Genomic DNA, 57,671 nt, shown 5'->3' with positions numbered 1-57,671 from the left:
CGCCACCCAGATTGTTGCGCTCGCCGCCAGTCAGCACCGTGGCGCCTTCCTGCCGGCCGATATCGAGATAGGAGAGAATTTTCTCGAGTTGCTCGGACGAGGCTTGGGCCCCGATCATCGTGCTCATCTCGAAGGGAGAACCCTGCTTGATGGCTTCCACCCGCTTGATCGCCCGTTCCATGAAGCGGTCATAGACGCTTTCCTGGATCAGGGCGCGGCTCGGGCAGGTACACACCTCGCCCTGATTGAGCGCGAACATGGCAAAGCCCTCGAGCGCCTTGTCGAAGAAATCATCGTCTTCGGCCAATACGTCGGCAAAGAAGATGTTCGGCGATTTGCCACCCAGTTCCAGCGTCACCGGGATCAGGTTCTGGCTGGCATATTGCATGATCAGCCGGCCCGTCGTGGTCTCGCCGGTAAAGGCGATCTTGGCGATGCGGTTCGAGCTGGCCAGCGGCTTGCCGGCTTCAAGGCCAAAGCCGTTGACGATATTGACCACGCCGGGCGGCAGGATGTCTTCGATCAATTCCATGAGAAAGAGGATTGATGCCGGCGTCTGCTCGGCAGGCTTGAGCACCACGGCATTGCCTGCCGCTAGCGCGGGCGCCAGTTTCCAGACCGCCATCAGGATAGGGAAGTTCCACGGAATGATCTGCCCCACGACGCCGAGGGGCTCGTGGAAATGATAAGCCACCGTGTCATGGTCAAGTTCGGAAATGCCGCCCTCCTGGGCGCGGATGGCACCGGCGAAATAGCGGAAGTGGTCGATCGCCAGCGGAATATCGGCAGCAGTCGTCTCACGAATTGGCTTGCCATTGTCCCAGGTCTCGGCCAGCGCGATCTCGTCGAGATGTTCTTCCATGCGATCGGCAATCTTGTTGAGCATCACCGCGCGCTGCGCCACCGAGGTTTGGCCCCAGCCCGGCGCGGCCTTATGGGCCGCATCCAGCGCCCGCTCGACATCCGCCGCCTTGGAGCGCGCGACTTCGCAAATCACCTGCCCAGTGACTGGCGAGGTGTTCTCGAAGGTCTCGCCGTCGAGCGCGTCCACCCACTGCCCGCCGATATAATTGCCGTATTTCGCCTTGTATGGAGACTTGGTCCGCTGGCCGACGAATTCAGGTTTATTCATGGCATCCTCCCTTGTTCTTGGATGCCACCGTCATTGCAACCGGCGTGCCAGATGATGTCAACCTGTTGAAGCTGTTAGGGAATTCTTGTGGCACCAAGCAGGGGTGGACGCGGTGCGAATTCGGATGCAACACTTTGCCACAACCAGACGCGATGGCCGATGCAACACCTGTTGCAAACTGCCACAACTGGTAGGGAGAGAGCCATGCAACAGGCGTCCGATGCTGCCTTGGTAGCCGCGCGCGAGCGTTTCTTTTCTGGGCACGATCTACCTGAGGGCCTGGTGCCTGCGCCCATATTGCGGTCCTGGCAGCGCTGCGCACAACAGGGCCTCGATGCCTCGGCGGTCATTCATGCCGAACCGGTCACCGCACCCGAGCTTCGCGCCTTGCATGAGCAGAACGAGACCTTACGCCTCCTCTCGCGCTCTGAACTGGTGTCGCTGCGCACCGAAGCGCGGCTTACCGACAGTGTCGTCATCCTCACCGATGCCAAGGGCCTCGTGCTCGATACCACGGGAAGCCCCGAATTCGCCGGCCGCGCCGCCGAAGTGGCGCTCCGCCCCGGCGTCACCTGGTCCGAAACTGCCACTGGCACCAATGCCATCGGCACGGCTCTCGCCGAACGTCGCGCCATCGAGGTGCATGGGGGAGAACACTTCTTCGAACCACATGGTATCCTGCATTGCGCCGCATCGCCCATTTTCGACCCTTTCGGGAAGCTCGCTGGCGTGCTCGATCTCTCCGGCCATGCCTCGGCTGAGCACACCCATGCCATGGGCCTGGTGCGCCTCGCCGTCGAGCAGATCGAACATCGCTTCTTCGCCCGCGGCTTCGATGACATGACCGTGGTGCGCTTCCACCGTACCGCTGATCTCCTGGGCACCGCCCGCGAAGGCATTCTGGTCTTTGATGGCGGGCGTTTGATCGCCGGCAATCGTCGCGCGCTCCATCTCGTCGGGCTCGACCGCAAGGCGCTGCGCCAGTCCACCGCCGAGGAAATCTTTGAAACCGCGGCGCTCGCCACACAGCGCGGCGAACTGCGCGCCCGCAATGGCGAGCGCTTCTTTGCCGCCGTGTCCGAGCCGCGCAAGTCGCCGCTGCGCGTCACCGGCACCCTGCCGCGCGTCGCCAAGTCGGGCGAGCCAGCGCCTTTTCTCACTCCCGAAACCCGCGCCGATCTCGCCAAGGCCATCCGCCTGGTCAATGCCGAAATTCCCCTGCTCATCGCTGGGGAAACCGGTGCCGGCAAGGAAGTCTTCGCCCGCTACCTGCATGGCCTCACCCAGCGCGCCGGCAAGCCCTTTGTCGCCATCAACTGTGCTGCACTGCCCGAGAGTCTGATCGAATCCGAACTCTTCGGCTACCAGCCCGGCGCCTTCACCGGCGCCCGCAAGCAGGGCGCCATTGGCCTGGTGCAACAAGCCGAGGGCGGCATTCTCTTCCTCGATGAAATCGGCGACATGCCGCTCTTGCTGCAGTCGCGCCTCCTGCGCGTCTTGCAGGACAAGGAAGTCGTGCCACTGGGCGGCGGCACCGCGCAGAAGGCTGATTTCGTGCCCGTTTGCGCCACCAATCGCGATCTCAAGGCCATGGTCGAGGCAGGCACCTTCCGCGCCGATCTCTACTACCGCATCGCCCAGTTCACCATTCGCCTGCCGGCCCTGTGTGATTTCCCCGATCGCGCCACTGTCGTCTCGAGCCTCTGGTCCCAGCTCGCGACGGGCCATCCGCCGCTGCCCGCCCCGGTGCTTGCCCGCCTCGCCGCCCAGCCATGGCCAGGCAATTTCCGCGAACTGACCGGGACGCTGCGCGCCCTATCAGCGCTGTGTGAACCAGAACAGCCCATCACTTTGGCCGATCTATCCCAGTTCACCGAACAGGTCACCGCGGCACCTCTGCTGTTCCAGAACGATTTGGGCAGTCTCACCGAAGCCGCAATGCGTCGCGCGGTGGACCAGAACAACGGCAATCTTTCCGCCGCTGCGCGCGCTCTCGGCATCGACCGCTCGACCCTCTACCGACGGCTGGTCTGGAAATAGTTGGAAGAGGCTGATTGAACAGCTGCGTTGGCTCGTGGCTTTGCCAGTATGGGCGCCGCAGTAGACCCGTATTGGCTTTCATTTGACACTCATGAGTGACAACGCGAGGGCCAGCGAATGGCAGTTAATCCACTAGGTCGGCCCGAAAGCCGACAGGCTACAAACGGCCCCGCTGGAGGCGCTACCGGGAGGACTGTGGGGCAGGGACAATTCTCGCGAGGCGGCACGGCGCCGGCCGACGAACCGTTCGCCTTAATCGTTCTCAGATTGGCCGATGTTGGCCATAGGAGAATGAAAATGGGTATTTCACAATACGACCCCGCCGCCAGAGGTCGGCCGGCGTGGAACGCCGGACGGCAAGTCGGCGCCAAGCGGGCGCTCAAGATCCGCCAGATCTGGGCAATCAGGTTCTTTCTGGATCGGGAGGGGCGAATGCGCGATCGAGCGCTGTTTGACCTAGCCATCGACAGCAAGTTGCGCGGTTGCGATCTGGTCAAGCTCAAGATCGGCACGCTCGTGACCGGCCGTGACATACGCGCCCGGGCGATGGTGATTCAGCAGAAAACCGGTCGACCGGTGCAGTTCGAGATCACAACAGACGCCAGAGCAAGTTTGCTGGCGTGGCTCGAAAGGCGAGGGGGCTCGGTTGAGGATTTCGTCTTTCCCAGTCGAGCCGATCCGAACGACCACCTAAGCACCAGACAATATGCTCGATTGGTCGACGAGTGGGTGACTGCCATAGGTCTGCGCAAGGAGGAGTACGGCACGCACTCGCTCAGGCGCACCAAGGCCTCGCTCATCTACAAGGCCACCGGCAACCTCCGCGCCGTGCAGATCTTGCTGGGTCACACCAAGATCGAAAACACGGTCCGATATTTGGGCGTCGATGTCGAAGACGCACTGGAACTGGCGGAACACACCGAGGTCTAATGATCAGCGGCCCCACCGCAGGTGAGGCCGCAACGAGGACACCGCCGGACGCGATCCACAGTCGGAACGCTGCATCCGGACGGTCAGCAATCGCATGACCGCGGCTATTCCAAGGAGCACATGCGGACCATCTTCGACGCGCCCCTTAACGGTCGTTCAGATCGTCGTGACCGTAGCCCGAAAGCGGACGGGCGAAAGACGTCTGAATGCGGTTAGTAACAGTAGGCCCATACGGCCATGGCCGGGGGTTTCGTCAGGAGAAATGCCCAATACATTTTGCGCAGGCGCGCCTGGCAGATGGTTACGCTACACCTTGATGACAGCGGCGGTGACATACATGAACGCCACGCCGGTCAGAAAGCCTGACAGGACCGGCGGCGACAGCCAGGATTGCCTTTGCCGTCCGCTTCCACGAAGGAAAAAGGCTGTTACCTCAACCATCACCTGGAGAATAGCACCAGCCCCCACTCCCAGGGCGAGGGCCGACCACTGGGTGCCGTAGGCGAGGCTGCCGATCCACATGCCAAGAACGGCAGGTGCTCCGGCGACCAGGGTCAGGGCGACGAAAGCCCAGAGGTGCGGCTTCTGTCGAACGATGGGAGCGGCAATACCGATACCCTCGGTGACATTGTGAATTGCGAAACCGAGAACGAGGAAGGTCCCAAGACCCGCAGAACCGGTGGCGAAGGCTGCGCCGATGGCAAGGCCCTCGCCGAAGTTATGAAGGCCGATGCCAAAGGCAATATAAAACGCCAGAGCCAGCCCTTCGGGCCGTCCTCCGCGGCGGCTGATGCCCATGAGGATCAGGAAGGTGGCCAGAGCCGCGAGGATGACCATTGCCGGCCCCTGGAAAAGAGGCGCTGACTCGGCAGCCAACTCCAGCGCCTCAAAGGTCATGTCGACGAGCAGGAAGGCGAGTAAGCCCACTGTGAGGGCCAGCACGAAACCCATGCCAGACGTGCCCACGTTGCGCATGGCCGGATAGAACATCAAACCAATGGCGACAGGCAGGATGCCGACGATCGCACCGACAATGGCCTGCTGGACGAGCTGCCCTTGTGTGGCGACTGGCGTCGGCACGGCGACGGCGATTTCGTGCTCGAAGGTGGTCCCCGTGTTGGTCACCAACTTGACGCGGTGCGCCTCGCCCAGCACCCACGGATATGGAATGTCGATCCATGCGGTTGACCCGCGCGCCAGCGGGCCGGCGGGCGCCATCGAGAAATTCCAATAGGCGTCGTCGACCTGCACCTGCGCGACCGTCATGTCCTCGGAGCCGCCGGCGCGAATCTGGACCCGAATGCCTCCGTCATTCAGCACCGTTCTTTCGAAGGTGATCGTTTCGACCGGCGGCGCGCCATTGTTGAAGCTTCGCAACGGGTCCGCCGCGGCGATCCAGGCTATGGCAATGGCAAGCACCAGCAGGGGGGCCAGCAACCAAAGGAAGCGGCGAAGGCCGGACGAGGCGTTGGACGATGGCGCAAGCTCGGTCATTTCAGGCCTCCACAATATCGAACATGCCCATCCAACCCAGTTCGGTGAACTCCGACTGGTGACCGTGGAACATGTACATGCCGGCTTCGTGGTCGGCGTAGTTGAACTCAAGAATGCCCCGCTGCGCCTGGCACTGCATGATGAGATCGACGGTGCGCAGGGTCGGGGTCAGGGTCGTGCCGGTGTCGAAGTAGTTGAAGAAATTGGCGTGCAGGTGAAAGGAATTGATGGGATCGAATTCGGTCGCGTTGACGAGATAAATGCGCACTGGTCGCGACTTCTCGATGCGGATGGGCTTCTGCGAATAGGCGTTGGCTATCGTGTTGACGGCGTAGAACTCGTTCTCGTTGTCGAAGTTGGTGTCGAAGGCGTTCATGACCATCACCAGTTCCTGCCAGCGGGCATTTTCCGGCGTGCCGAGCAGGCGGGACCGCGCGACATCGGCATATTCGGGATGGAGGTCCGGATCGGGGTCGATCACGAAGGCACCGTACATGCCTTTGTGCATGTGCCGTTTCAGCGGGAATGCGTGGCAGTGGTAGAGGTGGCAGCCGAATGGCTTGGCATCGAATTCGTATACGAACTCCTCGCCCGGGTTGATCAATCCAGACCCGGGAACACCGTCCATGCGCCAGGAATGGATGCCGTGAAAATGCATGGAGTGCGGATGGGAGCCATAGTTGCGGAAAACGATCCGCAGCCGTTCTCCCTCCTTGGCCCGGAGAGCGGGACCAGGAACACGACCGTTGAAGGTCCAGGCTGGAAACACCACGCCCGGCGCGATTTCGATCTCCTTGTCGATGGCCTCTACCTCGAAAGTGCGCAGGGTGCGCCCGTCATCCATCGTGGACACCGTGCCGACATCCCATTCGGTCAGCATGGCCGTTGGGTCAAAGCCGTTTTGTTGGTGATCGACGGTCCCCACCGTTGTCATTTGCCCGTGTCCGCCTTCATGGGCTCCGGGCGCGGCGTAGGGATCGGCTGGAAGCTCTTCCGGGTCTGACATGCTGGCCATGTCGTGGCCCTGCATGGACTGGCCAGCGGCCGATGTTGCAAGCACTGCCGTGCTGCCCGCGACTGCCAGGCCGCCAAGAAGGAGACTGCGGCGCCTCATCAGATCCACGGAATTGTCCAAAGCAAGTCGTCCTCTAATGCGAATGGTTCGCAACAACAGGACACAAGCATGACGTTTTTGCAAGTAGGAATGATTTGCATCTTAGTGATCTGGCCGAGCTTGATGCGAGAGCCGGGCCAGAACGCGGATCCTACGCGGCATTTTCCGCCTTGCTCCTCAAGTGGCTAGAGGTCGTAGACTCGATCCATGAACTGAAAGGATGCGCATGGTGGAAAACGACAGCAGAACCTGGTCGTGGATGTTCTCGGCCTGGCTGGTGGCCTTGGTAGCAACCATGGGCGCCGTCTTTATTGGCGAGATCATGGGTCAGACGCCATGCGTTCTCTGCTGGTATCAGCGTATTGCGATGTTCCCGCTTGTTGTCACCCTGGGCGTTGGAGCCCTCGCTGGTGATCGCAATTCGGTGCTGTATTCCGTGCCCCTGGCCGTTGCGGGCGCAGGGTTTGCCACCTTACATGTGCTGCTCTTCTACGGAATCGTACCTGAAGCCATTCAACCATGCAGCGCCGGCCCCTCATGCTCGGACGAAGCGATGATGTTCTTCGGGCTGGTGCCGCTGCCCGTGCTGTCGCTGGTGGCATTTTCGGCCATCGTCGTTTTTCTCGTTCCTGTTCTCCGGAGCCGTCGCCTATGAATCGCCGTGTTACTGTCCTCGCCACCTTGGCAGTCGCCATCCTCGTCTTTGCGGTCGGTGCGATCGCTTATTCGCGATTTGCCACACCCGAGCCCCCGCCCGCGCCGGTCAGCGAACCGAGCAACCTGGTGCGCTTCAACTCGCCAGTGGTCGGGCCCCAGAATGCAACGGTGACGATCGTGGAATTTTTCGACCCTTCGTGCGAAGCCTGCCGGGCTTTCTATCCCATCGTGAAGCAGATCATGGCCCGCTATCCCGAACAGGTGCGGTTGGTCCTGCGCTACGCGCCATTGCACGAAGGGTCTGATCAGGCCGTGCGCATTCTGGAAGCGGCACGCAAACAAGATCGGCTTATCCCTGTGCTTGAAGCCATGCTGGCCGGTCAGCCGAACTGGGCGGCACACGGCGCGCCGAACCTCGATATTGCCTGGCAAATCGCGGGGGCCGCCGGACTTGATCTTGATCGCGCCCGCGCCGATGCCGAGGGTGAGGATGTAACGGCTGTCCTAGCGCAGGAAATCGCCGACCTCGAAGCACTTGGCGTCTCACAGACACCGACATTCTACGTCAACGGTCGAGAACTGCTCGATTTCGGGCCGCAGCAATTGGCCGACCTGGTCGCCGAAGAAGTGGAAAAAGCCAACTAGCCTTTCGTGCGTTCTGCCGAGGAAGCCAATCAGCAGGAGATGTCCAATGGCCCATTCCCATGGCGGCAGCGCTGATCGATCGCCCGACCGTGGACGGCGACTTCTCATAGCGCTGGCCCTCAATCTGGGTATCACGGTTGCCGAGGTCGTAGGCGGGGTGGTGTCCGGATCTCTCGCGCTCATTGCTGATGCCGCGCACAACTTCTCCGACGCGGCTTCAGTGCTGGTCTCCTATATTGCCTGGCGCATCTCTCGCCGCGCCGCCAACGAAAAGCGAACGTTCGGCTATGCGCGAGCCGAGACCGTTGGCGCCCTGATCAATCTCACGACGCTCATCATCATCGGGCTTTATCTGCTTTATGAAGCGGGAGCCCGATTGCTTGAGCCCACAGAAGTCGTCCCGACAGCGGTGATCATCGTTGGCGTCATTGCTTTTGTCGAAGACGTCGCCGCAGCATGGGTGCTGCGAAAGGATCTGGGTAGCCTCAACGTCCGCAGCACCTTCCTTCACATGATCGCCGATGCCCTGGCCACAGTCGCGGTCATCATCAGCGGCGTGTCCATCATGGTTTGGGGGCCAGACGTCTACTGGATCGATCCGGCGGTGACCGCTGCCATCGCCATTTATGTGCTGATCCACGGGTCTCGCGAAATCCGTGAGGCCATCACGGTGCTGATGGATAGTGCGCCCAAGGGTTTCGAGCACGACCGTGTGGTCGCAAAGCTTCGCGGTCTGGAGGGGGTCATTGATGTGCACCACTTGCATGTCTGGCAGATCAGCGAGGGCAAAACCGCCCTTCAGGTTCACCTGGCGTTGGACGATATGGGCTTTGCCGAGGCGACCGAACTCAAGGAGCGGCTCAAACGCGAATTGCATGACGAGTTCGAGATCGAACACGCTACCATCGAGATGGAGTTGGCTGCCAAGGTCGATCACGATGCCGAGATCGTCGCCCGGGAAGAGTAAAAGCCTGACGCCGGGTCACCCTTACGTAACGGCCATTGTCTATGGTTGCCGAAAGCTTTTTGGACAACCAGCATGCTCGGCAACACTCTACGCGCCCTTTGCCTCGTCACGATGACCTTCTTCCTGGCCGCGTGCAGCCAGTTCGTTGGCGACAATCGTCACAATGTTCCACTCGGCAGGCCTGTGTTGGACAGGCTGGCCGAGATCGGCTCATCGCCGTCCGAGCCCATGGTCATCCGCGTTTACAAACAGAGCTCTGAACTCGAGGTCTGGAAGCGGACGCATACCGGGGACTATGCCTTGTTCAAGACTTACCCGATCTGCAAATGGTCCGGGGATCTGGGGCCAAAGATCCGCGAGGGCGATCTACAGTCGCCCGAGGGGTTCTACGACGTTACCCCCGCGCTGATGAATCCGAAGTCATCTTACTGGCTGTCCTTCAACGTCGGCTTTCCCAACAAGTTCGACCAGGCATGGGGGCGTACGGGCACCTATCTAATGATCCATGGCGATTGCCTGTCGGTCGGGTGCTATGCCATGACGGACGAGGGGATCAAGGAAATCTACGCGCTTGCTCGCGAGACCTTCCGCGGTGGCAATTCCTCGTTTCAGCTCCAGCTTCTGCCGTTCCGCATGACTGAGGCGAACCTCTCCCAGCATGCTGACAGTCCGCACGCACCTTTCTGGCGCGACTTAAAGGTGGGTACCGACCTGTTCGATGCGACCCGGCGCCCGCCAGGGTGGGACGTTTGTGAGCGTCGCTACGTCTTCAACCCCAACGGATCATCACCTGGTCCTTTGGATCCAAATGGCGTCTGTCCAGCAGGGGTTTACTCCACGATAGCAGCGCTTTGAGTGATCAGTGCTGATAGTCGTGGTGATCGGGCAGTTCTGCATCATCCCCTAGAACAACTGCCTCTATGGTCGCGGTCGTGCCGCCGGTCGTGGCAATTGTCACGGGGATGGTCTGAGCGGGCTGGAACGTCGCAGGCACCGCCACCCGCAATCCCTTTTCGGTCATGTAGAGTTCGGCATGAAATGGGATCGAGATCGAGTCCCGAGAACCATCGGGCGAAATGATCCTTCCCGCCATGCCGGCGACGCCTATGCCAGTCAGGTCGATGGCCGTGTCACTTGTATTGTTGACGACAAGGAAAAGCTCGGAGCCGCTCTCAGCGGCCCGAAGCCAGGCGCCTTCGACATAAACGCCTTCGGTGATCGTCACGGGCATTGCCGGGGTTGCCGCGGCAGGCACTGCCCCAATGAATATCGCCGCCAGGAGGAGGTGTTGCTTCATCATTCCAATATGCCTTGGGGATGACGTCGCGTCGATGGTGCGGTTGGTCGCAAGCCTGCGGAACGCCTCGACATCAGTTTGCTTGCTGGTGGTGCTTGCACTTGTCGTGATCGGCAAGAATCTCGATGACGCGGCAGGTCTCGACGCGTCCATGACTGCAGCCCTCGACCATCCGCTTCAATTCTGCCTGCAGCGCAGTCAGGCTTGCAATCTTGCGAGCGACTTCGGCGAGGCGCGCCTTGGCGATTGCATCCGCGTCGGCACAGGATTGGTCAGGCCGATCCTGAAGGGCAAGCAAGGTCTGGATCTGATCAATGTCGAAGCCCAGCTCACGCGAGTGCCGAATAAAACTCAGGCGCTCGATGTCCTTGTGATCATAGGTGCGGCGGCCGCCTTCGGTTCGCGGTGGTGCGGGCAACAATCCGATCTGTTCGTAGTAGCGGATCGTGGGGATTTTTACGCCGCTACCCTCTGAAACCTTGCCGATCGCGATGCCGTGACTCATTTTCGCTTGCTCCTATAGCCACTGGAGGATGTACGCCACAACCAAGGATTGCAAGGAGTCGGCAGTATGGACACAGGAACAAATTCGACACGCTTTCGTGTTGAAGGCATGGATTGCGCAGCCTGTGCTTCCAAAGTCGATACGGCAGCACGCCGGATCGCCGGCGTCGAGGACGTGTCCGTTTCCGTGATGAACGGCACAATGACTGTCAGGCATGCTCCGGGTGCCGACCTCGAGGAAATCTGTACCAAAGTTGGAAATCTCGGGTACCCCACCGCGCCGATCTCGGTCGCCGCCCCCAAGGCACCAGAAGCCGTAGCAGGCGTGCATATGCATGGGGATCATGACCACGACGACGATGGACCATGGTGGCGCACGCGTAAGGCCAGGCTGACGCTTGCATGCGGTGGGGCTTTGGTCGCCGCTTATCTTGTCGGACGCTTTCTTCCCGAAGTCGGCCACTGGGCGTTCCTTGTTGCCCTGCTCGTCGGGCTGGTTCCGATCGCCAGACGGGCGGTCGCCGGCGCCATGGGTGGCTCGCCATTTTCCATCGAGACCTTGATGTCGATCGCCGCTATCGGCGCCGTCATCATTGGCGCTACGGAAGAGGCAGCGACTGTCGTGCTATTGTTCCTCGTGGGCGAATTGCTGGAGGGGGTTGCGGCAAGCCGGGCGCGCGCCAGTATAAAAGGACTGGCTGATCTGGTGCCCAAGACGGCCTTGCTGGTCGACGGCGACGACGTCAGGGAAGTGCCAGCGGCGGGGCTCGAGCTCAAACAGGTCGTGCTCGTTCGTCCGGGGGACCGCATCCCGGCAGACGGTGAGATCGTCGAGGGAACCAGCGCAATCGATGAGGCGCCGGTCACCGGCGAGAGCGTGCCCAAAACCAAGGGTCCGGGTGACATCGTTTTTGCAGGCACCATCAACACCGACACCGCCCTGCGCATCAAGGTCACGGCCAAAGCATCCGACAACACCATTTCGCGGGTAATTGCCCTGGTCGAGGAAGCGCAGGAGAGCAAGGCGCCTACGGAACGGTTCATCGACCGCTTCTCCAAATATTACACTCCAGGCGTCCTTCTTGTCGGCGCGCTAGTGGCGATCCTGCCCCCTCTGGTGCTTGGTCAGGCTTGGGGCGAGTGGATATACAAGGGGCTGGCGATCCTTCTGATCGGTTGCCCCTGTGCCCTGGTGATCTCGACGCCAGCTGCGATCGCGGCGGCCCTTTCAGCGGGTGCCCGTCGCGGCTTGTTGCTCAAGGGCGGTGCCGTGCTCGAGCAGTTGCGCACCATCACCTTGGTGGCAATGGACAAGACCGGAACCCTGACCGAGGGCAAACCGAAAGTAACCGACATTGTTGGCGTGGGTCGCAGCGAGAGCCAGGTGCTGTCACTGGCGGCAGCCCTTGAGACTGGTTCAAGCCACCCCTTGGCCCTGGCCATCCTCGCTCGAGCAAAGGCAGACAAAGCGCCGATTCCCCCTGCATTTGATATCACGGCGGTCCCGGGCAAGGGCATCACAGGCAGCGTTGGAGGCGAGACCGCATTCCTTGCCTCGCCCAAGGCCGCTTCGGAACGCGTATCGGTGCCAGACGAACTGCGAACCCGCATCGAAGCCTTCAATGACGAAGGCAAGACCGTTTCAGTGCTTGTCGCCAACGACCAGATTGCGGGCATCTTCGCCATCCGCGACGAGCCGCGTCCCGATGCCAAGGCAGGATTGGCCGCGCTTCGGGAGGCGGGCATCGACACCGTGATGTTGACGGGGGACAACTTACGAACGGCCACGGCCATCGGCGCCACCCTCGGCATGGACGTTCGCGCTGGTCTGTTGCCCGAGGACAAGCAGCGGATTGTCCGGGAGCTGCAGGGTCAGGGCAAGGTTGTCGCCAAGATCGGCGACGGCATCAATGATGCGCCGGCGCTGGCCGCTGCCGACATCGGAATTGCCATGGGCGGGGGCACGGACGTGGCGCTCGAGACAGCCGACGCTGCCATTCTTCATGGCCGAGTGACCGACATTGCCGACATGATAGGCCTCTCCAAGGCCACGATGGCCAATATCGGGCAGAACATCACGCTCGCACTCGGCTTGAAGGCTGTATTCCTTGTCACCACGATCATCGGCATCACTGGGCTCTGGCCCGCGATCCTCGCGGACACGGGGGCGACGGTGCTGGTCACCGCAAACGCCATGCGGCTCCTGGCCTGGAAGGGACGTCCGAACGCATGAGGCGACGGGACGCATTCAAGATCGAGGCAGTTCATGCAGACTAAGGGTCCATTGCCGCTGCGCGTCTTCCAATGGACGCTGTGGCTTCTCATGCTCGGCCTGATTGTTTACGCCTTCGCGCCGGGTATCATCGATCGACTGGCCGGGAACCACGACGCGCGCATTGCGGCGCCCTCCGCTTCGGTCACCCAGGAGGCTCCCGAATGAAAAAACTTCTCCTCGTTATCGCAACTCTTGTGGTCATGCCGGCGGCCATTGCGCACGATTTCGATGCCGGCTCGATCTATATCGATCATCCAATGGTCGAGGAGGCGCCCCCAGGTGCGCGTGTCCTTGGCGGCTATGTATCGCTGCACAACCAGGGCGCCGAGGACGACCGCCTGGTCGCGATCGAGAGCACTGCCGCCGAAAAGGTCGAAATGCACAGGTCGGTCGTGACCGATGGCATCGCAAGGATGACGCCTCTTACCGAAGGCATCGAACTGCCCGCTGGTGAAATGGTCTGGCTCGGCTCGGACGGCACCCATGCCATGTTCATCGGGCCCGACAAGCGCTACGTCGCCGGTGACGAAATTCCGGCCACCCTCGTCTTCGAAAAGGCGGGACGGATCGACGTGACGTTCAAGGTGGAGGAGCGCGCGACGACCAGAGCCCCGGGCCATGGGGATCACGCGCAGTGAAATCGCTTCGGGTACTTCGCATCGTTCTCTGGGCGCTCGTCCTGGTCGTCGGAGCCGGGGCGGCATATCTTTTTCTCTCAGCGCGCAATGCGCCTGTCGATGCAGGCCCGGCGGTGTACGCGACACCTTTCACCCTGATCGATCAGGATGGAAATGAGGTCACCGAGGCCGATTTTCTCGGCAAGCCTTCGGCATGGTTCTATGGCTTTACCCATTGCCCTGACGTGTGCCCCACGACCCTTTCGGAGATGTCCGCCTTGCTCGAAGCGCTGGGTCCCGATGCCGATCGGCTGCAGGCGGTCTTCGTCAGCATCGACCCGGAGCGTGACGACGTTGCCACGATGAAGGATTATGTCGAGTATTTCGATGACCGCATCGTCGGCGACCGCATCGTCGGCCTGACCGGCTCCCTTGAGAACGTCTCGGCCATGGCCAAGGCACGCTACATCTTCTTTGAGAAAGTGCCGCTTGAGGGCGGAGACTACACGATGGAACACAGTGCCAGCGTTCACCTGGCCGATGCCGGAGGCAGCTTCTTCGGAACGCTCGATGGCGAGGAGCCCTTTGACACGCGTCTACAGAAGCTTCGGCGCCTGATCGAATGAGAAAGCTGGACGTCGTCGTTGTCGGCGGTGGTCAGGCGGGCCTCGCCGCAGGGCGCCTCCTGGTGGAAGCCGGCACCAGACTTGCCGTTCTGGACGCGCAGAAAACGACCGGAGACTCCTGGCGGCGCCGGTACCAGGGCCTGACGCTGTTCACCCCACGCGAATACAGCGCCCTGAGCGGCATGGCGATACCCGGCGACCCGGGGGGCTATCCAGACAAGGACGAGTTCGCCGACTACCTTGAGGCCTACGCCCGACAGTTTCGCATACCGGTCCGATCCGGCTGCACCACAACCTCGGTAGAGCGGGATGTCTCCGGTGCCTTCCGGGTCACGGGCGAGGGTTTTGATCCGATCATCGCCGATGCGGTGGTGATCGCCGCTGGCGGATTTCGGAACCCGATAAAACCTTCATGGGCAGCCACGTGCACCATTCCCCAGTTCGCCGTCGACGAGCTTGGCGACTTCGAACGACTTCCCAGCGGTCCGCTGCTCGTCGTCGGCGATGGTGCGAGTGGCCGAGATGTTGCGGCCCTCAATGTCCCGCACCGTCCTGTCCTGATCTCGACCGGGCGATCAAGAAAATTGCTGCCAGAACGGATTTTGGGACGAAGCCTTTGGTGGTGGTTGGATGTCACCGGCCTCGTCCGGGCCCCGACCGGTTCCTTCCTGGGCAAGCGCATGCGGGCCGTAGATCCCTTTCCGAACAGGCAGCGCGACCTGGACGATTTGACCTCCGCTGGGATTGAGATACGGCCCCGCGCCATCGGCGCGGAAGGCCGCATTGTCCGGTTCGCGGATGGCTCGACGCTGGAGCCTGCGGCTATCATTTGGGCGATCGGATACAAACCTGATTGGTCCTTTATCCAGGTGGATGGCGCGTTGGATGAACGGGGTGGAATCCTCCACCATCAGGGCGTTTCGCCGGTGGAGGGGCTCTATTTTGCTGGCTTGCCATGGCAACGCAACCGCGCATCGGGTCTTGTCATGGGCGCGAGCGAGGATGCGGCCCTGGTCGTGGACCATTTACTGAGGCGGGCATTGTCCACTGACACAGTTTAGTCTTCAAACCCTCGTAAGCGCATTGTTGCCGAATTCGACGGTAGGCTAACGTGCAAGCTCTTTGCCGCTCCGGTTCACATTGGATATGACACCAACACTTCGTCGCAGCCTCATTCCCGTCCTGATCGGAATCTTGGCCATGGTGCTGTCGGTGCACCCGGCGACGGCACTCGATCATCCTGATGCTGCGGGCCTCGGAGAAATCCAACAGGGCATCTCGGAGGACCATGAACTGCAGCATACGCTTCACGCCAGGGGCTGTTGCATTGTTGCATGCGGAATGGTGGCGCCGGTGGCGATGGTTGTTGATGATTCCAACCGGGGCCCAATGTTCGCACCGGCAGCGGACGAGGATCTGCCAGTCAGCCTTCGACGATCCAAGCACTTCCGTCCTCCACGTTTCACCTGACCCGCGACCGCAACTCGACCGATCCAAGCCGGTATCCCCGGGGTGCGTCGGTAAACGAACGCCAATCAGGATGAGAACGATGAAAAGACGAGATTTCCTCCGGCTATTGCCCATGGGCGCCGCAGCCGCCACCTTCCCGACGATGCAGCCAGCACAGGCGCAGTCCCTCTGGGATATGATGAACCGGAACCGCTCGCTGAGCGATGCAGAGCAGGAGGCCAACAGCGCCGCCGCCATTCAGGCTATCGACACTGTCGAACCGATTCTGAGCTACGACACCGCCAACAACCTGCAGATGGCGATCGCCCAATACGAACCTTTCGTGGCCAGCGGCGGCTGGGAGCAGGTGCCGCAGGCGACATACGGCGTCACCATTGGCGTAGCACGAGATGGTGTGATCCAGCTCAAGCGACGCCTTCTGTCGTCAGCCGACATGGCCATGGTCGAGCGAGTGGACGACGTGATGGATGCTCCGACCGATGCCGCCTTGCGTCGGTTCCAGGCTCGCCATGGTCTTCAAGTCAGCGGGCAAGTGGACGAGGCAACCTGGTATGCCCTCAATGTGCCGGCGGAAACGCGCCTGCATCAGCTTCGGCTGAACCTTCTGCGTGTACAGAATATGGCGTCCGAGCTCGCTGACCGTTACGTGGTGGTCAATATCCCTGCTGCATTCATTGAAGTGGTGGAAGGCGGTATGGTCCAGCGGCGGCATACCGCGGTCGTCGGTCGAATTGACCGGCAGACCCCCATCCTTAAGAGCCGCATCCACCAGATCAACTTCAACCCGTACTGGAACGTGCCGGTTTCCATCATCCGCCGCGACCTGATCAAGTACATGAACGAAAATCCGAATTACCTGACGGAGCAGAAGATTCGGATTTTCGACGGCAGTGGCAACGAGCTGCAGCCCAGCCAGATCAATTGGCAGACCGAGGAGGCGGTGAATTACAGCTTCCGTCAGGATCCGGGTCCGCTGAACTCGATGGGCAACGTGAAGATCAACTTCCACAACCCCCACGCCGTCTATCTCCACGACACGCCGACCAAAGGCCTGTTCGGTGACAACGCCCGCTTTTATTCCTCCGGCTGCGTGCGTGTCGACCAGGTGCAGGACTTTGTCGCCTGGGTACTGCGCGACAACGGCGACTGGGGCCCTACGGAGATCCAAACCGTGTTCACGACCGGAGAGCGCAAGGACGTGGACGTGAGCAATCCACCCGAAATCCACACCACCTATATTTCCGCCTGGGCGAACCGCAATGGAGTGGTCAGCTTCCGTGACGATGTCTATGAGTTCGACATGGCCGGCAAAGTGACCTTCGAGGCATGACCCGGGCGGAGAAGCTCACCTTCGCCATCACTGGAATGGGCTGCGTCGACTGCGTTGCGGCGATCGAGAACGCAGTGATGCCCATGGCTGGGGTGGAATACGTGGGCGTATCGCTCTCCTCGCGGACCATGACGGTGCGTCCCGGGCCGGGATTTGACCTGGCGGCCATTGCCAGCCGGGTTCGCTTGCTCGGCTACGGCGTCAACGAGGAGGGGAGTTATGACGCTGCACCAAGGTCGGACTGCCCATGCAAGGTCAATTCGAGGCGACCCGCAGGCAGCAGCCGTTGAGAGCTTGGGTGGCGTAATCGGCTCCCCGACTGCGGGGCACCGGCCATGCTCGGTCGGGGATCTTCGGGTCATAGTCATCGAGAATTCCGATCCGCCGGCCTCGGCCCGCCTGGTGGCGAATGTGGAGACGTTCACGGGCGAGGAGGACAACGAACGGTATGGGCTGCTGGCGCGCCGGGCGCCGTGGCGTTTTGTCGATCACTCGGCGGTTGCGAGGTCCTTGAAGACGACACAGTCTCGCCCGGGTCCGCCGCAGCAGACGCTGTCGCATTGGGCCACGAAGCGTTGCAGGCTGTGTTCCAACGCCTTCAATTCAGCAAGCCTGGCCTGCACCTCGCCAAGGTGCACTCTGGCGATATCCCCCACCTCGCGACAATCCTTGTCGGCGCTGATCGATAGACCGGCCAGTAAGCGCACTTGCTCTATGCCGAAGCCGAAGTCGCGGCACCGCCTGATGAAGATGAGGCGATCGAGGTCATTGGCGCCGTAGACGCGCTGGCCGCTCTCTCTGCGATCGGCAGCAGGAAGCAGGCCGATCTCCTCATAGTATCGGATCGTTGGCGTGGTAACGCCGGCTGCCTTCGCCAGCTTTCCGATCGTCAGCATGCAATCCTCGCTTTTGCTCTTGCCCTTCAAGTTACTTGAAGGAATATGGTGCTGTCCATCTCATCGAAAGGAGATCGACAATGAACACCGTCAACACAACGGACGCATGCTGCTCATCCTGCGCAACCGCGAGCAACGACGCTGCCCTGGCCATTGCCTGCACCCTGGATGCCCACGACTTCAAGGAGAGGGCGGCGTCCATTCGGGACCTCGCCTCGCGTCACCTATTGTCCAGCAATCGTCAGCCCCTGGCTCTGCGCCTGACCTATGCCGCCGAGGCGCTCGGCGAGGTTGAGGCATTGGTGGCGAAAGAGTCGGACTGCTGCGCCTTCCTGGATTTCGACATCCGTGCCGGGGAGCAGATCGAGTTGATTATCACAGCTCCTGAGAATGCTGCGCTGGCCGCCGACGAATTCTTCGCCCATTTCGCACCCGAGCTGGCAAAGGTGGCGGTATGAACCCGAACGCCAGGAAGGGCATTGTCGCCACCGCCGGCGTTGCGGCTGCCTGCGCCGCCTGCTGCGCCGTCCCGATCGTTGCAGCCGGTGGCGTAGCCGTCGTGGCCGGACCGGTCGGCATTGTCGCCGTGCTGCTCGCTGGTGCCGCAGGCCTGTGGGCCTGGCTACGCGGACGTGCTAGGCGTCAACGAAGCTGAACCGGAGGAGCCGCCATGCCCATTTACGCGACCACCGCATTGATCTACGCCGCCGCCGCGCTGGCCGAGATAGTGGGCTGCTTCGCCTTCTGGGCATGGCTTAGGCAGGGACAGTCGTCGATCTGGTTAGCTGCTGGCGTCCCGGCCCTGATCGCCTTTGCATGGTTGTTGACACTGGCGCCGGCAGAGCATGCCGGTCGGGCCTATGCGGCTTACGGCGGAGTATACATCGTGGCATCGCTGCTGTGGTTGTTGCTGGCGGAGGGTCATGCCCCGGATCGTTGGGATCTGATCGGGGGTGCACTGGCGCTGGTCGCTGCGGCGATCATCCTATTTGCGCCGCGGAGTTGAGGCAGCTCCGACGATAAGAGAACTCTGATTGTGGCGACTGATGAAATGGGGGGCGGCGACGCGCGACCGGGGTGCCCCGATAAAGAAGCTCGATAAAGGTATTGGAGATCGGGACGCAGAAGCGGTACCCACGCCTAACCAGAAATTTCGAGCACCGTTTTAGATCGGCGTCTCTCTGGCAGGAGTGTCCGAAAGTGGCACCACGGTCACCACAACCAGACAGACCGCAAACGGCCCCATTTCAGCCATTACGCTACACGCTAAAAAGTACTACGGCTCGCCACACCAGCTTGTGCGCTCGCAGCACGCTTGTAGCCCCGAAAAGTAACAGCTATTGTCACAGCTGGCCGTCATAGCGACGAGTCCAGGTTGTCCTTTTTTCTAGGCGGGACAATGGCTTGTATGGAAAACAGGTGAGAATCCCTCTCTCTCCGCCACAAATATAAGCCCTTGGTATTACTGGATTTCATGCTTCTGAGGCACGCGGTTGTACTCCTGAAAGTACGCCCTGATGTGCGCCCACTACCTTGCCCGAAAGGGCTCCTCATGGACCTTCCAGATCCGGCTTCCCGCAGACCTGAGCAAAGATTCGACTCTTTCAATAATCCGTATTCCAATCGGTGCCATGTCCGCGATTCAGGCCAGAAAGCACGCGCTGCTCATGGCCGGAGCTGCGCAAATCGCTTTTGCGAGGGTACGAAGTATGGATGATGCATCGAGAGATGGAGTGGAGGCGGTCCAGCTTAGCGAACGCATGATCCGTTCGTTGGTCCCAGTCTTTATGGGCCTCGATGCCCTGGCCGAATGCGGTGACGACGCCCCGGCGCAGCCGGTCGTTGATCACGCGTTCGAGGTCCTCGCCCAGATTGGGTACGACCAGTCCGCCGGCAGCGGATTGTTCGCCAGCACAGCAGTCAGGCCCGAGATTCCGTATCTGGCTGCTCTTAAGAGCCCGCCCATTGCCAAGGCGTATGCCGGGGCCGCGAGTCTCGAAGGGCTGGGCGACACTTCCCAGATGCTTTCGAGCATTCAGTCGCTGGCATCGCGGGTCGACGCTGACAGCCAGGTGACTGCGATGGGGGAGCTCTTCAGTGTGGTCGCCAATGGCCGGATCGCGGACATCAAAGAGAACAAAGGGCCCGATCATGAACTGGTCGGAAATTACGAGAAGGTGCGCGACGAGTTCATAGCCCTTTGCGGGGACCGCCGGGTTGGCGAGTACCGTCGAAAGGACCTCCAGCGCTATGTGGACCAGATCTCATGGCTGCCGCCTGAAGCCTCAAGCCAAAAGGGCTTTTCCTATTGCGACGTCGCCCGGTACATTGAAGCCAACAAGGCCGTTGGTGGTCGCGGGTTGGCGGCCAACACCATCCGCCAGGGCAGGGTCAGCTATATCAAGGCGATCATTGCCCTCGGCTGCGACGACGCTGACATTCGCAATCGTGTCGCGTCGGCTCGTCTGAACATCCCGGACCGTGCGCCCTTGCCGGTTGCTCGTATCGCCCCGGATGGCAAAGGTTTTGAGACGGTTTGGCGCGCTGGTATCGCCACCGGCATTCTGAGCGATGCCCTATTGCCAGCACTGGGGTATCTGACCGGCCGCCGAATTGGTCTACTGGCGACACTGCGCCGCGAGGACCTGGTGCAGTTGCACGGGGTTTGGGCATTCTTGATCCGCTCTCACCACTATCGGGAGGGGCGCTGGGAACCGGTGCCGTTCAAGACTGACGCATCGCGGGAAATCATCATCGTCCCGCAGGTCATGGTGGATGCCGGTTTCGTGGAGTGGGTCCGAGGCGAACCCGGACCGCTGTTCCCGGCCCTGATGGCGTGCAGGGATCCTGCCGATGCCGCCCAGAAGCGCATCAATCGCTTGATCAAGGACTACACCGGGTCTGCCGACCTTTCCTGGGTGTTTCATGCCCTGCGACACGGCAAGATCGACAGTGATCGTGACAACCAGGTCGATACGCGCCTGATCATGAAGCAGGTTGGGCACGAGATCAGCGACGTCCACAATGGGTATGGTCGCCTGACACCCAAACAGATGAAGGCCATCGCCGCAGCAGCGCCGCCGGTGGATGTCGACTGGAGCCTGCTCGGCACCATTGATTTCGAAGCGTTTTCCAAGGCGAGGCCATGGCGGCGTCGACCTAAGAAGTAAGTTGAGCGCCTGACAGGTCGCGATAGCAGACGGACGGCTTTTCGAGATAGAGGCCAAGATAAGCAGACACAACTTAGCAGCGGTATTTTGAACCGACGGTCATTGCCTCAGATTGCGATCTAATCTGTAGACCCTAGTGAACTTGCAGCGAGGCGGAGGACATGACACTGGATGGTGTCACAGAAACTTGGGAACAGATACGCCTTCGGTGCTTTGGCATTTTCGAGAATTTTGACGATGATGGAAAAAACATTCCCAGCGTCCCAAGCACGCAGGACCGTGCCTATGATCGATATCTTCGCTGGCCCTGGCGGCTTGAGCGAAGGTTTTAGCCGTTATGCGGATTGGTTCAACGATGAGGAAATACAGTTCCGCAGCGTCCTCAGCATTGAGAAGGATGAGACTGCGATTCGCACGCTGACCTTGCGCGCGTTCTATCGTCAGTTCGTTGGAGAGCTTCCTCCCGAGTACTGGGCGGTCGTCAAAGGCCAAGCGAGCGTGTCGATTCTGGAGGGCTTCCCCGAGTGGAAGGCCGCGCAGCGCCATGTCTGGCAGGCAGAGCTCGGAGTGGTGTCGAATGACGAGCTTCATACCCGGATCGAGCTTCGTCTGAAGGGCGCCGATGAATGGCTCCTCATCGGCGGCCCGCCCTGCCAAGCTTATTCCCTAATGGGACGAGCCCGCATGACGGGCATCGGCTTCGAGGGCCGGAGTGACGCCGAGGCAGCGGAGGAGACCCGAAGACAGCGTCTGGAATCCTTTCACAAGGACGTCAGGCACGTTCTCTATCGGGAGTATCTGCGGATCATCGCCGTTCACCAGCCAACTGCTTTCGTCATGGAGAACGTCCGAGGAATACTCTCTGCCAAGCTGCCCGGCGCTGACGGCTCGATGCATCCGGTGTTCGATCGAATTCGATCGGACCTGCAGGATCCCTGGGCTTCGCTGGCTGATGACGAGGACCTCGATCAGCTAAGATCGCTGGCTCGGCCGGGAAGCCCCCGCTATCGCCTGCACGCTCTTTCTGTGGAAGAGACCGGCCTTTGGCAGAACGAGCCGTCCAATGCTGATTTCCTTTTGAAGTCGGAGGATTTTGGGGTTCCGCAACGTCGCCACCGGGTGATCGTAGTTGGCATCCGTGAGGATCATTCAGGCAGCCCTGCCCCCTTGAAGCGGGCAAGGTCGAGCACCGTTCGTGATGCAATCGGGCAGATGCCAATTATTCGCAGCGGTCTTTCGGCTGGCAAGGACAGCGATGTAGAATGGTCCGCAAGACGGGCCTGCGCGGCTCTGCCGCTGCTGGAAGCCCCAATCGCTGATGGGGTCCGCAATGCGGTGCAGACTGCGCTGGCTGATCAGGAAACGCCTCTTGATCGCGGCGGACCCTTCGTCAGCTGGATCCCCGCCAACAGGAAGAATTCGGTGCTTGACGCATGGCTCTCCAGTCCGGAGCTGAAAGGGATCATCCAGCACGAGAGTCGCACCCACATGGATAGCGACCTGGCAAGATACCTCTATGCAGCAGCCAGCGCTCAGGTCACCGGCCGCACTCCTAGACTGCATCAATGGCCGAAGGAATTGCTGCCCAAGCACCGGAACGTTGCTGTGGGCAAGGCAGGAGAGATTGATGTCTCCGGTTTCCTTGATCGGTTCAAAGTGCAGATCTGGGACGAACCGTCCTCGACCGTTACCTCTCACATCGCAAAGGACGGCCATTACTTCATTCATCCGGACCCCTCGCAGAACAGGAGCCTGACGGTTCGCGAAGCGGCGCGGCTCCAGACCTTTCCCGACGACTATTTCTTCTGCGGAAACCGCACCCAGCAGTATCACCAGGTGGGCAATGCCGTCCCGCCTTTGCTCGCGGTCCAGCTGGCGCGATCGGTCTCCGATATTTTCCGCGCCGGTGTCACCTTGAGTATGCCGGTTAAGGAGGTCGCCGTTGGCTGATGTGCATTCTCCAGCGCAGCGAAGCTTCAACATGTCGCGCATCCGGGGCAAGGACACTGTCCCGGAACTCAGGCTGAGATCGCTGCTGCACCGCGCCGGGCACAGATTCCGGCTGCACCGCAAGGACCTGCCCGGCCGCCCCGACATCGTGCTGCCGGGCGCGAAGGTCGCAGTATACGTGCATGGCTGCTACTGGCACCGGCATGAAGGGTGTCGCCTTTCGACCATGCCCTCGTCCAGTGTCGATTTCTGGCGAGCGAAGTTCGAGCGAACGGTCGAGCGCGATCAGGAGAATATTCAGGCTCTTAAGGTCGCCGGCTGGACGCCCGTCGTCATCTGGGAATGCGAGCTTCGTGCCGATCCGCAGGCAACGCTTCATCGAATACAGAAAGCGATTGGCTCATCGAAGACACGCTGACATGCCGAGGATTGCAAAGCACTGACTGATAAGGAATTGTCTACAAGGAAGTAGTCCGCGTCGGCGGATCGAGGGGGTACTGGATGCATATTGGTCGCCGTGTGGCGGTCGAAGACGCGTGATGTCGTCGGAGATGTCGCCGCTGTTCAGGCTGGCGATAGCGTCTGGAAGAGCAGAGACAGTACGATCGCACCTTGAGCGGGGTGCAGATCCGAATGCGCGCGACAACACCGGTGCGACCGCTTTGCTGCTGGCTGCATCACGCGGCCGTCAGGACATCTGCGAGATTCTCATCGATCATGGGGCGGACACTTCTGCGTTGGATGGCACGGGACGAACGGTCCTCGACTACGCCACGCAATGGGGTTTCGACCTGACGATCGATGATGCGGCCCCAATAGAGCTGTCGACTGATCAGGCCGCGGCCATTCAGGAATCCGGCATTGCCGATACATCTGCCGGCGCCAAGGACTCCCACCCGGTCCAGCAGGCAGACGCTCTCCCCGTCCTCTCTCCAGCAGTCGAAGACCCGACAGAGGCTCCCGGAACGACTGCAGGGACGCTGCTCGACGCTGTGGCCTTGGGGCTCGGGCTGCACGAAGCCGAGCCGTCAGCAAACGAAGACGACGTTCAATCGTCGGACGGCTGGGAGGCAGAGCCGGAGTTCCTGTCCCGCCCGGCCGATGACGCTCGTATCGCGGCCGCAGAGGTCGCGCATGAAACGTTCTCGCGACCCAGCGCGGCGGTAGACGCCAGTGACTGGTCGCAGGTAGCCGTAGCCCTTCCAGTCGAGCTCGGCTCAGCATCGCCGCAGCTGCCGGGACCGCTGCGCGACCTGATCCTCGATGCGCTGCGTGATGGCCGCATTGCCGCCAGCGGTTTGCGCGAGGGAATCAGCCGAACGAAGAATGGTCGCGAGTACGCTCGTCCAATCAGAATTCTGCTGAGCGACCTCGGCGTGACCGTGGACACCTCCACATTGGGGGCGGTCCTCGACGCCGAGGCACCTGCTGCGCAGAGCAAAGAAGTCGAGCCTGGTGCGCTCGAGGACGCAGCGGAGTTCCTTGGTTCGCTGCTCACCAACGACCCTGAAACCGCTTACCTCGAGTCCATTCGGGCACTTAGGGAGGATGCCCTTGGACTTCAGCCCATTCTGTGGGCGCGCGCCGAGGAGCTGCGAAGACGTCTCGCTCATGTCTTTGCCCGAATGCCGGGTGGTCTGGAACTGCTGGAGGGAGCGGGTGCGCTCTTCGCGGCAGATCAGGATGAAGATACTTCGGAGGAGGAGGACTCAGAAGAGGGACCGGGCGAGGATGAGGACGAAGAGGCTGCGCGGAACGAAGCTCCTGTGGAGGACCAGCATCCGAACGAGGAGAGTCATCTCGCAACAAGGTATGCGGACCTGACACCCAACGAACTGGCGCTGGAACTGGCCGGAATGCGTCTGAGACCCACGGTGTTCGAGGACGCAGCCCGCAGGGCGCGCGAGCTGCGGGCGGAGGGGTTCGAGGATGCCATTGCATTTGCCGCCGAGCTGCGAGGCCGGCTGAACAGGATCGTCGAGACAAACCTTGGCCTCGTCGCCTGGGTGGCCAAACGATACCGGAACAAGGGCATGGAGCCGCTCGACCTCATTCAGGAGGGAAGCATCGGTCTGATGAAGGCGGTGGAGAAGTACGATCCGGATCGAGGCGCCACCCTTGGCACCTATGCGACCTGGTGGATACGACAGTCCATCACTCGGGCGATGGCCGACCTTTGCCGCACGATCAGGGTCCCCGTTCATCTTCAGGAGCGCGCACGCAAGCTGGAGAGAGTTCGGCAGGAGCTTCATAGCGAACTTGGGCGTCCGGCCACCGCTACCGAACTGGCGGAGGAGATGGAAATCTCGCTCGATGCGCTTGTCAGGCTCCAAAGGCTGACAGGCACTCTCGTGACGCGGGGCAACAACGTCGAGCGGTTGACGAGGGAAATGACCACGGGCCTCGTGGATCCTCAAGCCAACCCGGAGGATGCGATGTGGGACGGGAGGACGCGCCAGGAGATCGCGGATCAGTTGCTGGAACTGACACCGCGTGAGGAAAGGGTCGTTCGGCTGAGATTTGGCATTGGCATGGCCGACGAGCTGACCCTCGAGCAGGTCGGCGAGACATTCGAAGTCACCCGTGAGCGCATCCGTCAGATCGAGGCCAAAGCGTTGCGGCGGTTGTCGCACCCCAGCAGGACCAAGAGGCTGAAGGGGGCACTTGATGTCCAGTGAACGGACCAGATCCGCGCCCCCGCGGGCAACAGCGCTGGTAGAATCGCTCCGCGGTCTCGGCTACACCGCCGGCAGTGCTCTGGCCGACGTGATCGACAACAGTATCGCCGCCGGCGCCAGCACGGTCCGGGTAGACATCGAATGGAACGACGGCAATGGCCGTGTCACCATCCTCGACGATGGCCGGGGCATGGACGACGCAACTCTTGAAAGTGCGATGCGGTTGGGTGACCGAAGCCCGCTGGATGATCGCGACCCAACTGACCTCGGGCGCTTCGGTCTCGGACTCAAGACAGCATCGTTTTCCCAGGGGCGGCGGCTTACGGTTGCCTCGAAGAAGAGCGGTATCCGCAGCGTGCTGCGCTGGGACCTCGACTATCTTCTCAACTCAGAGGACGGCGGCTGGCATCTGCTGGAAGGCGCCGATCCATCCTCGGAGGATGTTCTCGGCAGGCTCGAAGGCTTCGAGACCGGAACGTTGGTGATCTGGGAGGTGCTGGACCGCATGCTGCCGAAGGGCGGCACCAAGCAGGACCTCTTGGATCTGTCTGACGGTATCCAATGGCATCTTGAGATGGTCTTTCATCGTCTGCTGGAGGACGGACGACTACAGCTTGTTCTCAACAAACGGCCGGTGAAGCCGTGGGATCCCTTTCTAGCAAATCATACCGCGACATGGTCCTCTCCCGAGACTCCCCTCCAGAAAGCCGGCAGGGGCGCAAGGGTCCAGGCATTCGTTCTGCCGCACAAGGATCATCTGAAAGACAAAGAGTACAAGATTGCTGGCGGGCCCGACGGCTGGAACGCGCATCAGGGCTTCTTCGTATACCGCAACGATAGATTGCTCCTTTCCGGCGGGTGGCTCGGCCTGGGGAAAGGGAGGGGCTGGAACCGCGAGGAGCCGTATCGGCTCGCCCGCATTCGCCTCGACATCCCGAACTCCGCCGATGCCGACTGGAAGATCGACATCCGCAAGTCGACGGCCCGGCCGCCACCCTCGGTTCGCGAGGAACTGACCCATATCGCCCGCGATGCCCGGGACAGGGCAAGAAGCGTTTTCGCCTATCGCGGCACGCCCGCCGGGCACGGAGCGCGCGAACCGGTGAGTCAGGCGTGGGAAACCAGCAAGTCCAGATCCGGCACCCGCTACCGCATCTCCCCGAACCACCCTGCCGTGGCGGCCGTCCTCGAAGCTGCCGACAAGGCCGGCAACGGCATGCGGGCCGACGTCCTCGCCATGCTGCGGGTGATAGAGGAAACCGTTCCGGTTCAGCGCATCTGGCTGGACACTGCCGAGGACAAGGAGACGCCCCGAACGGGCTTCGGTGGTGAGCCGCCGAAGGAAGTCATGACGGTGGCGCGAACGCTCTTCATTTCGATGGTGAGGCGCAAAGGCATGGCACCCGAGCTCGCGCGGGCAAGCCTGCTGCGGACCGAACCGTTCGACCAGTATCCCGAGCTCATCGCAGCTCTGACGGAGGACAACTAGATGGGCGACACCGCCACGGAGCAGAAGGTCATCAAGTTTGCTCAGGAGCTGATCGCCGACGAGGAGAAGTCGAGCGTCACGCCGGCCGTGATCAATGAGATCGTCGATCGGGTCCTGATGCTGAACCGCAGCTGGAGCCAGCTCATCGACAAGGAGGTGGTTCAGGCCGAACTGATAAGGCGCTTCAGCATGTGGATGGGCGAGAACACCACGCTGAAGAACGACACTGGGCATGAGAGCTGGCTCAACTCGCAGCGCAAGTCGCAGTGGCGGTACTGGCAGCGCTACCGGGAATACCAGGAGCGCAAGATGGCGACCGCGGTCGTCGATGGACTTGACGAAGTCACCGACCAGATCCTGTCGCTTTTGGAGGATCCGCTGCGCGAGGGAAGCTGGGACCGCAGAGGCATGGTCGTGGGCCACGTCCAGTCCGGCAAGACCAGCAACTACACTGGTCTAATCTGCAAGGCGGCGGATGCTGGTTACAAGATCATCATCGTCCTGGCGGGCATCCACAACAACCTGCGGTCGCAGACGCAGATGCGTCTCGATGAGGGGTTCCTGGGCTACGAGACCCATCCTGACCCGGAAGCCATCCGCATCATTGGTGTGGGAGAACTGGACTCGGATCCTGCGATCCGGCCCAACTATGTAACCAATCGCTCCAACGGCGGCGACTTCAATGCGGCTGTGGCGAACAAGCTGGGCATCAGCCCTGAGAAGCGGCCGTGGCTCTTCGTGGTCAAGAAGAACAAGAGCGTTCTCGAGAAGCTGAACAAGTGGGTCAGGAACCACGTAGCGGATTATGAAGACCCTGCCACGGGCCGCAAGGTCGTGACAAATCTGCCCCTCCTGCTGATCGACGACGAGGCCGATCACGCCTCGGTGGACACCGGGGCCGACATCGTCGACGAGGACGGCCGCGCCAATGAGGACCACGAGCCAAAGGCGATCAACAGACTGATCAGACGACTGCTCGTCAGCTTCTCGAAGTCGGCATACGTCGGCTATACGGCGACGCCGTTCGCAAACATCTTCATTCACGAGCGAGGCGAGACGAAAGAGGAAGGGCCTGACCTGTTCCCGGCATCTTTCATCATCAACCTGGGCGCCCCCAGCAACTACGTGGGCCCTGCCCGTCTCTTCGGGCGTCCCGGCGAGAACGGCAGAACCGGGGCCATGCCGGTGGTCCGACACATTTCGGACTGGTCGACGAACGACGACACGGATGGCTGGATGCCATCGAAGCACAAGAGCGGCCACGTCCCGACGATCGACGGAAGACCTGAACTACCCGAGAGCCTGAAAGAGGCGATCCTCTCGTTCGTGCTCGTCTGCGCGATACGTCACAAGAGGGGCCAGGGCAGCGAGCACAGCTCCATGCTCGTCCATGTCACGCGCTTCACGGCCGTGCAGGGTCACGTCTTCGATCAGGTGGAAACGTACCTGAAGGCGCAGCGACAGCGCATCGTTCGCGGAATAGATGACTCCTCCGTTCTTGACGCTCTGAAATCGATCTACGAGCGAGACTTCCGACCGACGACGGAGGGAATCCGGCGTGGCCAGCCCGATCTGGAGGTCGCGTCTCTGCCTGAATGGGGGGAGCTCCACGCCGTCCTGCCCGATGCCGTCGCCGACATCGAGGTCCGGAAGATCAACGGGACCGCCAAGGACGTGCTGGACTATGCGGACACCAAAGGACCCGGGCTCAAGGTGATCGCGGTCGGCGGCGACAAGCTGTCGCGCGGACTAACGCTCGAAGGTTTGTGCGTCAGCTATTTCCTGCGGTCCTCGAAGATGTACGACACGCTAATGCAGATGGGCCGGTGGTTCGGCTATCGCCCGGGCTACATCGATCTTTGTCGGCTGTACTGCACGAAGGAGCTGTCGGAGTGGTTTGGTCATATTGCCGACGCCTCGGAAGAGCTGCGCGAGGAATTCGAACTGATGGCGGCGAGCGGCGGCACGCCGCGGGACTTCGGTCTCAAAGTCCAGTCGCATCCCGTTCTCATGGTCACCTCGCGCATGAAGATGCGCGCGGCAAAGACGCTGATGCTCTCATTCAGCGGGCAGTTGCTGGAGACAGTGTCGTTCAGCACGGATCCGTCCCGGATCGAGAGGAACTACGAAGCGGCCAGGCATCTTGTCGCTGGGCTGGGGTCGGACGCCAGGGCAGCCGGCATCACCCGAAACAGGGCTGGACGGGACCAAACCTGGAAAGGTCGCATATGGGAGGACGTGGATCACGGTCGGGTCCTCGAATTCCTCAGGTCCTACACGACGAGCGACAGCGCACTGAAGGCTCGCAGCAATCTCATAGCCGACTATGTCGACTCCCTTGCCCGCGAAGGTGAGCTGCGAAAATGGACGGTCGCCGTGATTGGTGGCGCCAGCGACAAGACGCTCGAGTTCCTGCCGGGCGTCGCTCTCGTGACGCGCGTCAAGGACCCAGCTGCTGCGGACGCAACGGACTATCGCATTGGCAGACTGCTTTCCCCGCGAGACGAGTCGCTCGATCTCGACGAGGAGCAATGGTCGCGTGCACTGACCGTAACGCGATCTGCCTGGCAGAAGGACCCGGGGCGACGCACCAGCGAACCCGAGGAGCCGAACGGTCCCGCCGTTCGCTATGTGCGTGGTACGACCTTGGGTGGGGATGGTCCACGCGGCCTTCTGCTGATCTACCCGCTCGACCCCGCAGGATCACAGCATGCCAAACTTCAGCAGACCGACGTGCCGGTGATCGGAATCGGCGTGAGCTTTCCTACGAGCGAGCTGGGTACGAGGGTGCCCTATTCCGTAAACAACGTGGCATGGGAGCAGCAGTATGGCTCCGCTGAGTGAGCATCAGCAGCTTGAGTCCGCATGGCGCTCGCTGAGGTCGAATGACACCAGCGAGGGATGGCGGACGATTGCCATCGGCAAGGGCAGATTCCGCGCGGGCATCCGGTACCCGGAGAACGAAGAGGTGCTGCTGGCGGGATTCTCTATCCGGCCACCCGGTCAATCGGATCTGCCGCAGGCTCGGGGCTTTTCAGTGTCTCGCGTCGGCGATGATGCCGCTGGAGACGCTTTGGTCTGGATAGGCATCGCCAGAACCCCTGCTGCGAGCATGGAGATGTTTACGATCATGGCGGCCGATCTGCTGGAATCCGACGCATCCATTGGCGATGTCAGCGAACTGCGCGCCTACCACTCTTTTGTTTCTCGCATCCGCAGCTGGCAGCAGTTCATGGAGCGACCAAGGGACCGGAAGCTTTCCGAATCCGAGGAGATCGGGCTCTTTGGCGAGTTGAAGGTCGTGCAGCGACTGATCCGGTCCGGCAGACCGGCCTCCGAGGTGCTCAGGATGTGGAAGGGACCGGCGAACGGATTGAGAGACTTCTCCCTGGGGACGGTCGCTCTCGAGGTCAAATCGACGATTTCACCGAACGGCTTTCCAGCTCGGATCGCATCGCTCGAGCAGCTCGATGACGCCGACGATCGGACCATCTACCTGCTCGCGCAGCGCTTCGCCCTCGATGCTTCCGGCCAGAGCTTGCCTGAACTCATAGAGGAGGTCCGGCAAGACCTTGGCGAAGGCGACGAACTGTCTTTTGGCCGTAGTCTGCTCATGGTCGGGTACGAGGGCGCGTTCGCGGATGAATACGTTCGACGCTTCATCGATGCCGATGTTCGTGCCTACAGAATGGACGAGCACTTTCCGCGTCTGGCGCGGAGCGCGGTTCCGCTGGCCATCAAATCGGCGAAGTACGACCTGGACCTCGATCTGGTCGGCGATCCAACGGCCGAACTCGACGAAATCTATCTGGCTCTTGGGGGGCCACTGCCGCTATGACACTTGAGGAATTCCTGGTCCAGACGCAGAGCGACGTTCAACGGGAAGCGAACGAGAGAACCGGGCAGCCCGGCCCGTTCCCGCATCCGGTATCGCTCTTTTCCGAGATCGTCATGCAGCATATGTCCGATTTCGGCATGACGAACGAGCCGCAGGTACTCCATATCGAGCGACGGCTCGGCAACGCCATACTGCGACTCAGCGGTTACGCCATTTCCGAGGACCTCGATCAGCTCGACCTTTTCGTCAGCCTTTACCTGGCCGCGCAGGAGCCGACTTCGGTGCCGGAGTCCGACATCACGGGTGCCGCGCAGCAATGCATGCGCTTCCTTGAAAACACCGTATCCGGCAAGCTTGCGTCGAAGATAGATCCTTCCGATGAGGCATACGATCTCATCCTTACGGTCAGAGACTGCTACGATAACCTCGACCAAGTCCGCGTCTTCGTGCTGACGGATGGTGTGGCGAAGTCCAAGAGCTACAAACCTCGCGACATCGGTGGCAAATCGGTCCTGCTCGAAGTCATGGACATCGAAAGGCTTTACCGTCACGTGTCCGAAGGCAGGCCGCGTGATGAGCTCGTGGTCGACTTTGTCGAAGCCTTCGGAAGCCCTGTGCCCTGCGTCTACGTCCCTGGCGTATCGGGGGAGTACGATTACGCACTGGCCGCGTTCCCGGGCGCGATGCTCAGGACCCTCTACGAGAAGTGGGGCTCCCGCCTGCTGGAGGCCAATGTCAGGTCCTTCCTCAGCCAGACGGGCAAGGTCAACAAGGGCATTCGCGATACGCTGCGAACCTCGCCGGACAGGTTCCTCGCCTACAACAACGGCATCGTCGTGGTGGCGGACGAACTGAGTATTGGCACGTCTCCCGATGGCGGAACGGGCATCAGCTGGCTCAAGGGCATGCAGATCGTGAACGGCGGTCAGACCACCGCTTCGATCTATTTCACGAAGCGAAAATTCCCGGAAGTCGATCTGTCCCAGGTGCGGGTACCGGCAAAGATCATCGTTCTGCGTTCGAGCGACGAGGCATCGGATGAAGCCCTGATCTCCGACATTTCGCGGTTCGCGAACTCGCAGAACCAGGTCCGTGTTTCCGATCTCTCTGCAAACAAGCCGTTCCACGTCGAGATGGAGCGGCTCTCCTCTACGACGTACTGCCCTGATGGTGTCGGTCGATGGTTCTACGAGCGTGCCACTGGCAGTTACAACGTCATGCTGGCTCGTGAGGGCAAGACGCCGGCAAGGCTGCGGGACCTGAAGCTGGCAATGCCGACCTCGCGAAAGGTAACCAAGACCGATCTGGCAAAATACGCCCACGCCTGGCGGCAAAAACCGCATCTGGTAGCGCTGGGCAGTCAGAAGAACTTTCAGATCTTCAACGATGAAGCCATCGCTGAGGGGGCCGTTCCCGACCTAGCTGAATTCAAGAACTTGATGGCGCAGGCCTTGCTCTACCGTCGCGCCGAGAAGTTGATCCGGCCGGCCTTTCAGGGCTTCCAGGCCAACATCACGGCCTACACAATCGGGGTGATCGCAAACCGTCTCGGGGACCGCATCGCCCTCTCGCAGATTTGGCAGCAGCAGGCTATCTCGGACGCCTTCGTTTCTCTGATCAATCAATGGTCCCGGGAGGTGAATGACGCTCTCAGATCCAGTGCAGGGCAGCGGATCGTCTCTGAGTGGGCGAAGAAGGACGAGTGCTGGGAGTACGTGCGGTCCCGTGAGTATTCCAAACCTGCATTCCCCCTCCTGGAGATGCAGTAGTGCGATGTTGGCTGGGTGCGTCGTGCTGCTACCCCTTGCCAGCACCGAGATGCCCGGCGGCAGTGACGTGGTGCAACAAATCGCGCTTTGCGGGACAGCGAGTAGCAGATTGGGCGGATGCTTCGCTCTTCTTTGCCAGATCAGCCGAGATGCCGATTGCGCGGACGAACGATTTCGGCGATCCCACTGCGACGTCACGCGCTGTTAACCACGCGATCGAGCAGTCATAGCCATGTTCTTGCTTTGATGCGGGTGAACTCGCATCTTGGTTGCGTCAGGCCGATTCCGGCTTGATTGGCCGGCAGGCCGCCCTGCAAGGCGGCCGACGAAGGGTCTGCAAACCCTCCGTCAGCCTGAGCCACATAACCCCTGTCCAACCAGAGGCATACATGACCTATCCTTCTTCTAGCGGCGCTGCGGCGTCGAACAAGCCCCCTTTTTCTTCCCCGGCAGTGACCAGCCCGATCGCGATCGCGTCGGGACTGGTGCAGCACGACCTGGTCAGCCCGACCGATCAGGTGGTGATCCTCGGCGTAATCGAGGATTTCGGCTCGGCCAGCGTCGGCGACGTCATGGTCGGGCTGGACGGTCACGCCGATCCAGCTGGCGCGATCCAGGTGCTTATTGCGGCCGGTCTGATCACCGCCGATCTCCGCGCGGGCCTACTGGACCAGCACACCATGCTCACCCGCGCGACACCGATCGATCCCGATGATGACCCGTCGCCTTCTGCGCCGGGTGGCATCATGCCGATTTCTGGAGACCTTCCAGACGACGTCGTGGCGCTTTCCGTCACCAGCCTGCAGCCGAGCGTGCTGGTCAGCCCGGGCAGTGCCCGCCGTGCATTGGGACGCACGGGTGCTTTGCGCCGTCCCGGTGTTTATATCCTGCTTTCCGGCGCGCAGGTCTATGTCGGCATGGGGTCCGACGTCGGCCGCCGCGTCGCCAATGGCTCCCAGCCGATTGCCGATGTCGATGCCATCATCACCATCACTGACGCCCATGACGGATTGAGCGAGGCCGACGCCTTGGTGCTCGAACGCATCATCCACACTCGCGTGTCCGCAGCGCGGGAGGTCGCCCTTGTCAATGGGACGCCCGACGGTGCGCCGGTTTCGTCGAACCGCTATGAAGAACTCAACCTTCTGGCGGCCATGGCCTGTCATGCCCTTGCCCGTGAGGGGCACCTCTTCGTCAATCTCAGCCCGCGCATGGTGCTGGCGGGTCCCCGCGCGGAAGTGGGTCGCCTGGCACCTTTGCGGGCGTTCGACGAGACGCCGAACGGCGAGGTGATGGAACTGGCCTTCGGCAAAGGTCACATGGCCCTCGCCTGCCGCCGTGCCGATGACGACTGGCTGCTGTTGCGCGGTTCCGATATTCGCCTCGATTGCGTGGCCAGCGCCAATGCCTCTGTGAGCTTTTTGCGCGCCGCCTGGCACAATGCCGGTATTCTGGAACTGGCCCATGATGGTGGCAGCTATGTGCTGACCTGCGATATGGCTTTTGCCTCGGCCTCGGCCGCCGCCCATTTCGTGGTCGGCGGTAAGAGCAAGGGCCGCGGCGGTTGGCAGCCGATCGATACCGGCCTTCCCGCACCGGCGCTTTAGCGCGGTCTCTTTCTCGCGCGTCCTCCGTCTTTCATTCATCTCACTCGTGGCGCGGCCCCTGGCCGCCGCCTGGAGAAGTTACATGTCCTTTTCTTCCCTGCGCATCCCATCACCTGATACCGAAGCCGACGACGATCCCCATCGCGAGGACAATACTCCTCCTCCTCTGGTGGAGCGGACGAGCGCCGCCCTGGCCCAGTGCATGTTCGAGGCCGCCCGGACGCCTTCGTTGAGGCGCCTGTTCAAGACCCGGCCCCGCCTCATCGTGATCAAGACCGCCGATGAGGCTTCCGCCGCCATGCTTGAGCGCTATCTGTCCGGTCAGGACCGGATGACGATGGTCGCGGCCTATACGGAACAGCAAAAGACCGGCGGTCGCTACGAACCGCAGGGGCGTACCGAACTGGACCTGCTCGAAAGGGGCCGCAGCGTCATCCTGATCTCGCAGGATCCGGAGCATTTGCTTGTTTCCGAGGCTCTGGCGGGCGCCGATGCCATCGTCACGGTGCCGCATCCCGATCTGGCTGTGATCCGCAAGACCATCCGCATGGTGACCGGCCGCACTGTCCGCGGCCTGCTGCCGGCCGATGTCGAGAGGCTGTCGATCCAACACCTGACCGTCGCCATCCGGCCGGGCCTCTCCTCGCGGGACTGCGTCCTCAATCTGCGCCACATGGCAAACGCCAGCCAGAAGCCTGACGAAGCCAATACGACTGTGCCTCTCGAACGCCTGGCATTGACCGAGTTGGTCTCGGATTGGGCTTTCGAGACGCTGGCGCTCATGCACCATGCGACCGAAGGGAAGGTCGATGCGTCCGCCCTGCGCTTTGCCTGCCTGGAAGGTCCGCCCGGCACCGGCAAAACGACTATTGCCGCCGCGCTGGCCCGTTCGGCAGGGTGGCGCTTCGCATCGACATCGGCGGGGAGCTGGTTTGCCGCTTCCGGCGGGCATCTGGGTGACGTCATCCGCGCGGCCCGCAAGTTCTTCGACGACATCGCCCTGTCGCAGGAGCCGGTGGTTGGGCTGCTCGACGAGATCGACGCCATCCCCGATCGAGCAACCATGGACACAGACGACACGTCCTGGTGGTCGCCGGTGGTTACCTTCCTGCTGACCGAGATCGACCGGCTGCGCAAGTCCGGCAAGCCGGTCATGCTGATCGGCGCCACCAACCATTTTGGCCGACTGGACAGGGCGCTCATTCGCCCCGGTCGGTTGGAGTACAAGGTGTCCGTCCTGCTCCCGGACGTCAATGAGCGTCGCCGCATGTTCGCGGCCTATATCGGCGACAGAATTGATGCCAGTGGCATCGCGGCACTGGCCCGGCTGGCCGTGGAAGCGACGCCGGCGCAGATCGAGAGCTGGTGCCGGTCTGCCACTGCCAGAGCCAAAGCCGAAGAGCGGCCGCTCGCCCTGACTGACCTCATAGCTCTTGTTGCGCCACCAGATGGCCGCTCACCGGAGACCGACCGGGGCATTGCCATTCATGAAGCCGGCCATGCGGTGGTGGCGCATGCACTGAACCTGCCCATTGCAGAGGTGTCCATCGTCGCCGTCGGTGCGATGGGCGGGTGGGTCAAGCCCAAGCTCAAGGACGGGCTTCTCAAGCGGAGCGATGTCGAGAATCTGGTGACGATGGTGTTGGCCGGAAGGGCAGCCGACACCGTGCTGGGCAGTGGCGCCAATAGCGGGGCGGAGTCCGACCTCGAGATCGCTAACATGGCGCTGCGCAGTGCCATGCTTGATCTCGGCCTTTTTGGCACCCTGACGACGGGTCAGAACGTCGACCCACGCCACTGGAACAACGGGTCCTCTTTGTGGGCGGCCATTGCGATCGAGCTCGATCGTCTCCACGATCGGGCCGTCAAGATCGTCAGCCAGCGTCGGAACGAAATCTTCCGCCTGGTCGAGGTCCTGCTGGTCGAGCGCGTCATCACCGGCGACAGGCTGGCCGCTATCCTCGAGGCCGGTTCCAAGGTCGAAATGCCGGGCATGGCCGGTGATGCTGGCGGCGCCATCGAGTACCACGCTCCCGTGACAGGGAGGATCTGATGCAAAACACCGATCAGATCCGTATCGCCGCCCATGCGTGGGACTATGCGATCAATCTGTGCATCCGCAGCCTGCCGCCTGGTCCCGAGTGCGAAGCGCTCATTGCCTGTGACCAGCGCCCGACCACCGCCAATGTCCGCGCAGCCTTGGCCATTGGCCGGGGTCGCCCCTGGCTGGCGTTGATCGAAGCCGCACTGATCGAGATCGCTCTCGCCGCCATTGAAGATGTTCTCTACGAGGCCGACCGTGACGATCGCAGCTGAAACCCGGAGCCTGATCGAAGCCGCGCTCGATGGTGATCCGGCGCTGGCGACGCTGGCAGTTGTCGGCGCCTCGCCGGCAACCCTGGTAGGGCGTATTGCCCCTGGAATCCCGGCCAGCACCATCGGGGGTTCGGCCTACTATCTCCAGCCGCCATTCGGCCGCGAAACCCTCGTCGAACTAGTCGTGCGCGTGCAGCGCTTGCGCTGGCAACGGTCCGCACCTCTGACGCCTCTGGCCTTGCCGCCAGTTGAGGCGGATCTTTTGGCCCTTCACCAGAAGCACAAGCGAGCCACGGTCGGGTTCGAGTGTCTGCCGGGTTGGACCGATCTGCTCGATGCCGTCTTTACCTGGCTCGACGAAATCGCCTCAGACCGAAACTGGGCACTGGACCAGATCAAGGAAAAATACGGCACGTTGCGCTTCTATTGGCACGGCGATCTGCCCGAACTGGGAGATGCCATCATCTCGGCCGCCGAGCATCTTTCCGGGCATGTTTGCGAAGTCTGTGGAGCGCCAGGATCGCAGCAGAGCTGGAATGGCTGGTGGAACACCCACTGCCCCGATCACAAGCGCCGGAGGTCGTCATGAGTATCCTGTCCATGGAAGTCATCACCGCTGGATTGCGCGAAGCGGAGCGCATCAAGGCCGGGTTCGTCCCCGGAGAGGATGATCTGGCCGATGCACCGCTCCTAACCGACTGGGCTATTCAGCCGCTGCCTGCAGGGCTGGTGCGTTTCGTCGGCTTCGTCAGTGGCCATCCCTTGCTGCAGGACGGTTGGATCACCACCTCGGTGGTCCTTGCCGCCGATGAACAGGCCGGGTGGGCGCGAACCGTCAGCAGGTACTATCGCCTTGGTCCCCGGCTCGGGGGATACGCGCCCGAAAGCTAGCAAGCGAGCATGCTCGGTTGATAGCAAGCCCGCATGCCAGTAGGCCGAGCATTTGTTCCTTGCCAGGCTTCCTCCGACATTGCCGGGGAAAGGATGACCATGACCAAAAACATCAACTCCATTGTCCTCGCGCTCTGGGGTAAGGGCGGCTCGGGCAAGACATCGACCGCACTTGCCCTGGCGAGCCTGGCGGCCGCCGAGGGCCGCCGCGCCATAGTCCTCGATGCAGACCCGCAGCGTTCGGCCAGCGAATGGCACGCGGTGAGCACGAACCCCGCCTTCGCCGTGCATAGCACCGAAGTTGGGGCGGTTGCGGCTCTGCTGGAGCGGGCCAAATCGCGCTACGACTTGGTGATCATCGATAATCCACCGGCCCGCTACAGCGGCTCCACCGCCATTGTCGAGAAAGCCGGCATGTCGCTGATCTGCGCACGTCCGTTTCTCTTTGATGTCACTTTGGCTCTGGAATGGGTGCACGTCCTGAAGAACGCTCATACAACGCCGCTGGTCGCGCTCAACGCCGCGCCACCTCTGCGCCTTGATATGGAATCCCCGGCTGTCCGCATCGCACGCGAGCGCCTCAAATCTGCAGGCGCCACGCTTTGGCGCCACCAGATCACCCACCGTCTCGCCTATCCGGAGTTGATCCATCGCGGCATGACCATTGCCGACCTGTCCGCCGATGCCCCGGCCCGCGCCGACTACGAACGCCTGTGGTCGGCCATTTGCAAGTGGAACACGTAAATGCCGATGAACACGTCGCCGCAATCGCCCCTCCGCGTAACCGCGATCGCGCCTGACCTAGCGGAAGAAACCCAGGCACGTGCCCAGATCTGCTACCGGCTGTCCCGCGAAAGGCGCGACATGCTGCACCGCCTCGCGCTCGACCGTCGCACGAACCTGCAGGGTCTTCTCGATGAGGCCGTTGGCGACCTCCTCGCCAAGTTGCAGGCGGACATGTGAGCGTCAACCCGTGCTGTCTTGCTAGCTTGCGGTATTGCGGGGCTGCTATCGGGACAGCGGGCAAGCGAGTGATGGTGTTCTCGCGCTAGCCGCGATCCGCCCATTGCGGTCATTCCGGCTCTCACTCCGTATTCCTAAAAGCTGCCGCTACTAACGAGCCCGACGAAGGAATAACTTGGGATGGAGAGCAGTCATGCCGATCGAATAGAAGCATCGACAGAAGCACCAGGCATCGACCATGACCTGCGACCCTCTTTGAATTGGCTGGGTCATGTACGGAGGTAGACGGAGTGGACATTTCGGCCATCCAGGCGAAGGTGGGTCGCGTCCTCGGTCCGATGAGGTCGGCGCCTGCGGACAGTGTCACCACGCAGTTTCACGTGTCGACGAAGCGCACTGTCTCTGGGAACGCTCTTCCGCCCTATTATCTCGTCTACTTCCTGTTGGTCGAGCTGATGGGCTTTCGCAACGACGGCCGCTTCGACAAGGTCGCATGGTCGGTGCCGATCGAGCATCAGGGCCGCATCTTGGTTATCGAGCACCGCAAGTTCGGCCTGGGCGTGTTCGCTCCAGACACGGAGGAGGATGCTGCCGCGGTAGCCGACGTCGCTCGACGGCTGGGGAAGGCTGTAAAGGCGGCGGAGCCGTATTTCGACATGCTGGCCCAAGAGGCGGCGGGGCTATCAAAGCTCAACGTACACAATCACTCGAACGCCCTGCTCGAGCGCTACCGCTACTTCGGCGAACTGTACGCGGCCAAGAAGGCCGAAGCAGAAGTTCGCAGGGACGAAAAAGTTCGTGTGGAGCACGGCTCGGGCTTCAGCTATCGCCGACCGGTTTTCGGCCTGCTGCGGGAGGAAAGGTGGCTGGCCCTCGCCACGATAGAGAGCTTTTTTAGCTGGACGGAGCACGTGCTCATCCTGCTTTCGATTCTTCGTGGCACGACTTTGACCGGCGAGGAGGTGACCAAGCTCGCAGGGGCCGATTGGGACACGAAGTTCAAGGCTGCGCTGGACACCAACGAACCCGAGACCAAGCGTTATTACGATGGCCTTAAGCTCATTCGCAGCCAGCTTCGCAACGTCGTAGCCCACGGCGCTTTCGGCAAGGATGGGCAAGCCTTCGACTTCCACAGCCCGGCAGGGGCGGTGCCCATGATGATGCCCCACAATCACAACGGCCGTTTCCGGTTTGGTCATGTGCTAGGCTACGTAGACGGGGAAGCGATAGAACTGATGGCCGGCTTCGTCGAGCACCTCTGGTCAGGCGACCGTGGCCCGGCTCGGATCTATATCGAGAATGACCTTCCCCTAATCCTGACCATGGCGGCCAATGGGGAGTACGCGCGCGCCATGGCGTCAACTGACCGGATGGATGCGCTCGTCAATCACCTTCAAGCCGTGATGGATCGCAGCATGGACATGGACTTCTAAAGACGTGCACGCGAACAGCATACTATCCTCCACACCCCACCGATGCGTTTGCTACGGCAAAGCATTGAATCGACCCAGCGTCTGAAAAGGCATCACACTCAGGCTTATCGTCCAGCACCTTCATCATTTTTCGCTCAATCTTCCTCGGCACCCTGAATATCTGCAACGCGGCCATTCCGGTCTCTAGACGAGCGTTCGGGGATTCCATAAATGGACATGGGTGCTTTGCCGACCGGTGACCATTTCGGCGTGGGAAGCGGACTGGATGCTTTGCGCTGCAAGTTGAGTCACCGACAGTTCGCTACTCCCGACCGCAGCTGCTGCGCGTCACTGTGGTATTGACGAACCGGATGCCGGCACGGCTCCCGCGAAGATCAACGCTGGATCGCCATAGAGCGACAGAGCAAGTGTGGTCTCGGGCGCGTAGCCGAGTCCGTTGCTCACCGCCTGGTTAGCTGCGAACACGGCCTCGTCCAACCTCTGGCCATTGGTCCAAGCGTCAAGGAACGTTGGAAGCCAATGGTATGTGACCCGGGAGTCGAGGGGCCAGGGCGACGCGATGACAGCGCTGGATCCCTTCTCTAGCACCTTCTTGGCGAGCCCGAAGGTCGATGCCGCCCCCGGGACCTTGTCTGCCCGTCCTGCACTGCAGACGAAGAGTACCGCGACGCGCACGTTGCGAAGCTTGGAAGCAAGGTCGTTTGCGGAAACGACCAAGTCGCCCTCATCGCGCAACCGCTGAAACTGTGAACTATCGCCGAGGCTGCCGTGGGCGGTGACGATGGCAAGTTCGGCCCCGGTGAAATCCTCAGGAAGTTGATCGGACTCGTCGAGATCGACTCCGTGCTTGGCGAACGTTTCGGCCAGTCGTTCCGAAACCATCGCGAGCGTAAAACCACCCTCGGTTCTTGACGAGATCCAGGCCTTCAGTAGGCCATTGCTGCCAGCCGGATTCTCCCTCGACGCGTTGAGCCAGGATAGGGAAGGCACAGCCGAAATGGGTCGGACTTGGCCGGCAAAGGTGTCCCCGACTCTCAGAAGGTTGGCAGGAAATATCTGGAGATCGCTGTCCGCGACGACGACAACTGGTCCGTCAGGCAGACTAGTGACTCTAAGATGCTCAGTCGTCGTATAGAAGAAATTGGCGGTCGCGCCGTCATCGACGCCATATCCAAAGGGAAGCGTTTCCTTCCAGGTCTCGAAAGCAGCGGACGAGAACACGTCCGCTGGCTCACGCACGTATGAACCCTCGCCATTCACCCAGGTCGTCCGCGCCAAACGGCCGTTGCTGTCGAGCCCCAGCGCAACAACGGCGCACTCCGCAGACACGGCAGCAGCGATGGCTGCGGGCCGACCAGAATCGGTAAGCGACGGGACCGGTCGAGATGTCGTCTCCCAGCCGGGCAGCGGCATCCCGCGATCAGCAAGAAGCTCGGTCAGGAATGTGGCAATGGTGGCGTCGAGTTCATCGCCTTCGTTCCACAGCATTCGCTTTGCCAAGAACGCGACATTGCGCGCGTCGAAGCCCGCGTCCTCCGCGTAACGAGCGGATTCCTGCATCGCGTAGAGCGTGAACAAGGCGTCACCGTCAGCTCGGCTCGACCCGAAGCCACGCGCCAAGATCGAACCGCGCCGCGAAGCTAGAGGAAGCAATGCGTTGAGTGCCTCAATGGCCGTCTCGCCCACGGATATGCCGTTTGCATTTGCCAAGGAGATGATCTGCGCCAACTGGACGAGGGCGGGATCGGGATGGTCCTCTGTGGCCTCGCGTGCGCACTCGACTGCGCGGTACAAGAGAGCCGTCACGGCAGCGGGAGAAGGATTGGGGTCGCTGGCCAGTTCGGTGAAGTCGATCGAGAGGCCGATCAAACGAGTCCGGTGGGAATTCGCTTCTTCCAGTCCTAGACGCCGCAGTACGGCGGCTGCCCCCTGATGCGCCTGCCGTGCCGGATCGAACAAGCCGAGTTCGCGGAAGATGCGCGCAACGCCATTCATTTCTGACCACGCCGCCTCACCGTCGACATTGGTTTCGCCTGCGGCCGCGCAAGCGAAACCGACGAGGCTTTCTATATGGCTACCGATACGCAGATAGATGTCTGCAAAAGCGAACCAGCCTTGACGTCGCCGCTGCCCGCCCCCCCTCGAAACGCGAAGCGCCTGTTCGGCCAAATCCCTCGCCTGTTGCGAGCGTCCCGCAGAGATGTATCCTGCAGCCGCGAACCTCATCGCGGAAAGGTCGTAGTTTTGGCGCTGGGTATGGGCATTGATGGAGCTGACGACGCTGAGCAGAAGGTTGAGTGTCTTGACGTCATCATCATCACTGGCTTCTGCGGCGACGCGATCGATGACATGCATCAGGTTGATCGCGAGGCGGTCAGGGTCACCAGAGATCAATTCCCGTGGAATCGTGGTCTGCCCGATGAGCACCGTCCCTCGCTCCTCCAGCCAGTCGACCGCCGGCCGAATTTCTTGAACAGAGAACGACTCGTCAAAACCGGTGTCCAAGGGACCGTCCGTTGAGAGGTCCAGCGGACGCGACAGCAAGGAAAGCGTGACGAAGGCCAGGTATGTCTTGCCCGTGTGCCCCGTCTTCTCGAATGAGAAGAGGCTTTCCAGACGGACACGAAGGCCCGCTTGATCCGGGTGAGCCGAAAGGAAGGTGACTGCTAGCTGCAGGCCATTCAAGATCAAGTCTCTGTCGGCCTCTTCCTGCTGCCGTAAGATCAGGGCCTCCATCGCTTCGATGAGCAGGCCGATGTGCCGTTCCTCCTTCTCGGCAGCTCCCATTATCAGATCGGCAGCGTCTCGAAAGGCGGCAGACACCATGGCGCGTCGTGCCAAGAGAAAGCGAATGTCGCCTGCGCGAGCACCGTGCTCTTCCTCGACCTTGGCCACGGCATCGAGATATGATGTCGTCTCGGACAGCGCATCCGCTAATGCTTGGTAGAACCTCGCGCCATCAGGATCGACACCGGCGATGTCCTGAGCGAGTTCCTGGAAATGACCCTCAGTTCGCAGTCGCATCAGACGCCGATTAATCAGGGCGCCGTGGCCAGGATAGATATCTGCGAGTCGTGCTTCGGCCAGATCTGCCGATCGGCGGTCTGAGCTACTCCCCGAAAATGGGACGCTGACGTAAGCTAGGAATTGTTGTCTGCTGGTCTTCGACGATGGAGATCAGAGATGTCGAAACGCAAGCAGCATTCGCCCGAGTTCAAGGCGAAGGTCGCCCTGGAAGCATTGAAGGGCGAAGAGACGGTATCGGAATTGGCGAGCCGGTTCGGAATTCACCCCACGATGATCCACCAATGGAAACGGGCGTTGCTCGAAGGGGCATCGGGTGTGTTCGAGCGCGGCGGGCGCAAAAGGCCTGAGATTGACGATGAACAGGTCAAGGATCTGCATGCCAAGATCGGAGAGCTGGCCGTCGCCAACGATTTTTTGTCCAGAAAGCTCAAGCCTTGGGGCGGGAAGTGAGGCGAGGGATGATAGAACCTGATCACCCCGTGCTCTCAATTGGCAAACAGTGCACGCTGCTGTCGATCGCGCGCTCTTCGTTCTACTACACGCCGAAAGGCGAGACCGAGATCAACCTTGCCCTGATGCGCAGGATCGATGGGCAATTCCTGGAAACGCCCTTCTTCGGAGTCCGGCAGATGACCTGGCACCTGCGCAATGAAGGTCACGTGATAAACGAGAAGCGCGTGCGTCGGCTGATGCGGCTCATGGGCCTGATGCCGATTTATCAGAAGCCCAATACCTCGAGACCAGCCAAGGGGCACAAGATCTGGCCCTATCTTCTGAAGGGGTTGAGGGTGGAGCGCCCGAACCAGGCCTGGGCTGCGGATATCACGTATTTACCGATGCGCCGGGGCTTTCTCTACCTGGTGGCCATCATGGACTGGCACACCCGCAAGGTCTTGGCATGGCGCATCTCGAACACGCTGGAGGCAGACTTCTGCATCGAGGCGTTGAACGAGGCGGTCCACAAGTTCGGTCCGCCCGAGATCATGAACACCGATCAGGGGAGCCAGTTCACGTCCTTTGCCTGGACCGATCGGTTGCGACGAATGGGGGTGCGCATCTCCATGGATGGCAAGGGCCGGTTCCTCGACAACATCTTTGTCGAGCGGCTCTGGAGAACCCTCAAATACGAATGCGTCTACCTGCACGCCTGGGAGACCGGGTCACAGGCCCGCGCCGGCGTCCGCGAATGGGTGGACTTCTATAATAACCGACGCCCTCATTCCGCCCTTGGCGGAAAACCGCCTGCCGTGATCTATTGGCAGCGCATTGACCAAAACCAACCCGACCAGCAGGTGCAACGAGTAGCTTAATTTACGCCAAAAGCTGTCCAACGATTGGGGAGTAGCTCAGTCGTCTATTTCGTCCGCTACCAAAGCAGCCGTCAGGAGTTCTTCCACCGTTGCGAGTCCTGGCAATGCGAGGTTCAGGAGACGGCCGGCGAGAACAAGCGCGCCACAGTCGGATGCTATGCGAGCCAAGCGAAGCTTCAACGGAGCATCGAGCTCCGCAAGGTAAGTTACGTTCTCGATCGCCTCAATCGTTTGGCCGTATAGCCCCGCACGGTACAGCACCTGAAGCCGATAGACTTCACGCGCACGCAACGGCCATTCGGTCGCACCTTCGATCTCGTCGAGAACCTCGCCAATGCGCCCCTCGGCGAGAAGTCCATCCCAGCGTGCGATGTTCCTGGCGATATAGGCGTCTGCGGGCTGGGCCTCAATGCCCATCAGTCCGACGCCATCGAGGGACTGAAGCAACTTCCTCAGGGTCTCATTGCTCGGCAGGTCCCGGCCTGCTTCCAATATGATCGGCAGCGAGCGGCGCTTGCTAACGTCGAGGAGCATGCGAGCTAGGTTGTGCACCTGCGGAGCCCATACGTCTTCGGGCACGGCAGCGGATGCAAGGTCGACCGCCGCAAGGTCTTCCACGCGGAAGTCCGCGGCGCGCAGGATGATGAGTGCTGAGTTCTCCGGCAGGCCATCAGCGAGCTCCACCAGCACCTCAGCGCGTAGGTCCACTGGCTCAAAGCTGACCCATTGCGTCGGCTCCACGCCAACCGGCAGCTTGGTGTTGTTGCTTTCGACTTGGACAGCGATACTTGCAAGGAGTTTAGCCGCCGCGTCGCCCGTCATCGCGGTCTTGGGATAGGCGATGAAGACGCGCGAGAATGGCGAGCGGCCGCTTTCCGGGTGCGTTGCGCCGCCGACCATCGTCAGCATGAGCGCCAGTGCTTTGGAAGCGCGGATGGTGCCGAGGCAGAACAGATCGATGCCAACCAGGGAGAAGCCGTTGGCGGAGTAGTAGCCCCTCAAGGCTTCTTCGATGGGATCGGGGTCGGTAAGGGGGGAGGCAGTTGCGTCGGCCATCTGACGAATTCTTCGAGTCCATTCGATCGCAGACGCTAGCCCTCGCCGAATGAAATTAACAGCGAGAGTAGCTTTGCCGCGATTTTAGTCGGTCCTACGGCCAGAAATCCACAGAGGCCAAGCGACACTCCTTCGACAATTGCGCAACTTCGCCGGATGGCAGTGATGTATGAGCTGATAGAGGTATCTCAGGCTGTCTCGACAAAAACACCCTAGCGAGCATGCATACGATCATCGTCAAATAGAAGCAAAGTCAGCGTCTCATTGCCCGGCACTCGGATCGACTGTTCGCGAACTTCATACCAGCTCGCATCGTGCCGATCGAACCAGGCATCGGCCCCAATCTTCATTGGCAAGTTGATTTCGGGCTTACCGCCGAACTGGACATCGAAGGCGGGACTGTCGGCGCTAAGCTGTTCCTGCGGAAACCATCGGTCGTCGATCATTTGGGAACGTACGAACCACTTGCGCCCTCCAGCTCCGTGACAAACGAGCATTGCTGGAACGCGTTTGCCCTCGACTACCCGGATTGCAGCCGCAGTAACGCTGGTGTTGAAGGTCTTGGCCACGTTTCGGAACATGGCGAAGTTGACTTTTCCAGCGGCTCGCACTGCAGGATCAAACAGGAACCGGGGCATCAGCAGGTCAGCCGCATAACGATCAGCCGCCCGCTCCGAGTTGTTCGCCAGCGGATTGCCGATCTCGTCGCTCCCGCAGACCAGGCACTTTCCACGGTCATGGTGCCAATGGCCAAGTTCGTGCCCGAGCGAAAACCGGCGCCGGCCCGGCGTAGCGTCTTCCCTGATCGTCACGATCGCACGATCTGCGGTGCCAACGATGCGGGCCTCGCAGTTGTCGAGCGGGGCGTATTTGACCTTCACCCCCACCGTCCAGGCAATCGCGTCCAGATCGATATCGACCGGGTCCTGCACACCCAGACCAATCAGCAGCCGCTCGGCAGGGGCCAACTGGTTCACTCGCTTCCCTCGTCCGTGATCCCAAGCTCCTCGAGATCGGCAAGCAAGGACAGCACATCGCTATCGGACATGCCGTTGCCCTTGCGTGCAGCCATCGTCAGCTTGGCCGTGGCGCTTGGGAAGCGTTGCATGATCGTGTCCAGTTGCCGGCGGGCGGCCGCCGGATCTTTTGCACTTTGTCCTGCACGTCGTTGGGCGTCCGCGTTAACGGCTTCTCGGGCGGCCATCAACCGCCGACGACCCTGAGCAAGCTCGGCCTTGCCGAACAGTGCACGCATGCGGCCGGCGATGGCCTTTGGGTCATCTCCCCGTTCCTTCACCTCTTTTAGCAGGTCCTCGTCCGAGGTCTGCAAAATGTCTTCGACGAGCATATCGACCAGCCGGCCGATTGGGTCACTCTCGCTGTTGGTGCTACTCATAACATCCACCCGTTCGGGTATGCTGCGTCTACTCTACGCCGGAACTTCCTGCGCATCGAATTGAAGGCGGTGCCATTCAGCCCAGTGTATGCTCGCAGCTCTTCACCTTCGAGGCCCGCCATCACGCCATCAGCGAAGTCGCGGGCCACCGTGTCATCACTGAACAAATCCAGGATCGCTGCCTCAACAACCTTGGTCGCCTCCGCCTCGCCGAGCGCCTGCTCGGCGGTCGGTGACGCGTCAGGCGGTTCAAAGGGCACGCTCTTTCCGTCCTTGCCAGTCGTCTTGTGATCGATGGGCAGCAGACGTCGTGCCTTCTGGCGGATGCCGGAGGAGACGCTGCGCATCGCTTCTGCGAGAAAGGCAACAGGATCCACGCCTCGGGGGCATTTTCGCTTGCCCTCCGTGACCCGGAAAATTGCTTCGTTGATCAGGTCGTCTTCCAGGGAGCCACAAACCTTGCTGTGGAAGCGGCCAATCTCGTGAAGCCGGACCCATTGTGCGTCCGTCAGCCCGTGAAGCACTGACATGAATTCGTCGACGCTTAACGCGTCCGACTCTTCGGCTGCATCCTGCAGCATGGGTGCACGTCCTTTCCCCCTCCCTGGACAACAGTGCGATCCAGGAAACCTTCCTCGGACATCCCCAACGAAAAAAATCGCATGTCCGAATGGCCGCTGCAGCCGCGCACATCTCGTCAGTAGCAACACTGCCCGAAAGGCAAGCGAAAATGACTAGCCAGAACGCCGCGGGCAATCGCCCCGCCAACAGCACCATCACTATCCAGATCGCGGGTCTCGACCTGAATTTCAAGGCCGTCAGTATCGTCGATCCAACGCCGACCGGCGCCCAGATCGCGGCGGCCGCCGAGGTCCTGCCCGACAACGACCCGTTCGTCCTGCGCTTCCTCGACGACGGCGAGCTTGTGCCGATCCTCGCATCGGAAGTCGCGCCGATCGATGACGTCAACGACCGCTTCGTCGTAACGAGCGCAGACCGCGCTTTCCGGCTCAAGGTCGACGGCGAACAGTACGACTGGCCGGCGCAGTACGTCACCGGCAAGACGGTGCGCAAGCTCGCTGGCATCGCGAACGATCTCCAGCTGATGCTGTCCGTCGAGAATGAGCCCGACACGGTGATCGGCAACCGCGACCTGGTTGACCTTGCCGTGGCGGGCGTGGAGCGCTTCTACACAGTCCACGAGACGTGGAAGATCAAGGTCCAGGACACCGTCATCCAGTCCGACCTGCCAACCATCAAGGTTCGCGATGCCATGAACAAGGCAGGCTTTGACCCCGCCCAGCCCTGGCACATCTTCCTCAAGGTCGCCGGCCAGCCGAAGCAGGAAGTCGGACTCGACTTCGATGTCGACCTGCGCACTCACGGCATCGAGAAACTGCGCCTGACGCCCAGGGACGTCAACAACGGGGAGGCCGGTAACGGCTTCCGCCTCCTCGGCGTCGATGAGGCGTTCCTCGCGCAGTCCGGCTGGCGTTGGCGCACGGTGCTGGACCAGGGCCGCCGTTGGCTGATCATCGACGACTACCGGTTGCCGCCGGGTTTCTCGTCGACGGCCGTCGCCATGGCGCTCGAGATTCCCAATACCTATCCGGGTGCACAGATCGACATGTTCTATGTGGCGCCCGTGCTGCTGCTCGCGAACGGCAACCGGATCGGCGCGACCGAGACGCTGATCACCATTGGTGGCGTCACTTATCAGCGCTGGTCGCGCCACCGCGGCCAGGCCTCGCCCTGGAACCCCAAGATCGACAACGTTCGCACCCACCTGACGCTCGTCGATGGTGCGCTGAGCCGTGAGGTCAATCAGTGACCCAGCCCTCAGCTCTTGTGATCCCCGCCGGCGTCCACGCCGGCCTCAAAGCTCACCTGTTTCCTGGCGACGGCTGCGAAGCCGCCGCCATCCTGCTTTGCTCCCGGTCTCCCGGCGTGCGGAAGCGCCTTCTTGCGCAGCGCCTCATCCCGGTGCCCCACGGCGACTGTGCCACGCGCACCCCCGACTACATCTCCTGGCCCGGGCGCTACCTCGAAGACGCCATCGATCGCGGCGAGGACGAGGGACTATCCGTTGTCCTCGTTCATTCGCACCCTGGTGGCTTTTTTGCCTTCTCGCATGTCGACAACGAGAGCGACGCGGTCACGGTTCGTGCCCTTCATGCCGCCTATGAGGCAGATCACGGTTCGGCCATCATGATGCCGTCGGGCGCAATCCGGGCTCGCATGTACCGCGACGGCATCGCCACCGACCTCGACTTGGTCATCGTCCCTGGCGATGACATCCTTACCTACTGGGCCGACCGAGACGAGAACCAGCGGGCGCCAGTTGCCTTCACTTCGGAGATGACCGCGCAGAACAGTCGGCTTTCCGTGCTGGTCATCGGCGCCTCGGGTACTGGCTCGCCGACGATTGAGCAGCTGCTCCGTCTCGGGTTCGGCCGGGTCGTCGGCGTGGAATATGACTTCACCGAATTCAAGAACCTCAACCGCATCCTCAACACCACCATCGCCGACGCGAAGACTGAAGTCCCCAAGGTTCAGGTCATGCTTCGGGCTGCAGAGAGCCACCGTGGGCAGGGAGTATTCGTTCCTGTCGAGCGGTCAATCCTTGATCGCGAAGCCGTCCTGGCGGGCGCCGACTGCGATTTCATCTTGTGTTGCGTCGATACCCTTGAGGCGCGATACATTGCCGACCTTATGGGCTCGGCCTTCTTGATGCCCATCATTGATTTGGGCGTCGTTATTCCGACCCGTCAGGCGTCTGCCAAGACGGTCATCGCGGACGTGTGCGGACGCGTCGACTATGTCTATCCAGGTGGCTCTACCCTTGCGGACCGCGGCGTCTACACGCCGGAGGCGCTGGAAGCGGAATATCTCAAGCTGAATGCTCCCGACGTCCATCGTGAGAAGGTGAAGGAAGGATACATCAAGGGCATGGTGGAAGAGGCTCCCTCGGTAATCTCGCTCAATATGCGGACATCCGCGGCGGCAGTGAACGAACTCCTTGCCCGGCTTTATCCCTTCCGCCACGAACACAATAGTGGCTATGCGCGGACCTTCTTCAGCCTCGCCGCGGCCGAGGAGGACCATACGGCCGAGGGCAAGTTCAAGCGCGGTGACGACGTGGAGTTGGCAACTGGCGATCGCGAGCCGCTGCTTGGGCTCCCGGCCCTGGGGGCATAGCAATGATCCTTATCGATATAGCGGCCAAGTGGATACGGGCCGAGTATGCCCGTTGGCAAAAGCGTATCCGCGGTCTGTTCGAGCGCTGGCGGCCGCCTTTTCGGCTGCAGGTCGTGGATGGCGACAGCCTGCCACCTGTGGTTCCGGTTGGCGCGCTCGTCCTGGCTCGCGACGGGAACGAAGACTGGTGCGTCGGGATGAAGTGCCCGTGCGGCTGCGGCAGAACAATCGAGCTCCTGCTGATCCCCGAAGCCAAGCCGCGATGGTCGCTTTCGTTGGACCCGGCGGGACTGCCGTCGCTGTCGCCATCGGTGTTCCTCAGGGACGGCTGCAGAGCTCACTTCTGGCTCAGGGGCGGAAGAGTAACTTGGACTTGAAAACCGAGATCGCAAATCTTCAGCCTCTCGGCGGCATTGCGATACCGGGTATGAGCAATTGCCGCGATAGCCTTATGAAATTGGCGGGCGCTGGTTTGGCGCCCGGCCTCCGCTGCGAACCTGCAGCGCTCACCAAATCGATCTGACGTTCCCGACAGAGCAGCATGATGCTGGCCTCCATCTGGTCTCGGGTAGCGGCGGTGTCGTTTGCGATTCCCTCGATGAGGTGACCCACGGTCGGAACGCCTTGCCGTTCAAGGGCTTCGATCCGGTACGGCAACTGGTCGATCATCGCCGTTTCGATGTCGGCTTGGGCCTGGACGTCGAAACCGAAGTCGAAGGCGACGCCGTCCGCCCAGTGCGGGTCAAAGCCAAGCATGTTGAGACCTGCGGCGCCGCGGTGAAGCGACGTGTTTCCCACGGTCCAGTGGCTCTCAACCATCACATTTCTCGCGGTGACGATTTTCGATAGGTGGACGAGCCATAAGTTGCGATCGGCTTGCTGCGACCTCAGAAAGAACGGCGTGAAAAACGGCGCGCCGGTCATTTGTTGGATGTCCCTCGCGAGTAGCCGAGGAATGACGTACTGATAGCCTGCTTCGCCGCGGGCTTCGACATACTCGGCAAGCTGCTGCCCCTGAATACCTATTTTCGCCATGGCGCTCGCGAACGCCGGCCCCTCATTGAGGTAGGACAGCAACCAGTCGACCGCGAAGGTCAGCAACACTTCTGCCTTGGGCAAATCTGACAGAATGGTCCGGATGGTGGCGAACTGGACTTGATTCCACCCCTTCTGGTCCAAGACGAATAGTGACCGACCAGCGCGTTGGCGGGAACGAATTCCATTTAGAACCTCCGCCCATAAAGCCTCGAACTCGCCGCGGAGAATGACGATGCGGCCAGAGTTAATGTCGTCGCCATAGCCCTTGTCGGTGAGGGTCTGACGCAGATAACCCACTGCATCCTTATTGGCGTCGATGAAGTAGAACTTCGCATCGAGGATCAGGGGCTTTCGCCTGCTTTCGTTGAGCCGGCGTTCGGCTCGTTTAACCGCCTCCAGGAGCACCAAGGGTGAGCCGGGACGTTCTTCCCCGAAAAGCTGATACCTGCCGCCCCCGGAAAACCCGTCGACCAATGTAATGGCGATGTTGTCGATCTGGGGCTGAGAAGAGACGGTCACAAAGTACCGATCTAGATAGGCTGCAAGCAGTTCGAGCTTGGCATTGCTGTGGCTCTCGATCTTCGGCGCTGATTGACCAACTACCCATCGAAAGCCGTCTCTTGTCATGCGCTGCCCCCCGATGGCGCATGACTCCACGAAATGTCGCGCTTAGCAAGCGGGACTGACTGTCGGTAGTTCATCCCAAGTTTGGTCTCGATAGGTCCTGCCGGTGACCTTCTTGTTCTTGCCGCCCCACTGTTTAAAGAAGAACGCGGTACCCGTTCTACGGCAGGCGTCGTGGATTTCATCGACCCAGGTCGGGTCCATTGGGCGTGCATCGGGCCCGGACTCGCCGCCGATAATCGCCCAATGGATGTCGAGCAATTCCGCGCCCGCGACAGATCCGATCAGTGGCTCGAATGATACGAACCTGACGGCAGCGGGTACTTGGCGGAGGCTATCGAGCCGATGGACAACCCGACCGTCCTCGACGCTGGTTCCCAGCCAGACGTTGGGCAGTACGGCGAATTCGGCAGTCGAAAGGATCTCCGCCATCCGCTCCGGTCGCTTGGTCAATATCTGATAGGTGTGGTGCGGCGTGGCTGCCATCGTGGTCCATACCTGGGCGATGAAATCTGCCGGCACATCCGGATGGAAGAGGTCGGACATGGAGTTGACGAAGACCTTGCGCGGCTTCTTCCACGTCGTGGGCATAGCCAGCGCCTGCGGGTCCAGGACAATCTTACCTGTCCATTTTGCTCGCCCACCACTCTTGCGGGTGGTCCCAACATATTTGTCGACGCCCATGGCTTCGAGGCGCGCCGCCATTCGCATGGCATAGCAGTTGGTGCATCCGGCGGTAGCGATGGTGCAACCGGCGACAGGGTTCCAAGTCGCGTCGGTCCATTCGATTGAGGTTTCGGCCACTCTAGCTATCTCCTCTCGCCATCATGGTCACTAGGCGTAAACAAACCATGCCAATGAGGCTTCGATGCGAGCACTGCGCGTCAATTTGGACAGTCCGCTATTTGAGACTTGAGAACCAAAAGCGGTCCGTCTGCTTTAATTCGGTCCAATACCAGCCTCCTCCGCGACTTCATGGACCATGGTTCGAGACGTCGAGCCAGCACAGTATGGCGTTTCGGGACTCCGAACCGCCCGATGATCAAAGGCCAATGTGGCTTCCCGGCTATTTCAGGTTGAAAGGCCAAGAGGACGCGGCATGAATCGTCCTCTCCGGATAAGTTTCATCCTTCTGAGCCCGGGTGCACCTGAGCCAATGGGCAATGTCATCCTTATCGATACCAGCAGCCAAGGCCATCTTCGCCACCGCAAAATCAACTTCGGAAGCGGATGCCGCATTCGGCGACCTTCGCCCGTCAGCCACCTCGCGCAGGATGCGGTTCTTCTGTGCCAAATGGATGGCCTGCAACTTGTTCGTGACCTCCAGTGTCGGCTCGGTGGACCTGACCGCCGCGGAACGCGGCGGTTTGGGCGCGGCGCCTGCCGCCGCCCCGGCTGTGTCGAACCTTGAAACCTGGTGAATCAGTTCGACCCCCTTGCTGGCCACGCACCCGGGGCGGGCCTCGGTCAGCTTCACAAAGGGAAACTTGCCGTCCTCCAACCGATGCTTAGCCTTCCTGTTGGTAAAACCCGGCAGGCGACCGGGCTGGCGCGGGCTGACTGCGCGTTCGTCACCGCCGTAGTCATTGGCCAGGCGGCGCACGACCTGGGTCAGGAGGCCATAGTCGACCGCGCCATTGGCGATGAGTTTGACCCAAGCCTGGAAATTTGCAGGACTCGTCTCGATGACCAGACAGGGTTCAAAGCCATCGCGCGACAGCTGCTCGACGGCATCGATGGTGAGATCATCGAGCATGACCATGCCAGGGTGCGCGTCTCGCGAGAAGGGGCCAACGCGCATGAAGATATTGCCGCCCCGCGTGTTGGCCGATGCGAGGCGGGGCACCATCGCGAGAATTTCGTCGGCATGGAGATCGCGATTGGTCCATATGCCGACGCTACGATCCGCGCCGGGTTTGGGCGGGAAGACCATGCCGATGTCCAGTGATGCATTGAGTGCGACGATCGTGGCCTTGACCACACGTTGTGTTGCAGGGTGCACCATCAGATGTTCACCCCCGCGATGCGGCCGCGAAGCAGGACGTGACCGAGGCCGTTGAGTTTGCGGGCGAGCGGTATGGGACCAAGGTTACCCCATTCGGCGGGAATAGGCTCGTCGAGCAGGGAAATGGCCTTGAGGGCCGCGAGCGCCGCTTCCAGCGTTGCCAGAGCATCTTCGAGCTCATCCATGGCCAATGCTACATAGGCATTCAGCTGTCCGTGCCTCGCCTGTTCGCGACGGCGAGCGACATGGGGATTGTCGGCATCAAGTGGCAGCTGAAGATCCAGCATCGCGCAGACCAGCGCGTCGATGGCGCGGTGATTGAGATGAGCATTTTCACCCAGTTCGCGCTCCTTAAGCACCTTCAGCGCCTGCTTGAGGAGTTCCGCTTCATCCTTCAGCTGGCGGCGGGCGCGTGGCACCGGCGTCGGCTTTCCGTTCACCGGCTGTGGGGGCGGGGGAACAATGGTGGGCTCATCCTCAGTGCAGTAATCCGGCGGCGGCGCTGCATGCGTCGCGTCAAAGTTCGGCTCGTCATCGTAGGGAAATTCGTTGTTCATTGAGGTCTCCGGGTTTGGGCCTCCCGAAAACAATCACGCACTCACGCAAGCGAGACCATGAAATCGTCACCGCTTGTGCAGATTCCATAGTCTGTCTTGCCAGGATCCCGAATATTTGGATGGGGTGACGGTGCACGAGCGAGCGAGCGAGCCAGCGATGGTTCTGATATCCGCGCCCTGCGGGCTCGATATCAAAACCAGCCGGCCAAGGGGCAATGCCCCTGTGGAACCCCGCCGTCAGCGGAGACGGAGATGGCAGGTCGCGGCAGCGAAACTCGACGGAAATCGCATTCGGTGCTGGTGCGCCTGACCATGGCCGAGCATGACCGGCTGACGGGCCTGGCGGATCGCGAAGGCGCAACCCGGGCCGAATATCTGCGGCGCCGCATGCGCGATCCGGCATCTCCGCCGAATGAGTCCGGTGGCCTTTCCGAAAGTGATCGCGTCCTCCTTGCTGGTCTGACCCGCAGCATGGGTCATGTCGCTGGACTTATGAAACTGACGATGCTCAAGACACCCGCCATTGGGCCATCGGCTAGCGTTCGCGCAATCCTTGCCGCCCATCATCGCGACCTGCAGGACCTCCAGGCGCAGGTTCGCACGTTGCTGGAGCGTGTGACGTGATCGGTGGCCTGGTCCTCCATGACGGGCATCCGGCCCTGGCGATCCACCTCGCAAGGGTTGATGACAACGAGCGCGTCACCTTTCGCACCCGCGGGCTGTCGGCAAACACCATCGCCGATGCCATTGCTGAGCTGCGGTTGATGGCCCTCGGCTCTCGCACCGGCAAGCCCATCATCCACTCCTGGGCCAGCCCCTCGATGACCTATTCGGACGCAGATTGGGAGAGACATCGTGAGGAATATGAGGCCGAGTTCGGCCTCGTCGGCTTTCCTTGCGTCGAAGTGTATCATCTGAAGTATGGTGAGGGAGGAAGGACGTCCATGCATGTGCATCGCGTCCACCTCCGCATCGATTCTGATGGCAGGGTCGCCTCGACCAGTCATTCCGCTGCCCGTCAAGAGAAGGTCAGCCGAATTTCCGAGTTCCTGGCGGGTGAGCGCTTTACGTCGGGCGTTTTCAACAAGTCCGTCATTTCCAGGCTCCGCGAAGAGGGTCGGCCCGAGATTGCAGACGCCATGGTACGGGCCGGGCTCGACAAGACGACCGCAGCCGCCTCCCCCACTTCGGTGGAGCGGGCTACGGCAGAGCGGCTGCAGGACCTTTCCGTCGACGAAGTCTGGCGCCGCTGCGCTGCGGCTTGGCGACGCTCGGATACCGGACCGGCATTCAGCGCCGCCCTGGCTGACTCTGGTCTGCGCCTTGCCCAGGGTGAGAAATGCCCGGTCGTTGTTTCGCCAGCCGGCGTGACTCACCCGCTGTTGCGCGCCATCAACAAAGGCGGCGAGCGCCAGAGCGGGCAGGCCATTCGCAAGGCAGATCTGACTGCCCGGCTCAGGGGCATGGTCTTGCCTTCTGCGCGCGAGTTGCTTCCCTTAGCGGGCTTTGTGGCCGGGGTCTTTTCCATCACTCATCTGGACCGTGTGCCAGTGTCCGCGCCCAGGCAGCCAGAGACCATGACGGATGGGGAGGTCCCAGCGACTGGCGCCGTCGACCACACCCCTGAGCTCACCTTTGAGCAGGAGGCCGCACTGGTGGAGCTGGACGATGCTCTCCACAGCGCCGCCGCGGGCCGCGCCCGCGAAATCCGTCTGCAGATCGAAGACGAGATTGTCAAAGAGGTCAGGAAGCGCCGACAACATGAGGCACTGCGGCTGCGGATCGCAGGCGAGAAGGCCGCATGGGATCTGGCGGGCATCGGCGTTCCGAATTGGCGGGATCGCTATCGGGCCGAGCTTGCAGGACTGCCTGCGCAATACGGTCCGCACCTCAAGTGGGTCGAGCAACTCGATGCCGAGCGACGTCGGGTGACTCTCAAATCCGGCGCGATCTTGACCCTGGCGCCGGATCGGACGTGGACCGCGCAATCAAGCAATGCCGACGTAATCCCGTTCATGATCTCACATGCAAAGGAAAGGGGCTGGAAAACCATTACCGTCAATGGCAAGCCGGAATGGCGAGCGAAAATGGCCCAGGAAGCAACCAGGGCCGGGCTGGTCGTCATGGATGCCGACCTACAGAACATCGTTGCCGATGAGCGCCTTCACATTCACCAGGAAGCCTTGGTCGACGCATGGTTGCAAGCTCGGGCCGCTTTGGCGCGCTGTACCACGGAGACCCGCCAGCAGGCGCTCGAGAGGCTTATGGGTGTTCTTGGACAGATTGCCGAAGACGAGACCGACCTTGTCGGTCGCGTGATCGACCCTGATCGCCAAGAAGCGCTGGCCAAGGATATCATCCGCTACCGCCACATGACACAAGACCAGGCACAGGAACTGGCCGCCGGGCCCAGTTCCCCAGGCTCCCCGTTCCGAGGTGGGTAGGCGCTGGACACAGCGGGCGGCGGGGGCGGCGCCCCGCCGAAACGCCGCGGCGGCGGACTGATCTCAAGGCAAAAATCCGGCGTGCCGACCCCGGAAATCGTCAGCCGATTCATCCGATGGAAACATCGGCCGGGCTAAGGTTCCCGGTGTCGGCAATGACGTCGACGGTCAGGTACGGCAGTCGTCTTCGCCAAAAGGCGGCCGCCATTGGGGCGCCAACCCCAACAGCAGCCTGGCCATGTTCAACCCCTGTTTCACCCAGAGGTAATCCATGGTACCCCGCGCAGGCACGTGGAAAACCCTTGCGTGCCGGCTTGTTGCGGCGGGCTGTACTGCCTAATGTACTCCCGAACGTATCCCTGAACCCTGATCGCGTGTTTTCAGGTCAGAAAATCCCGGATTTCCGGGGGTTTCAGCTCCTTGTGGCGGAGTGTCCCTCTCTCTCCGCCACTTCCTTTCCTCGTGACATTGACTTTGAGCGTCGCGGCCGCCATGCCGGCGCGTGTCTTTCGTCCAATGGCAGGCTGATTGCGATGACGCGCCTCATCCTCTTCAACAAGCCTTTTCGGGGTGTTGTCGCAATTCACTGGCGGCGGCCCGGGGGAGACGCTGGCCGATTTCGTCAAGGTGCCGGGGGTCTATCCGGCGGGGCGGCTCGACAAGGACAGCGAAGGGCTGCTGCTGCTGACCGATGACGGGCAGTTGCAGGCGCAGATTTCCTCGCCGCGCTTCAACAAGGAAAAGGTCTATCTGGTACAGGTGGAGGGCGAGCCTTCCGAGGTCGCGCTGAGCCAATTGCGCAAGGGCGTCGACCTCAAGGATGGACCGACGCGGCCGGCCAAGGCCCGCCGGATCGAGGCGCCCGCGCTCTGGGAGCGTGATCCGCCGGTGCGGTTTCGCAAGAGCGTGCCGGACAGC

Annotated in this window: 54 protein-coding genes (2 of these 54 cut by a window edge); 39 read left to right on the top strand and 15 right to left on the bottom strand. The window is 61.4% G+C overall.

Going from position 1 to position 57,671, the window contains the following annotated elements:
• A protein-coding gene (gene adh / locus K1X15_RS18690) for an aldehyde dehydrogenase (RefSeq protein WP_090597854.1) crosses the window boundary here: on the bottom strand, positions 1-1,132 show its 5' portion. 389 nt of this gene lie to the left of the window's left edge; the window shows 1,132 of its 1,521 coding nt (coding positions 1-1,132); the start codon lies at positions 1,130-1,132; its stop codon lies beyond the left edge, outside the window.
• A gap of 204 nt (positions 1,133-1,336) precedes the next feature.
• Here adh and K1X15_RS18685 point away from each other — a divergent pair, with 204 nt between their 5' ends.
• Positions 1,337-3,172 carry a sigma-54-dependent Fis family transcriptional regulator gene (locus K1X15_RS18685; RefSeq protein ID WP_191773690.1) on the top strand — a complete coding sequence of 612 codons (1,836 nt, stop codon included), beginning with the start codon at positions 1,337-1,339 and terminating at the stop codon, positions 3,170-3,172.
• 297 nt (positions 3,173-3,469) lie between these two features.
• Positions 3,470-4,102 carry a tyrosine-type recombinase/integrase gene (locus tag K1X15_RS18680; protein ID WP_220307615.1) on the top strand — a complete coding sequence of 211 codons (633 nt, stop codon included), beginning with the start codon at positions 3,470-3,472 and terminating at the stop codon, positions 4,100-4,102.
• A 306-nt stretch (positions 4,103-4,408) separates the two neighbouring features.
• Here the strand turns inward: K1X15_RS18680 and K1X15_RS18675 are convergent, their stop codons facing one another.
• A complete protein-coding gene (locus tag K1X15_RS18675; protein ID WP_104894109.1) occupies positions 4,409-5,596 on the bottom strand; it encodes a ZIP family metal transporter in 1,188 nt (395 codons plus the stop codon).
• 1 nt (position 5,597) lies between these two features.
• Positions 5,598-6,710 (bottom strand): multicopper oxidase domain-containing protein, encoded by a 1,113-nt coding sequence (locus K1X15_RS18670; RefSeq protein ID WP_104895006.1) that lies wholly within the window; start codon positions 6,708-6,710, stop codon positions 5,598-5,600.
• 226 nt (positions 6,711-6,936) lie between these two features.
• On the opposite strand from K1X15_RS18670, the gene K1X15_RS18665 reads away from it, so the two are divergent.
• The 4 genes from K1X15_RS18665 to K1X15_RS18650 all read left to right on the top strand — a co-directional run bounded on the left by K1X15_RS18665 (position 6,937) and on the right by K1X15_RS18650 (position 9,834).
• Positions 6,937-7,365 (top strand): disulfide bond formation protein B, encoded by a 429-nt coding sequence (locus K1X15_RS18665; RefSeq protein WP_104895007.1) that lies wholly within the window; start codon positions 6,937-6,939, stop codon positions 7,363-7,365.
• Complete coding sequence (locus tag K1X15_RS18660) at positions 7,362-8,012, top strand: DsbA family protein (RefSeq protein WP_104894110.1); 651 nt, start codon at positions 7,362-7,364, stop codon at positions 8,010-8,012. The genes K1X15_RS18665 and K1X15_RS18660 overlap by 4 nt, the downstream gene beginning before the upstream one ends.
• A gap of 46 nt (positions 8,013-8,058) precedes the next feature.
• Positions 8,059-8,979: a cation diffusion facilitator family transporter gene (locus tag K1X15_RS18655; RefSeq protein WP_104894111.1), complete on the top strand. Its 921-nt coding sequence runs from the start codon at positions 8,059-8,061 to the stop codon at positions 8,977-8,979.
• Positions 8,980-9,051: 72 nt separating this feature from the next.
• Positions 9,052-9,834, top strand: a complete 783-nt coding sequence (locus tag K1X15_RS18650) for a L,D-transpeptidase family protein (RefSeq protein WP_240549563.1) — start codon at positions 9,052-9,054, stop codon at positions 9,832-9,834.
• 4 nt (positions 9,835-9,838) lie between these two features.
• On the opposite strand, the gene K1X15_RS18645 is transcribed toward K1X15_RS18650, so the two are convergent.
• A complete protein-coding gene (locus K1X15_RS18645; RefSeq protein ID WP_220305060.1) occupies positions 9,839-10,393 on the bottom strand; it encodes a hypothetical protein in 555 nt (184 codons plus the stop codon).
• Positions 10,350-10,781, bottom strand: a complete 432-nt coding sequence (locus K1X15_RS18640; protein ID WP_104894113.1) for a MerR family transcriptional regulator — start codon at positions 10,779-10,781, stop codon at positions 10,350-10,352. Before K1X15_RS18640 ends, K1X15_RS18645 begins: the two co-directional genes overlap by 44 nt.
• Before the next feature lie 66 nt (positions 10,782-10,847).
• Between K1X15_RS18640 and K1X15_RS18635 the strand changes: the two genes are divergently transcribed.
• From K1X15_RS18635 to K1X15_RS18605, 7 genes are all read left to right on the top strand, one after another.
• Positions 10,848-13,013 carry a heavy metal translocating P-type ATPase gene (locus tag K1X15_RS18635; RefSeq protein WP_104894114.1) on the top strand — a complete coding sequence of 722 codons (2,166 nt, stop codon included), beginning with the start codon at positions 10,848-10,850 and terminating at the stop codon, positions 13,011-13,013.
• Positions 13,014-13,046: 33 nt separating this feature from the next.
• Positions 13,047-13,220: a hypothetical protein gene (locus K1X15_RS18630; RefSeq protein WP_157955922.1), complete on the top strand. Its 174-nt coding sequence runs from the start codon at positions 13,047-13,049 to the stop codon at positions 13,218-13,220.
• Entirely contained in the window at positions 13,217-13,693 is a 477-nt protein-coding gene (locus K1X15_RS18625; protein WP_220305059.1) for a copper chaperone PCu(A)C, read from the top strand. The genes K1X15_RS18630 and K1X15_RS18625 overlap by 4 nt, the downstream gene beginning before the upstream one ends.
• Positions 13,690-14,298, top strand: coding sequence for an SCO family protein (locus K1X15_RS18620; RefSeq protein WP_220305058.1), 609 nt, complete (start codon positions 13,690-13,692; stop codon positions 14,296-14,298). Before K1X15_RS18625 ends, K1X15_RS18620 begins: the two co-directional genes overlap by 4 nt.
• On the top strand, positions 14,295-15,359 hold the full coding sequence (locus K1X15_RS18615) for a flavin-containing monooxygenase (RefSeq protein ID WP_104894117.1): 1,065 nt from the start codon (positions 14,295-14,297) through the stop codon (positions 15,357-15,359). Before K1X15_RS18620 ends, K1X15_RS18615 begins: the two co-directional genes overlap by 4 nt.
• Before the next feature lie 488 nt (positions 15,360-15,847).
• Positions 15,848-17,098: a L,D-transpeptidase family protein gene (locus tag K1X15_RS18610; RefSeq protein WP_158672419.1), complete on the top strand. Its 1,251-nt coding sequence runs from the start codon at positions 15,848-15,850 to the stop codon at positions 17,096-17,098.
• Positions 17,095-17,388 (top strand): heavy-metal-associated domain-containing protein, encoded by a 294-nt coding sequence (locus K1X15_RS18605; protein ID WP_104894119.1) that lies wholly within the window; start codon positions 17,095-17,097, stop codon positions 17,386-17,388. The genes K1X15_RS18610 and K1X15_RS18605 overlap by 4 nt, the downstream gene beginning before the upstream one ends.
• Positions 17,389-17,586: 198 nt before the next feature.
• Here K1X15_RS18605 and K1X15_RS18600 read toward each other — a convergent pair whose 3' ends face one another.
• Complete coding sequence (locus K1X15_RS18600; RefSeq protein WP_104895009.1) at positions 17,587-17,994, bottom strand: MerR family transcriptional regulator; 408 nt, start codon at positions 17,992-17,994, stop codon at positions 17,587-17,589.
• 80 nt (positions 17,995-18,074) lie between these two features.
• On the opposite strand from K1X15_RS18600, the gene K1X15_RS18595 reads away from it, so the two are divergent.
• From K1X15_RS18595 to K1X15_RS18505, 19 genes are all read left to right on the top strand, one after another.
• The gene (locus K1X15_RS18595; RefSeq protein WP_157955924.1) at positions 18,075-18,452 is read left to right on the top strand and encodes a hypothetical protein; all 378 of its coding nucleotides are present in this window, start codon (positions 18,075-18,077) and stop codon (positions 18,450-18,452) included.
• Positions 18,449-18,649, top strand: a complete 201-nt coding sequence (locus K1X15_RS18590; protein ID WP_157955925.1) for a hypothetical protein — start codon at positions 18,449-18,451, stop codon at positions 18,647-18,649. The genes K1X15_RS18595 and K1X15_RS18590 overlap by 4 nt, the downstream gene beginning before the upstream one ends.
• Before the next feature lie 15 nt (positions 18,650-18,664).
• Positions 18,665-19,000: a YnfA family protein gene (locus K1X15_RS18585; RefSeq protein ID WP_220305057.1), complete on the top strand. Its 336-nt coding sequence runs from the start codon at positions 18,665-18,667 to the stop codon at positions 18,998-19,000.
• 703 nt (positions 19,001-19,703) lie between these two features.
• Positions 19,704-21,164 carry a site-specific integrase gene (locus K1X15_RS18580; RefSeq protein WP_220305056.1) on the top strand — a complete coding sequence of 487 codons (1,461 nt, stop codon included), beginning with the start codon at positions 19,704-19,706 and terminating at the stop codon, positions 21,162-21,164.
• 285 nt (positions 21,165-21,449) lie between these two features.
• Positions 21,450-23,114 (top strand): DNA cytosine methyltransferase, encoded by a 1,665-nt coding sequence (locus K1X15_RS18575; protein ID WP_220305055.1) that lies wholly within the window; start codon positions 21,450-21,452, stop codon positions 23,112-23,114.
• A gap of 1 nt (position 23,115) precedes the next feature.
• Complete coding sequence (locus K1X15_RS18570) at positions 23,116-23,532, top strand: very short patch repair endonuclease (protein WP_240549778.1); 417 nt, start codon at positions 23,116-23,118, stop codon at positions 23,530-23,532.
• A gap of 121 nt (positions 23,533-23,653) precedes the next feature.
• Complete coding sequence (locus tag K1X15_RS18565; protein ID WP_220305053.1) at positions 23,654-25,792, top strand: sigma-70 family RNA polymerase sigma factor; 2,139 nt, start codon at positions 23,654-23,656, stop codon at positions 25,790-25,792.
• Positions 25,782-27,281: an ATP-binding protein gene (locus K1X15_RS18560; protein WP_240549562.1), complete on the top strand. Its 1,500-nt coding sequence runs from the start codon at positions 25,782-25,784 to the stop codon at positions 27,279-27,281. The genes K1X15_RS18565 and K1X15_RS18560 overlap by 11 nt, the downstream gene beginning before the upstream one ends.
• Positions 27,282-30,125 (top strand): Z1 domain-containing protein, encoded by a 2,844-nt coding sequence (locus tag K1X15_RS18555; protein WP_220305052.1) that lies wholly within the window; start codon positions 27,282-27,284, stop codon positions 30,123-30,125.
• A complete protein-coding gene (locus K1X15_RS18550) occupies positions 30,109-31,119 on the top strand; it encodes a PD-(D/E)XK motif protein (protein WP_220305051.1) in 1,011 nt (336 codons plus the stop codon). Before K1X15_RS18555 ends, K1X15_RS18550 begins: the two co-directional genes overlap by 17 nt.
• Positions 31,116-32,888 carry an AIPR family protein gene (locus K1X15_RS18545; RefSeq protein ID WP_220305050.1) on the top strand — a complete coding sequence of 591 codons (1,773 nt, stop codon included), beginning with the start codon at positions 31,116-31,118 and terminating at the stop codon, positions 32,886-32,888. Before K1X15_RS18550 ends, K1X15_RS18545 begins: the two co-directional genes overlap by 4 nt.
• Before the next feature lie 389 nt (positions 32,889-33,277).
• Entirely contained in the window at positions 33,278-34,495 is a 1,218-nt protein-coding gene (locus K1X15_RS18540) for a GIY-YIG nuclease family protein (RefSeq protein WP_220305049.1), read from the top strand.
• Positions 34,496-34,577: 82 nt separating this feature from the next.
• Positions 34,578-36,548 carry an AAA family ATPase gene (locus tag K1X15_RS18535; RefSeq protein ID WP_220305048.1) on the top strand — a complete coding sequence of 657 codons (1,971 nt, stop codon included), beginning with the start codon at positions 34,578-34,580 and terminating at the stop codon, positions 36,546-36,548.
• Positions 36,548-36,811 (top strand): hypothetical protein, encoded by a 264-nt coding sequence (locus K1X15_RS18530; protein WP_220305047.1) that lies wholly within the window; start codon positions 36,548-36,550, stop codon positions 36,809-36,811. The genes K1X15_RS18535 and K1X15_RS18530 overlap by 1 nt, the downstream gene beginning before the upstream one ends.
• Entirely contained in the window at positions 36,795-37,400 is a 606-nt protein-coding gene (locus K1X15_RS18525) for a hypothetical protein (protein WP_220305046.1), read from the top strand. Before K1X15_RS18530 ends, K1X15_RS18525 begins: the two co-directional genes overlap by 17 nt.
• Positions 37,397-37,702, top strand: a complete 306-nt coding sequence (locus K1X15_RS18520) for a DUF6634 family protein (RefSeq protein WP_220305045.1) — start codon at positions 37,397-37,399, stop codon at positions 37,700-37,702. The genes K1X15_RS18525 and K1X15_RS18520 overlap by 4 nt, the downstream gene beginning before the upstream one ends.
• A 99-nt stretch (positions 37,703-37,801) precedes the next feature.
• On the top strand, positions 37,802-38,446 hold the full coding sequence (locus K1X15_RS18515; RefSeq protein WP_220305044.1) for an AAA family ATPase: 645 nt from the start codon (positions 37,802-37,804) through the stop codon (positions 38,444-38,446).
• Entirely contained in the window at positions 38,447-38,665 is a 219-nt protein-coding gene (locus K1X15_RS18510) for a hypothetical protein (RefSeq protein ID WP_220305043.1), read from the top strand. It abuts the gene before it with no gap.
• A 290-nt stretch (positions 38,666-38,955) separates the two neighbouring features.
• Positions 38,956-40,098, top strand: coding sequence for a hypothetical protein (locus K1X15_RS18505; RefSeq protein ID WP_220305042.1), 1,143 nt, complete (start codon positions 38,956-38,958; stop codon positions 40,096-40,098).
• Between the two features lie 327 nt (positions 40,099-40,425).
• On the opposite strand, the gene K1X15_RS18500 is transcribed toward K1X15_RS18505, so the two are convergent.
• The gene (locus K1X15_RS18500; protein ID WP_220305041.1) at positions 40,426-43,122 is read right to left on the bottom strand and encodes a CHAT domain-containing protein; all 2,697 of its coding nucleotides are present in this window, start codon (positions 43,120-43,122) and stop codon (positions 40,426-40,428) included.
• Positions 43,123-43,281: 159 nt separating this feature from the next.
• Between K1X15_RS18500 and K1X15_RS18495 the strand changes: the two genes are divergently transcribed.
• Positions 43,282-44,435, top strand: a protein-coding gene (locus K1X15_RS18495) for an IS3 family transposase (protein WP_220303547.1) whose coding sequence is annotated in 2 segments (ribosomal slippage) — positions 43,282-43,554 and positions 43,557-44,435 — 1,152 coding nt in all. Because the reading frame shifts where the segments join, the coding sequence is not laid out codon by codon here.
• 36 nt (positions 44,436-44,471) lie between these two features.
• Here K1X15_RS18495 and K1X15_RS18490 read toward each other — a convergent pair.
• The 4 genes from K1X15_RS18490 to K1X15_RS18475 form a co-directional block, all read right to left on the bottom strand.
• Positions 44,472-45,491 carry a hypothetical protein gene (locus K1X15_RS18490; protein WP_220305040.1) on the bottom strand — a complete coding sequence of 340 codons (1,020 nt, stop codon included), beginning with the start codon at positions 45,489-45,491 and terminating at the stop codon, positions 44,472-44,474.
• Positions 45,492-45,703: 212 nt separating this feature from the next.
• On the bottom strand, positions 45,704-46,468 hold the full coding sequence (locus K1X15_RS18485; RefSeq protein ID WP_220305039.1) for an ImmA/IrrE family metallo-endopeptidase: 765 nt from the start codon (positions 46,466-46,468) through the stop codon (positions 45,704-45,706).
• The gene (locus tag K1X15_RS18480; protein ID WP_220305038.1) at positions 46,465-46,887 is read right to left on the bottom strand and encodes a hypothetical protein; all 423 of its coding nucleotides are present in this window, start codon (positions 46,885-46,887) and stop codon (positions 46,465-46,467) included. The genes K1X15_RS18485 and K1X15_RS18480 overlap by 4 nt, the downstream gene beginning before the upstream one ends.
• Entirely contained in the window at positions 46,884-47,468 is a 585-nt protein-coding gene (locus tag K1X15_RS18475) for an RNA polymerase subunit sigma-24 (RefSeq protein WP_220305037.1), read from the bottom strand. The genes K1X15_RS18480 and K1X15_RS18475 overlap by 4 nt, the downstream gene beginning before the upstream one ends.
• 149 nt (positions 47,469-47,617) lie before the next feature.
• On the opposite strand from K1X15_RS18475, the gene K1X15_RS18470 reads away from it, so the two are divergent.
• Genes K1X15_RS18470 through K1X15_RS21475 form a run of 3 tightly spaced genes read left to right on the top strand, consistent with a single transcriptional unit; the run spans position 47,618 to position 50,462 of the window.
• The gene (locus K1X15_RS18470; RefSeq protein WP_220305036.1) at positions 47,618-48,718 is read left to right on the top strand and encodes a multiubiquitin domain-containing protein; all 1,101 of its coding nucleotides are present in this window, start codon (positions 47,618-47,620) and stop codon (positions 48,716-48,718) included.
• A complete protein-coding gene (locus K1X15_RS18465) occupies positions 48,715-50,085 on the top strand; it encodes a ThiF family adenylyltransferase (RefSeq protein WP_220305035.1) in 1,371 nt (456 codons plus the stop codon). Before K1X15_RS18470 ends, K1X15_RS18465 begins: the two co-directional genes overlap by 4 nt.
• Positions 50,086-50,087: 2 nt before the next feature.
• A complete protein-coding gene (locus K1X15_RS21475; protein WP_220305034.1) occupies positions 50,088-50,462 on the top strand; it encodes a ubiquitination-like system serine protease family protein in 375 nt (124 codons plus the stop codon).
• A gap of 19 nt (positions 50,463-50,481) precedes the next feature.
• Here K1X15_RS21475 and K1X15_RS18455 read toward each other — a convergent pair whose 3' ends face one another.
• The 4 genes from K1X15_RS18455 to K1X15_RS18440 form a co-directional block, all read right to left on the bottom strand.
• Entirely contained in the window at positions 50,482-51,750 is a 1,269-nt protein-coding gene (locus K1X15_RS18455) for a three-Cys-motif partner protein TcmP (RefSeq protein ID WP_220305033.1), read from the bottom strand.
• A gap of 42 nt (positions 51,751-51,792) precedes the next feature.
• Positions 51,793-52,551 (bottom strand): DUF5131 family protein, encoded by a 759-nt coding sequence (locus K1X15_RS18450; protein ID WP_220305032.1) that lies wholly within the window; start codon positions 52,549-52,551, stop codon positions 51,793-51,795.
• Positions 52,552-52,813: 262 nt separating this feature from the next.
• On the bottom strand, positions 52,814-53,752 hold the full coding sequence (locus tag K1X15_RS18445) for a DNA-primase RepB domain-containing protein (RefSeq protein ID WP_220305031.1): 939 nt from the start codon (positions 53,750-53,752) through the stop codon (positions 52,814-52,816).
• Entirely contained in the window at positions 53,752-54,309 is a 558-nt protein-coding gene (locus K1X15_RS18440; RefSeq protein WP_220305030.1) for a hypothetical protein, read from the bottom strand. Before K1X15_RS18440 ends, K1X15_RS18445 begins: the two co-directional genes overlap by 1 nt.
• A 252-nt stretch (positions 54,310-54,561) precedes the next feature.
• Here K1X15_RS18440 and K1X15_RS18435 point away from each other — a divergent pair, with 252 nt between their 5' ends.
• The 3 genes from K1X15_RS18435 to K1X15_RS18425 form a co-directional block, all read left to right on the top strand.
• Positions 54,562-54,933, top strand: a complete 372-nt coding sequence (locus K1X15_RS18435; protein ID WP_220305029.1) for a hypothetical protein — start codon at positions 54,562-54,564, stop codon at positions 54,931-54,933.
• Positions 54,930-56,753, top strand: a complete 1,824-nt coding sequence (locus K1X15_RS18430) for an LPD7 domain-containing protein (RefSeq protein WP_220305028.1) — start codon at positions 54,930-54,932, stop codon at positions 56,751-56,753. The genes K1X15_RS18435 and K1X15_RS18430 overlap by 4 nt, the downstream gene beginning before the upstream one ends.
• 573 nt (positions 56,754-57,326) lie before the next feature.
• Positions 57,327-57,671: the 5' portion of a pseudouridine synthase gene (locus K1X15_RS18425; RefSeq protein ID WP_220305027.1), read on the top strand. The gene runs 192 nt beyond the window's last position; 345 of the gene's 537 nt are visible here — the first part of the coding sequence; the start codon lies at positions 57,327-57,329; the stop codon falls past the right edge of the window.

Source organism: Devosia salina, assembly GCF_019504385.1.
Lineage (GTDB): Bacteria > Pseudomonadota > Alphaproteobacteria > Rhizobiales > Devosiaceae > Devosia > Devosia salina.
The sequence above is the reverse complement of the archived record's forward strand: the minus strand, read 5'-3'. Positions and strand labels throughout refer to the sequence as shown.

Coding starts and splice junctions, on each gene's coding strand:
- K1X15_RS18685 (WP_191773690.1), top strand. CDS start 1,337: ATGCAACAGGCGTCCGATGCTGCCTTGGTAGCCGCGCGCGAGCGTTTC.
- K1X15_RS18680 (WP_220307615.1), top strand. CDS start 3,470: ATGGGTATTTCACAATACGACCCCGCCGCCAGAGGTCGGCCGGCGTGG.
- K1X15_RS18675 (WP_104894109.1), bottom strand. CDS start 5,596: ATGACCGAGCTTGCGCCATCGTCCAACGCCTCGTCCGGCCTTCGCCGC.
- K1X15_RS18670 (WP_104895006.1), bottom strand. CDS start 6,710: ATGAGGCGCCGCAGTCTCCTTCTTGGCGGCCTGGCAGTCGCGGGCAGC.
- K1X15_RS18665 (WP_104895007.1), top strand. CDS start 6,937: ATGGTGGAAAACGACAGCAGAACCTGGTCGTGGATGTTCTCGGCCTGG.
- K1X15_RS18660 (WP_104894110.1), top strand. CDS start 7,362: ATGAATCGCCGTGTTACTGTCCTCGCCACCTTGGCAGTCGCCATCCTC.
- K1X15_RS18655 (WP_104894111.1), top strand. CDS start 8,059: ATGGCCCATTCCCATGGCGGCAGCGCTGATCGATCGCCCGACCGTGGA.
- K1X15_RS18650 (WP_240549563.1), top strand. CDS start 9,052: ATGCTCGGCAACACTCTACGCGCCCTTTGCCTCGTCACGATGACCTTC.
- K1X15_RS18640 (WP_104894113.1), bottom strand. CDS start 10,781: ATGAGTCACGGCATCGCGATCGGCAAGGTTTCAGAGGGTAGCGGCGTA.
- K1X15_RS18635 (WP_104894114.1), top strand. CDS start 10,848: ATGGACACAGGAACAAATTCGACACGCTTTCGTGTTGAAGGCATGGAT.
- K1X15_RS18630 (WP_157955922.1), top strand. CDS start 13,047: ATGCAGACTAAGGGTCCATTGCCGCTGCGCGTCTTCCAATGGACGCTG.
- K1X15_RS18625 (WP_220305059.1), top strand. CDS start 13,217: ATGAAAAAACTTCTCCTCGTTATCGCAACTCTTGTGGTCATGCCGGCG.
- K1X15_RS18615 (WP_104894117.1), top strand. CDS start 14,295: ATGAGAAAGCTGGACGTCGTCGTTGTCGGCGGTGGTCAGGCGGGCCTC.
- K1X15_RS18610 (WP_158672419.1), top strand. CDS start 15,848: ATGAAAAGACGAGATTTCCTCCGGCTATTGCCCATGGGCGCCGCAGCC.
- K1X15_RS18605 (WP_104894119.1), top strand. CDS start 17,095: ATGACCCGGGCGGAGAAGCTCACCTTCGCCATCACTGGAATGGGCTGC.
- K1X15_RS18600 (WP_104895009.1), bottom strand. CDS start 17,994: ATGCTGACGATCGGAAAGCTGGCGAAGGCAGCCGGCGTTACCACGCCA.
- K1X15_RS18595 (WP_157955924.1), top strand. CDS start 18,075: ATGAACACCGTCAACACAACGGACGCATGCTGCTCATCCTGCGCAACC.
- K1X15_RS18590 (WP_157955925.1), top strand. CDS start 18,449: ATGAACCCGAACGCCAGGAAGGGCATTGTCGCCACCGCCGGCGTTGCG.
- K1X15_RS18585 (WP_220305057.1), top strand. CDS start 18,665: ATGCCCATTTACGCGACCACCGCATTGATCTACGCCGCCGCCGCGCTG.
- K1X15_RS18580 (WP_220305056.1), top strand. CDS start 19,704: ATGGATGATGCATCGAGAGATGGAGTGGAGGCGGTCCAGCTTAGCGAA.
- K1X15_RS18575 (WP_220305055.1), top strand. CDS start 21,450: ATGATCGATATCTTCGCTGGCCCTGGCGGCTTGAGCGAAGGTTTTAGC.
- K1X15_RS18565 (WP_220305053.1), top strand. CDS start 23,654: ATGTCGTCGGAGATGTCGCCGCTGTTCAGGCTGGCGATAGCGTCTGGA.
- K1X15_RS18560 (WP_240549562.1), top strand. CDS start 25,782: ATGTCCAGTGAACGGACCAGATCCGCGCCCCCGCGGGCAACAGCGCTG.
- K1X15_RS18555 (WP_220305052.1), top strand. CDS start 27,282: ATGGGCGACACCGCCACGGAGCAGAAGGTCATCAAGTTTGCTCAGGAG.
- K1X15_RS18550 (WP_220305051.1), top strand. CDS start 30,109: ATGGCTCCGCTGAGTGAGCATCAGCAGCTTGAGTCCGCATGGCGCTCG.
- K1X15_RS18545 (WP_220305050.1), top strand. CDS start 31,116: ATGACACTTGAGGAATTCCTGGTCCAGACGCAGAGCGACGTTCAACGG.
- K1X15_RS18540 (WP_220305049.1), top strand. CDS start 33,278: ATGACCTATCCTTCTTCTAGCGGCGCTGCGGCGTCGAACAAGCCCCCT.
- K1X15_RS18535 (WP_220305048.1), top strand. CDS start 34,578: ATGTCCTTTTCTTCCCTGCGCATCCCATCACCTGATACCGAAGCCGAC.
- K1X15_RS18530 (WP_220305047.1), top strand. CDS start 36,548: ATGCAAAACACCGATCAGATCCGTATCGCCGCCCATGCGTGGGACTAT.
- K1X15_RS18520 (WP_220305045.1), top strand. CDS start 37,397: ATGAGTATCCTGTCCATGGAAGTCATCACCGCTGGATTGCGCGAAGCG.
- K1X15_RS18515 (WP_220305044.1), top strand. CDS start 37,802: ATGACCAAAAACATCAACTCCATTGTCCTCGCGCTCTGGGGTAAGGGC.
- K1X15_RS18510 (WP_220305043.1), top strand. CDS start 38,447: ATGCCGATGAACACGTCGCCGCAATCGCCCCTCCGCGTAACCGCGATC.
- K1X15_RS18500 (WP_220305041.1), bottom strand. CDS start 43,122: ATGCGACTGCGAACTGAGGGTCATTTCCAGGAACTCGCTCAGGACATC.
- K1X15_RS18490 (WP_220305040.1), bottom strand. CDS start 45,491: ATGGCCGACGCAACTGCCTCCCCCCTTACCGACCCCGATCCCATCGAA.
- K1X15_RS18480 (WP_220305038.1), bottom strand. CDS start 46,887: ATGAGTAGCACCAACAGCGAGAGTGACCCAATCGGCCGGCTGGTCGAT.
- K1X15_RS18475 (WP_220305037.1), bottom strand. CDS start 47,468: ATGCTGCAGGATGCAGCCGAAGAGTCGGACGCGTTAAGCGTCGACGAA.
- K1X15_RS18470 (WP_220305036.1), top strand. CDS start 47,618: ATGACTAGCCAGAACGCCGCGGGCAATCGCCCCGCCAACAGCACCATC.
- K1X15_RS21475 (WP_220305034.1), top strand. CDS start 50,088: ATGATCCTTATCGATATAGCGGCCAAGTGGATACGGGCCGAGTATGCC.
- K1X15_RS18455 (WP_220305033.1), bottom strand. CDS start 51,750: ATGACAAGAGACGGCTTTCGATGGGTAGTTGGTCAATCAGCGCCGAAG.
- K1X15_RS18445 (WP_220305031.1), bottom strand. CDS start 53,752: ATGGTGCACCCTGCAACACAACGTGTGGTCAAGGCCACGATCGTCGCA.
- K1X15_RS18440 (WP_220305030.1), bottom strand. CDS start 54,309: ATGAACAACGAATTTCCCTACGATGACGAGCCGAACTTTGACGCGACG.
- K1X15_RS18435 (WP_220305029.1), top strand. CDS start 54,562: ATGGCAGGTCGCGGCAGCGAAACTCGACGGAAATCGCATTCGGTGCTG.